Below are 57,671 nucleotides of genomic sequence, written 5' to 3' on the forward strand. Positions count from 1 at the left end.
AAATTGAGCTGATTCAGCAATCCGCCAATCAGGCAGTGAGAGAGTTAAAAGGAGCCATTCATAGCCTGAGCTCGAAAAAGAGCGGGGGCCCGACTTGGTTAGGAACAGTGAAAAGCCATCTGCATACGCTGTCCAAGCTGAATCATGTACAGATTGACTTTGATATTCATGGGGATCATTTTTCACTGCCGTACTTGTATCAAAAGGCTTTGTTTCGTATCATATCCGAAGCCGCAGGTAACGCAATCCGGCATGGGCTGGCGAAGCGGATTGATGTGAAGTTAAAATTGACGCCCCAAGTGATTAGACTGTCTATTCATGATGACGGAGTAGGGTTCGAGACGGCGAGAATGGTTGCAGGAGGTGAGGCAGTCAGTGCAGGCAGTGGCCTGGGCATGATGAATATGGAATATTTAGCTCATTCGATGGGAGGTGAATTTGATATTTCAAGTCGAATCGGAGAGGGCACACAGATCCGATTGTCCATTCCAGTAAATGCTTATGAATAAGAGTATTTTGCATAAATCCCAGGAGCGATTTCAAATCAGCAATACATAGATCGAAACGGTTTAGTTCGTCTATATATTGCACTTTCGAGCGTTGAGAATGGAATTATGCAAAATGCTGATAAAGATGTGTGAACATCCTGCAATACAAAATCTGCGGTAACAATCGGATACATAGGGATTATGCAAATCCTGAACTGTAGACAGGAGGCCGAATCATGAAAATTGTCATTGTCGATGATCATCCTTTAGTACGGAAAGGACTCGCTGCCGTTATATCCATGCAGCCCAATGTTCAGTTTGCGGGAGAGGCCCAGAATCAACAGGAAGCACTTGTGGTTATCGAGGAAACTGACCCGGATCTGGTGCTGCTGGACTTGAAGCTTGCCGATGAATCAGGTCTGGATATTATCAAAATAGCACGCGGACGCGGGTTCAGAAGCAAATTTATTTTGCTGACATCCTCGTCCACACGAGAAGACTTCCTGAAAGCGGAGGAAGCTTCTGTGGACGGTTACGTACTCAAGGAGGCTTTGCCTGAGGAACTAATTTACGCGATTCATCTTGTCAACAAAGGACGCAAATATTATGATCCTGCTATTCTGGAGAACAAGCTGCGGGAGGATGCGGGCAATCTGACAGACGACCTGACACCGAAGGAAAAGGAAGTATTGGTCGAGCTGGGCCAGGGAGCCTGCAACCGCGAAATTGCATCCCGATTATTCATCAGCGAATTTACCGTCAAAAAGCATGTCAGTCAGATTTTGGCCAAGCTGCGGCTGGCGGATCGGACTCAGGCAGCGTTGTATGCCAATGCGATTGGTCTGGCGAAGTACGAGCCAACGAACATCTAGCGTGTGATACGCTGAAGGCGGTGGCGATGGAAAGCCTGTCCGACTGGGCAGTGCGCCCATGTAGCTTTCCAGTTCAGTTTATATAGCGAGTAACAGAAGAAGCCTCAAAATCACCAGCTTCGGTGGTTTTGGGGCTTTTTTCAATTTATTTTTCCATAATCAACAAAGACTGGTACAAAAGTATACCATGCTGTAGCTAAAAGTATACAATCTCATCCCCCTGTAGTGATGGAGAAAGTGCCGTCAGGTTCCATGTCGTACCCACAGCAGCTTGTTACAATTAGATCATACTTAAAATAAGAAGAAAAATGGTATGGGAGGGAGGATTTTTGTGGAGAAAACCATTTTGGATTATCTGGTCCTAATCAAAAAAAGATTGTGGCTGATTTCGATTTTTGTCATTCTCTCATGCGTGACGACTTACTTTGTGAGCGACAAGGTCGTGAAGCCGGTCTATTCCGCCTCAAGTCAGCTACTGGTTAACCATATTTCCGGTAAGCAGGGAAGCAACAATCTGAACGATGTCAACACAAGTCTTAATTTGGTGGAAAGCTACAAGCAAATTCTCACTTCACCTAAAATTATGGAGGCTGTCGTAACGACTCATCCCGAATTCGGCTTGACGCAGCAAAAGCTGGCAGAAAAGCTGCAGGTCAAAACCTCGGATAAAAGTCAGGTCATCGGCTTGACGTTTGAGGCAGGGAGTTATCCACAGGCTGCCGCTGTTGTGAACGCGGTAACCCAGAAATTCGTGCAGACGGTTCCGGGGCTGATGGAATTGAATAATGTGAAAATCTTGAATGAGGCGGACCCGCGGGCCAATCCTGACCCGACCAATGGAAATCCGCTCATGAATATTGCGATTAGCTTTCTCGTATCGCTGATGATTGCACTGGGCACGATTGTGTTTCTGGAAAGCATCAACGGTACGCTGCGCACGGAAAAAGAGGCAGATGCGGACATCGGTATTCCAGTGATTGCATCCATCCCGGTCATTCGCAAGAAGGACATCGACGGCGCAGCCGGAAATTCCAAAGAACGGGTAGGGGAGCGTAAATATGCTGCGATTGAATGACATGTTGATTACAGAAAGCAATCCTTCATCGTATGTCTCGGAATCCTTCCGTTCCCTCCGTACATACATTCGGCAGCAGGTCATCGGGCAGACGGACCGCGGGACGGTTCTGCTGCTGACCTCGCCAGAGAGCGGAGCGGGCAAAACAACGCTGATCGCCAACATCGGCGTTTCCTTTGCACAAGAAGGCAGGAAGGTGGCTCTGGTGGATTGCAATCTCCATACGCCAGCGTTGCACGAGATATTCGGATTGGAGAATACCGGAGGTTTATCGGCTTATTTGCGCGGTGGAGCTGCTTCCAAGTCCATCGTCAGATATGGCGTGCCGGAGTTGTCTGTTATTCCAGGCGGAGACACCTTGCACAACGCGGCTGATTTGCTCGGCAGTGAACGCATGGTGGAGCTGCTGGAAGAGCTAAAACGCGAATATGACATCATACTGCTCGACTCGGCTCCAGCGCTGAACTATACGGATGCTCGCCTGGTCGCAAGCTTGACGGATGGTGTGATTCTCGTCGCCAGACACGCCCGGACCAAGCGGGAAGATTTGCGCAAAACAAAGCAACTCATGGATCAGGCCGGTGCGACACTGGTTGGAATTGTGATGAATCAGGTGAAGTAAGCAACACCAAAATTCGATGATGCAAGGAGAATGAGTGCGATGACGAAAAGAGTGAAAAAGGCCATTATTCCAGCAGCAGGTTTGGGTACGCGCTTCCTTCCTGCAACCAAGGCAATGCCTAAGGAAATGCTTCCGATTATCAATAAGCCCACAATTCAATATATCGTGGAAGAAGCGATTGCTTCTGGTATTGAGGACATTATTATCGTAACGGGCAAAGGCAAGCGTGCGATTGAGGATCACTTTGACAACGCATTTGAGCTGGAATCGAAGCTGCTGGAGGACGGCAAGCTGAAGCTTCTGGAAGAGGTTCAGCGTTCTTCGGGAGTAGAAATTCACTACATTCGCCAGAAAGAACCCAAAGGTCTGGGACATGCGGTATGGTGCGCAAGACGCTTTATCGGGGACGAGCCGTTCGGTGTACTGCTGGGCGATGATATCGTAACAGGTCAGAAGCCTTGCCTGCGTCAGTTGATGGATCAATATGAGGAAACTCAAAATTCCGTCATCGGTGTACAGCGGGTACCGCAGGAATTCACGAATCGCTATGGCATCATTGAACCGGATCAACAGGACGGACGTCTGTACCGGGTAAACAATTTTATAGAAAAACCGGCTCCGGGCACAGCGCCTTCCGATCTGGCTATTATGGGTCGTTATGTATTCTCACCAAAAATTTTCAAATATCTCGATCTTCAGGAAAAAGGGGCAGGCGGCGAAATTCAGTTGACCGATGCGATCCAAAAGCTGAATCAAAGCGAGCGCGTATACGCCTACGACTTTGAAGGAACACGCTACGACGTGGGTGAGCGTCTTGGTTATATTTTGACCACACTTGAATTTGCACTCGCTAGTGATGATTTGAAGTATCCGGTTATAGAAGCCATGCACGAGTGGCTGAAAAAGACCGAGAAAGCAACCACGGCAGGTTGAGAGGGGGTACGTCAGCATGAGCATGGAAAATTTACCGGAGGACGGCGAGGCTGTCATGTCAGGTAAAGCGTTTTACATGCCATACGGAAATACACAAATTCAGGATAAAACGTCTTACCTGGTAACCAAGCGATTGCTCGACATGTTGCTGTCTTTCGTGGGTTTGATCGTATTACTGCCGCTTTTTATCGTGGTGGGTGTTTTGATCAAGCTCGAAGATCCGAAGGGAAGCGTTTTTTTTAAGCAAATTCGGGTGGGCAAGAACGAGAAGCTATTCAACATGTATAAATTCCGCTCCATGGTGTCCAACGCCGAGGAGCTGAAAAAGGACTTAATGGAGCTGAATGAAGTGAGCGGCGCCATGTTCAAAATTAAAAACGACCCGCGAATTACGAAGATCGGCAGTTTTTTGCGCAAGACGAGTATTGATGAGATTCCACAGCTGTGGAATGTGTTGGTCGGGGACATGACGTTAGTAGGTCCACGTCCGCCATTGCCGAGCGAGGTTGAGCAATACTCTGATTATGACAAGCAGCGCCTGATTGTCACACCAGGATGTACCGGCTACTGGCAGGTGAGTGCACGTAACAGTGTAGGCTTCGAAGAAATGGTGCAAATGGATTTGAAGTATATTCATGTTCGCAATACGTGGCTCGATCTGAAAATCATCATGAAAACAGGCATTAAAATGCTGTTCTCCAAGGATGCTTACTGATGGATGCATTCAAGCGGTGTCCCGCAGTGTCCGTCGTTATTTGCACCTATAACCGGGCTGATCTGCTGGAAAAAACGCTAATGTCGCTGCTGGAGCTGAACGACCTTGCGCTGGCTGAGATCATTGTGGTCGATAATCGCTCCACCGACCATACGGCGGCAACGATCAAAAGATTTAATGCCGAGCACGGTCATGATATTCATCTTCGGTATCATTATGAGCGCGAGCAAGGATTATCAGCCGCTCGTAATGCGGGTATTACGTTATCGAGGGCAGAAGTCATTGCTTTTCTGGATGATGATGCGATCCCGTGTGCTACATGGCTGCAAACGATTATGTCGACCTTCGGAAATAATTCCGAACTGACGGCCATGGGCGGGAAGATAGATCCTTTGTTTGAAACGGAACGACCGGGCTGGCTGACCGGGCCGCTTGAGTTGCCTTACACGATTATTGACTTGGGAAAAGCCATCCGTGAATATCCGGCGGGACTGAATCCGTTCGGAGCGAATATGGCCATGCGCAAAACAGCTTTTGCTGCCGTAATGTTCCCACTTCATTTGGGAAGAAAGGGAGATATTCTCTTATCTGGTGAAGAATCGTGGGTATTTGAGCAGATTCGTAAAAATGGTGGAACGATCATGTATCATCCTCACATGGCAGTGAAGCATTTTGTTCCGGCTGCACGCTTAACAAAGGAATGGATCATGAACCGTTACTACTGTCAGGGTATGTCTTATGCTGTTCAGGCCGCAGGCCTGCGCGGCAACGTGATGCTGATGGCGAAGACGGCAGCCAAATGGCTATACAACACGGTGGACTCCCTGCTGGCACGTACTGAGGGCAGAAAGCTGTTGAACCGGTGCAGATTTGAAAGTATACGGGGAACCCTGGATACGCTGCGCAACCGGAAAAGCGAGTCAGCTGCGGGGTGAAAGATTGATCATGAGCAACTATCCTTGGACTTCAAGAATAAACACAATACAGCATGTTTTCATTTTTCTTCTAGGCGCTCTTGCTGTAGGAATTGCGGCTACTTATCAGCCGGTGGCCAGCATTGCGGCGGTATGCTTACTGCTTCTGCTGGCCGTTTCTATCCATCATCCAGAGCGCATCAGCTATGCAGTTCTGCTGAGTACGGCGGTATCGGTGGATTCCTTGTATCAGGGTGGCGTATTCGGGATCGAGATTTTGTCATTATACAAATTGGGCATTTTGGCCTTGCTGGTACCGTGCATGCTCGTTTACGGCATACGTCTTAAATTTAGCTATCCGATCTGGGCATTGGTGATCATGCTGGGGATTACATTTGGATTTTCAGCATGGCTGCCTACGCTGACGACCTCGATTGCAGTGAAGGCGTTCGTCGGACTATCATTGCCCTTCTTTTTTTTACTGATCCAGTGGAAGAAGGAGGTGGCCGAAAAGCATATCCGGTTGGTCAGCCTGCTGCCGATCATTAGTGTGGTCGTTGGACTCGTTTTACAGATCGTAGGTATGCATTCGTTTACCGATGTGGAATTTACGGGAGCGGTGAGAGTACAGGGGGCGAATATTCCGCCGCATCTGGCGATGCTTTCCTTCCTCGGGATTGCCGTCTCGTTGATTGAGGTCAAACGCAAGCCGCAGCAAGCTGCCTTTTATTATACGGTGCTGGCGCTGAACTTTTTGATTCTGATTGCTACCGGCACACGCGGGCCGATTCTGGCACTGTTGCTCATGTTTGCTGTGTATCTGTTCGATATCGCCAGGCAGTATCTCAAGGGGAAAATCAATTATTTGCTACCGCTGGCCGGATCGTTTTTGATTGCTCTGGGGGCGGTGGCCCTGCAATGGAACAATTTAAAAAAACGCTCCTTCGAGCGGGAGACCGATACGGGAATTGATCTGTCGGGACGCTCGGAGGCATGGGAATATTTCTTGAACAGAGTACAGGATTATCCGTGGTCAGGCAGGGGTCTTGGCGCGGTGACGGTTGCGAACGACGGGACGTTATTCAAAGGCTTTGTCGTGCCGCATAACGAGTATATACGCTTTTATTTTGACACGGGATATATTGGCTGCGGGTTATTGATGCTTTCATTGCTGGTCGTGTTCGTTCTCATTTACCGGTCGCTTGCCAAGTCGATCAAACCTTATTTTGCAAGCTTGATTGCGGGCTTTCTGATTTATTCATTTTCAGATAACACGTTGTCGACGGTTCAGATGATTATTCCATTTTGCTGGTATTTGAACGTTTTATACCAGACATCTACTCAAACCGATTTTCGCAAAGAGAAGTGATACGATGAGCAGAGTGAACATGTTCGATGTCAACTTTGATAATTATGATTTTAACGATCTACTCGAATTTATAGATACTTCTATTGAGCATCAGCGTCATTCCTACATTTTGACCTGTAATGTCGATCATGTGATCAAACTTCGCAAGGATGATGAATTCCGCAAGGTATACTCCGATGCAGGAGCTGTGGTGGCTGATGGAATGCCAATTATATGGGCGTCCAGGTTGCTGAAAAAACCCCTCAAGCAAAAGGTATCAGGCTCCGATCTGTTCACCCGGCTGGGGGAGGCTTTTGAGGATCGAGGCTATCGCTTGTTTTTTCTGGGGGCGGCGGATGGTATTCCCGAGAAGGCGATGCTCAATCTTCAGGAGTCGTACCCGAACATGAATGTAGTGGGCTGTTACTCTCCTTCCTATGGCTTTGAGAAAAATGAGGAAGAGAACAGACACATTGTCCAATTGCTGCAAGAGACCCGCCCGGACATCGTTTTTGTCGGCGTAGGCGCACCTAAACAGGAAAAATGGATTTACAGATATTACGAGACATATCGCGCTCCGATTTCGATAGGGGTGGGAGCTACGTTTGATTTTCTGTCGGGAAATGTGAAGCGTGCACCGGAGCTGATGCAGAGGACGGGATTTGAATGGTTTTGGCGGTTGTCTCAAGAGCCTAAACGTTTGTGGAAAAGATACTTGATTGAGGATTCCCAGTTTCTCGTACTGCTGTTTAAGGAAATGTTCAAGCGGAACCGGGTGAAGGGAGGTCAGGGGTGAGAAATATGACTCGGCTGGCAGATCAGCAGGTTTCCGTTTGGTTAGGAAATCGGCGTGGAATTGGCATGATCGGCATGGGAGTGCTGGCTTGTATGCTGCCACTCGCCATCGGATTTGTCAGCGCCAAGATGAATCCCACCATGAGCCAGCAGGGAGCCATATTGCTGGCACTCGTTTTTCCGGCCTTTTTGCTGGCGATTATCCAGTCGCGGATGCTGATTCCGTACACACTGACGGTGTGGGCAGTAGGTCCGGAAATCCGGCGCATTGCAGACTGGTTGGAGGGAACGTATCACTCGGTGTCCTTGTTGAGCTTGGCACCGTTGCTGGTCAGCAGCATGTTGGTTATTCCTGTGCTGCGTGGCATTCATCAGGCGGAAAAGCCATTGACCCGAATTGCTGTGTTTTTTGGGATTGAACTAGCCTACGGAAGTATGGTCGGGTTGTTCAAAAATGGAATCGTTTTTGCCTATGATTTAGCCAACTATGTGATTCCTTTGCTACTGCTGCCTTATCTTGCGATTAAGCCCATGAAAGCTAAGGAGCTGGACCGTCTGCTGTATTCCTATGCTAATATTGCCGTTCTCGTGGCGATTTACGGCATTATTCAGTATTTGACGGTGCCACCTTGGGATGCGTTTTGGATGAATAACGTAGAGATGAATTCCATTGGTATACCAGAGCCACTCCAAATCAGAGTTTTCTCTTCGATGAACTCGCCTGGTCCCTGCGCTATTTTCCTGGCAATGGCGCTTGTACCCATGCTGATGGAAAAACGGTGGCGCGGCACCTTGGGATGGATCGGAGTCCTGCTGACGGTCGTTTGTCTTTTGATCACGCTGGTACGTTCAGCCTGGCTGATTGCATTCGTTATGCTGCTGGCGTATATCCTCACTTCATCCTCCAAGGGAAAGTGGAAAACCTTGTTTCAACTTGCTGTTGTTGGCCTCCTTCTCTACATCATTGTTCCGAAGCTGCCGGGAGCAGAAGGTCTTGTGGCACGCATGCAAACGTTGACGGATATTCAACAGGATCATTCGTACAATGAACGCTTGGATCTGTTGCATACGATGCTTCCGGCCATTGTCGGTAATCCGGTAGGGCAGGGGATCGGGAGTGTCGGAATTGGGACCAAGCTAGATAACGGCGGCGATCTCGGTGAACTTGGGATTATGGATAATGGCTATATTGCCATTTTTCTCACCTTCGGTATTTTCGGAGCATTCTTTTTCTTCGGTGGTCTGTTCGTTATCGTCAAGCGCCTCCTTGTCCGCATTGCCGAGCGAGATTCCAGCCAGCCTTATATCAGACTGGCGTTGGCTACGTGGGCCGGAGCTGTAGCCAGTCTCATATCGGATAACGGTTTTCCCGGTATGCGCGGCTATCTGATCTGGATGATGATCGGAATAGGACTGTGGGCGAAAGATGTTATCGCGGAAAGAAGGTAGAGGCTGTGCAAAACTTACAAACAATATCCGCACCTGTCCGAACACTATGGTCCACGGTCGTTCGCTTTGCCAAAAGCAAGGATAGCAGCTCGGCAGCAGTTAAAACGATGATATTCAGCATGCTGATTCTCGTCGTAAACATGCTGACTGGCGTGCTGACGGCCCGATTCCTGGGTCCTACCGGACGCGGGGAACAGACCGCGATGGTGAACTGGTCCCAATTTCTCGCCTTCTGCATGAGCTTCGGTGTCCCGTCCGCGTTGATTTACAATGCGAAAAGGAACCCGGAGGAAACAGGCAAGCTGTACGGCCTCGCCTTGCTACTGGCGACGATGTTCGGGGGCTTGGCGACACTTATCGGCGTGTTCCTGATTCCTTATTGGCTGCGCTCCTTTTCTTCATCGGTCATCCTGTTCGCTCAATGCTCCATGATGATGTGTCCGCTTATTGCGATCTCACAGATCAATAATGCATTGCTTCAGGTCCGGTCGGAATACAAGCAGTACAATTTGTTTCGGTATCTGGTGCCGCTGAGTACGCTGCTGGGTCTGGCGGTCCTGATCCTGACGGGTCAAATGAATCCGTACACCTCAGCCCTGGCCTATTTGCTGCCAGGTTTGCCGATTTATATCGGTGTCACGATTCGAATGGTTCGGCTGTACAAACCGAAGGTGAAGAACAGCTGGACGCAATTCAAAAATCTCTTCACCTACGGTATGGGCTCATACGGCAACGATCTCATGGGGCAGGTTTCTACTTACATTGATCAGATCCTAATTGCGGGTCTGCTCAGACCGGCCGATCTCGGCTTATATGCGGTAGCGGTCAGCCTGGCCCGGATGGTGAATGTATTTTCAACCTCGATTATCGTCGTGCTCTTTCCCAAAGCCTCCGGGTTAAACAAGGAGGATGCGGTTGCAATAACATTCCGGGCATTTCGGGTGACTTCAACAGCAACGATTCTGGCTGCCATGATGCTGATGCTGATTGCTCCGTTCGTATTTACATTGCTATATGGTCAGGAGTTTAAACAAGCGCTTACGGTATTCCGGTTACTGGTGCTTGAGGTTGCTATCAGCGGAGGAACCATGGTGCTGGCACAGCAATTCATGGCGCTGGGTAAGCCCAAGCTGGTTACCATCCTACAGGGTGTCGGATTGGCGCTCGTCATACCATTGCTGTCTATACTCGTTCCGAGATACGGCTTGACGGGTGCAGGGATAGCAATGCTGTCTTCGGGGATTCTACGGTTCGGTTTCATTTTATGTAATGTTAAATTCGTTCTGAAAATGACAATTCCGAGACTGCTTATTTCCAAACAAGATATTCAATGGCTCCGATCAACGATGTCACACTACATCCGGAAAAAGCCAGTTAACGGTTAGATAAAGAAGGAGGCACCCCCTAATGAACCACATGTCTAGCGTTCCCGCGGACAACCGGATATCCGTAGTTATTATCGCTCAGGATGATGGTACTCGAATCACAGCCGCCATTAAATCCTGCCAGCCCTTTGCGGACGATATCGTCGTCATTGACGGAGGGAGCAAGGACAATACGATTCAGGTAGCTGAATCATTGGGCTGTCGGGTGTTTTCCAACCCATGGCCCGGTTATGCGAAGCAGCGCATGTTTGGTGTTGAAAAAGCCGAGTTTGATTGGATTTTCCTGATTGATACAGACGAGGTGGTAGATGCGGAGCTTCTTGGAAATTTGTTGAAGGTCAAGGAAACGCTCCATGATCCTGCCAAAGCATACTCTGTGTTTCGAATTGGTGATTTTTTGGGCAAATGGATGAACAAAGGCGAGCATTTGGTTCGTCTGTACAATCGGCGTATTTACGGCATTACGAATAGTCTTGTTCATGAAATGCCGGATGTAGCCTCTTCCCAGATCATTAAACTGGAGGGTGTGTTATGGCACTACGGCTTCCGCAGTATCAGTGATCATATGACCCGTTTTAACAAGTATACGGACCTCGAAGCAGAGACGGCCTTTAACAAAGGCAGATCCTTTCGGATTTCCAGGCTGTTGTTGCGACCTCCAGCCCGCTTTGTGCAGAAGTATTTTGTCCAAGGCTTATACCGCAAGGGATTGGCAGGTTTTGCTGTAGCGGTCTTTTGGGTGATGTACGAGTTTCTGGTCTGCTTCAAGCATTATGAGCTGACGAAGCGGCGGAAAAAAATAGAGATTGTGGAAGACGGACAGACCGAGCAGAAAGGAGAAACCAGCTATGTCGTACAATAACGGTTTTCGCATTGCAGCAACAGGGCTTAGCTGGCCGTCCCTGCAGCCCGGCGGATTAAACACGTACTTCAAATCCATCTGTGAGCAACTGGCAGAGCAAAATACGCTGGATGCTTTAATCTGTAGCGATGAGAAGCCGCAAGTACCTGAAAATATCCGAATTCATTCGATTGGCAGCAAGCAGCAATCCATCTGGAAGCGTCGAGAGCTGATGCAAAAATATGCAGCAACGCTGTTCGACAAGCAGCCGATAGATGTGCTGTACTCCCATTTTGCCCCCTATGGTGTCGGACCGGCGCTGGAGGCGAAAAAACGGGGAATTCCGGTAGTCACCACCTTCCACGGCCCATGGACGGAGGAAATGAAAATTGAAGGGCAAGGCCTCAAGCATCTGCTGAAAACAACGTTGGCCAAATCCATTGAAATGAAGGCATATGGCCTGGCGGACAAATTTGTAGTGCTGAGTGAAACCTTTCGGGATATTCTGCATGAGCATTATAAGGTTCCACTCAGCAAAATCCATATCATTCCCGGTGCAGCCAATATAGAGAGGTTCCATCCGGCAGAGGATCGGGGGACGGTGCGGGAACGGCTGAATTTGCCACAGAATGCGACGATTGTGCTGACCGTCCGTCGTCTTGTTAACCGAATGGGACTGTTGCAACTGCTGGAAGCATGGCGGCGGGTAATTGAGCGTCATCCTGATCATCTACTGCTGATTGGAGGGAAGGGACCTCTGATGGAGGAACTGGCTTCCAAGGTGGCAGAATACAATCTTCATAATCATGTGAGATTGCTTGGATATGTATCGGATGAGGAACTTCCCCTGTATCATCAGGCATCGAATATGTTCGTTGTGCCGACACAGGCACTGGAGGGCTTCGGCCTGATTACGGTGGAAGCGATGGCCTCGGGGGTTCCGGTGATGGCGACTCCTGTAGGCGGCAACAGGGAAATTTTAAGTGGATTCCGTCCGGAGCTGTTGTTCCGGGGAACGGACAGCGAAGCCATTGCGGAAGGACTGCTGCGTGTGCTGGATAACCGCGAAGCCCTTCCCAACGCACGGGAATGCAGGGACCATGTCCTGAGCAAATATACGTGGGGACATGTGGTGGAGCAGGTGGAAGATGTGTTCCGGCAGGTCCTTGACAGAAAGGCGGCTGCAAAATGCTGAGAATAGCTTATATTGACCACACGGCAAGATGGAGCGGCGGCGAAGTCGCGTTGTATAACATACTGACGAACGTCGGGGAACATATCGATCCGCTGGTGATTTTGGCGGAGGAAGGCGATTTGGCAGATCGTCTTCGGCAGCGCAACATTGATGTACGTATCGTTCCGCTGGATGATTCCATTCGCAATCGGGGACGGAATGCCGTCAATCTGGGTGCGCCTGCGGCAGCCTACCGACTGTTGGCTTATGGGAAAAAGCTTGCGCCTTTGCTGCGCGAGGAAAAGGTCGTGTGTGTTCACACGAACTCACTCAAGTCGGCGTTCTACGGCGCGGTAGCCGCGAAGTCAGCGAAGGTGCCGTTGATCTGGCATATCCGTGACCATATCGGCCCACCGTACCTGAAGCCGATTGTGGCCAAAGGCATTCGGCTGATGTCCCGCTTTTTGCCTAACGGCGTCATTGCCAATTCCAAGTCCACGCTGAGTGCGCTGGAGCTGCCCCCGGACAAAAAGACGCTCGTCGTCTACTCGGCATTTGCCAAAGCGATTACGGCCCGTGATGCGACTGCAAATTCACGTGACGATGACTCGTTTAACGTCGTATTGGTCGGCAGACTGGCAGAGTGGAAGGGACAGCACATTTTACTGGAAGCTGCTCGCTCTTTTTTACCAGATAAGCGTGTGAAATTTTGGCTGGCTGGAGATGCGCTGTTCGGCGAAGAGGAATACAAACGCCGTCTGGAATCCACGATGCGCGAATACGGATTAGACAACGTTAACTTACTTGGACACGTCGATGACATTCAGGGCTTGATGCAGCGCTGTGATCTGCTCATTCACACCTCCATTACACCGGAGCCGTTCGGGCAGGTCATTATTGAGGGCATGGCTGCAGGTCTGCCAGTGATTGCTTCGAATGAGGGTGGACCCAAGGAAACCGTTGTACCGAACGAAACCGGGCTGCTTATTGAACCGGGTGATCCGGCCAAGCTGGAAGAAGCCATCCGCTGGATGCTGGAGCATCCGCAGGAACGTCAGCACATGGGCGATAAAGGGATGGAACGGGTCAGGAAACATTTTGTTATCGAGAACACCGTTAAGGATATAGTTCATTACTATAAGGGTTTGTTGGCAGGAGTCTGACCGACATTCGCGTTAAAGGATGATTCAGATGAAAATAGCGATAGCACACGATTACTTAATCCAAATGGGCGGAGCGGAAAGGGTGGTAGAGGTATTCCACGATATGTATCCGAAGGCTCCAATCTTCACAACGGTGTTCAGCGACGACCGCCTGTCGAACAACTTGAAGGATGCAGATATTAGAGCCACCTGGCTACAGCACATCCCGGGAGTGAAGGCCAATTTCAAAGGAGTGCTGCCGCTGTACCCCATTGCTATCCGTGATTTTGATTTTAGGGATTTCGACATTGTTTTAAGCTCCAGCAGCGCATTTATGAAAAGCATCCAGGTACCTAAGCATACGTTTCACATTTGTTATTGTCACACACCGATGCGGTTTGCCTGGGATTACGATACATATATGGCCCGGCAGTCCAAATCCAACCTGCTCAAAAGCATGCTAAAGCTGTACATGAATCGGTTGAAAACATGGGATGCCAAAACTTCTCGCAATGTAAACCAATTTGTCGCCAACTCTTCGGTCGTCCAACGGAGAATTCTGCACTATTACCAACGGGAGTCGGATGTCATTTTCCCTCCTGTTAATACATCCCGTTTCCAACGTGCTACAAGCATTGGTGACTATTACCTGATCGTATCCCGGTTAGTGTCCTACAAGCGCGTTGACCTGGCGATTGAAGCATTCAAGCGCAATGGTCTCAAGCTGCGCATTGTCGGTGAAGGACCGGATCGTAAAAGACTGGAGGGCATGGCCTCCCCGAATATTGAGTTTCTTGGCAGACTTGAAGACGAAGAGGTCAACAAGCTGATGGCAGAATGCCGGGCGCTCGTTTTTCCGGGGGAGGAGGACTTCGGTATCACGCCTCTGGAGGCGAATGCGGCTGGACGGCCTGTTATCGCTTATCAGGGCGGGGGAGCGCTGGATACCATTGTTCCTCATGTGAATGGTGTATTTTTCCGCAGACATCAGGTAAAGGATGTGCTGGAGGCGGTCGCCAAGGTCGAGCAGCATGCATGGGATGTGGACGGTATCATTAGCCATGCACGCAAATTTGATGAAGATACGTTCAAGGATCATTTCAAAAAGTATGTAGAGCAAGCCTATGTGAACTTTCTAAAAGGAGGATGAACGGAATGAAGCTGGCTGTAATCGGTACTGGATACGTTGGGCTCGTCTCGGGCGTGTGTTTTGCACATAAAGGTAATGAGGTGATTTGTGTCGATCTGGAGCAGCACAAAATTGATATGCTGAACCGGGCTGAATCTCCTATTTATGAACCTGGCATAGAGGAATTGATCGCGTTAAATATGGAAGCGGGTCGTTTGGAGTTTACTTCGGATTTGGCCGACGCGGTTCGCCGCTCGGATATCGTTATTTTGGCGGTGGGTACGCCGTCTCTAGCTAACGGTGAAGCGAATTTGTCCTACATTGAGCAGGCGGCTGCTGATGTCGGGAAGGCCATGAACGGGTATAAAATTATTATGACCAAGAGCACGGTGCCTGTCGGAACGAACGAAAAGATCAAGGACGTGCTGGCTCATCATACGAGTTTGTCCTTCGATATTGTATCCGCTCCGGAATTTTTGAGAGAAGGCTCTGCTATCAATGATACACTCCTTCCAGACCGAATCATTATCGGCTTGGACAACACGGGGCTGCGTGAAACGATGGTTACGCTGCACCAGGTGTTCACGGATAAAATTTATGTGACGGATATCCGCAGTGCCGAGATGATCAAATACGCGTCCAACGCATTTCTGGCGACCAAAATTTCGTTTATCAACGAAATCGCCAATATTTGCGAAAAGGTAGGCGCGGATGTTACCTGTGTGGCTGACGGCATGGGGATGGACAAACGAATCGGGTCCTCTTTCCTGCAAGCAGGGATTGGGTACGGTGGCTCTTGCTTCCCGAAAGACACGAATGCGCTCATCCAAATTGCGGGTAATGTGGATTATGAATTTAAGCTGTTAAAATCGGTGGTCGAGGTGAACACGGACCAGCGTTTCATGATCGTATCCAAGCTGCGCGAATCGCTGGGTCAGCTACGCGGCGTGCCGATTGGCATTTGGGGCTTGGCCTTCAAGCCGAATACAGACGATATCCGCGAGGCTCCGGCACTGGAAATCGTAGAAACGCTGATTCAGGCAGGTGCTATTGTGAAGCTGTATGATCCGATTGCAATGGAAAAATTCAAGGAGCGCGTGAATCATCCGAATATTGTATGGTGCGCATCCCCGCAGCAAGCTGCCGAAGGAAGCGACGCGGTCTGCCTGCTGACCGATTGGGAAGAGTTCAAAAATGTAAATCTCGTACAATTGTCTTCCATTCTGCACAAGCCAGTCCTGATTGACGGTCGTAACGTATTTACGGAGGAGCAGATTCAAGGCTCCGGGCTGGAATACTATTCCGTGGGTCGTCCGCGGATGAGTGGGTGGAATCGGGATAAGGTGGAAGCTTAAAAAGTGGAACATTAAAAAGTGACTGTGGTGGTGTTGGAGGCGCTACGCGTGCAGATTGTTCTTCCGATTGCTGTTACCCCCGGATTTTCTTGATTGTATAAAACATTCAAAGGTTAAAATCCGGGGATAAAGGCAAACGCTGACGCTTCTTCAGAACAATTCTGCCCGCTCCGCTGCTTTTACCGCATGGAGTCACGATTTTTAACCTCCCACCTTATGGGGGGAGGTAGGAAGAGCAGATCCGAAGGAGCGGCTCAGTGAAGCCGCTCCTTCGGATCAAAGCGCCATGCGCCGGGCGCGCGAGCGTCTTTACAGGCTGACCGGACATGAATCGTCCGGTCGTGCCTTTTGCAATAAACGGTATGATCGGCATGATGCATTTTTGAGTAGCGCAGGGATGGATTTGAAGCTGGAGTAGCAACAGCGATCGTAAGATCAAATCCATACCGTAGCGGGCTCGGGCTACTCAACTTTGCCCCATCCGATCACCCATACATTTAGAGAGGAAGTGGAGAGTTATGAAGCTCGTACTTTTGTCTGGTGGTTCCGGTAAGAGATTATGGCCTTTGTCCAACGATTCCCGTTCCAAACAATTTTTGAAGGTGCTGGAGAGTCCAGAGGGTAATTCGGAATCTATGGTGCAGCGGGTGTGGAGACAACTGGGGGATAACGGCTTGTCCGAATCCTCGTTTATTGCAACAGGGAGAGCGCAGGTTGAAATGATTCAGAGTCAGGCTGGGCAGGATACGCGCATCATTGTTGAGCCGGAGCGAAGAGATACCTTTCCTGCCATTGCGCTGACAGCGACTTATCTATATTCCATCGTTGGAGTTTCGCCCGATGAAATCGTTGCTATATTGCCGGTAGATCCCTATGTAGAGGATGCTTTCTTTGCTACAGTCGCCCAGTTGGAACATACTCTTCAGGAGAGTGAAGGCAAGCTTGCACTAATCGGGGTTGTCCCATCCTATCCTTCTGAGAAATATGGTTACATTATACCGAAAAATGATGCCACACAAGGTAGCACAGGCTACCGCGAAGTGAGCCATTTTCAAGAGAAACCCGACCGGGAGCAGGCGGAGCGTCTGATGGAACGCAATGCTCTATGGAACTGCGGGGTTTTTGCATTCAAATTGGGTTACTTGCTCGATATCTTGGCATCCAAAGGTTTGCCGCTGAACTATGAAGAAATGCAAAAGCAATATTCTTCTCTGGAAAAAATCAGCTTTGACTATGAGGTAGTCGAGAAGGAGCAGGACATCGTTGTTCTTCCGTATGATGGATTCTGGAAGGATTTAGGTACTTGGAACACCTTAACGGAAGAAATGTCACATCAGCAAGTGGGCAGAGGCGTAGTCACGGAGGATTGCGTCAATACGAGCCTTATCAACGAACTGGATATCCCCGTGGCAATCATTGGAACGAATGATCTGATCGTAGCTGCCAGCCCGGATGGCATCCTTGTGACCAATAAGGCGGAAAGTCCGCGCATCAAGGAAGTGCTCAAGGCTCATAATCAGCGTCCAATGTACGAAGAGCGCCGTTGGGGGCATTATCGAGTAGTGGATTATGTGAAGTATGACGAGGGCAACGAGGTATTGACCAAGCGAATCCGTGTGCTGCAAGGCAAAAATATCAGCTACCAGCTTCATTTCAAACGGAGTGAAATTTGGACCATTATTAGCGGTGAAGCGGAAATTATTTTGAATGAAAAGCTGCATAAGGTGAAGGCTGGTGATGTGGTTCGCATTCCAGAAGGGACGAAGCATAGTATTTTAGCCGTGACTGATGTGGAATTGATCGAGGTACAGACAGGTTCTGAGTTGATCGAAGAGGATATTGTCCGTTTTTGCATGGATTGGGATGAAATTTCCCGTCACAAGTTTATTTCATAAATATTTTGCAAAATCCTGAAAGATGAAAAAAAGACTCATTTATGAAGTTATTTAGCTCAAACTGTCGAAAATACACGAAAATCTGTAAATTCATAAACATGACCTATTAAATTTTGGTAAAAAAAAGTCGATACTTAGGGTAAGAAGGAATCCAAACTCCTTCCACGATAAACGCAGCCCTGTTGAAAGGCAGGTACGCAAAGCTAAAGGGCCTTCCGTGAGGATGGCAGCCTGGCTACCGAAAGGAAGAGCGAGAGTGAGCCCCTATTTTACCCCTGTGTATCGATGGATACGCAGTGTACTCCCCGTTGTTATGCTTTTTTCTTTGTTGCCTGTCGGTTTCGGTGAATCTCTGTCCGTGGCGAATGCTGCCACATTACAGCCTGTTAATTCGGACGCTTCTGCTGAGGCCCGTGAACTATACAGCTATTTGATCAGCATCTCCGGGAAAAAAATGGTCACAGGTCAACATGACTATTTGGAAAGTCCGGATGAATTAAGCAACAAGGTCCAAAAAATCAGTAAGGCGTATGTTGGTGTACATGGCTACGAGATGGGGGCCATCTCCGGTCAGTCCGCCACTACGGAGGCAGCACAACGTAAAAATGTCGTCGATAGCGCCATACGTTGGAGTAGAGCTGGCGGCATGGTTACAATGACTTATCATGAACCGCTGCCGGGTAAACCACTGACTTGGGCTAATGTGCAGGCGAAAGTAAGCCAGGCGGAGTTTAATAAATATGTGACGCCGGGTACTGCGCAGTATAATCTTCTCATTGCCGATCTGGATAAGGTCGCTATATCGTTAAAGCAGCTTCGTGATGCAGGAGTTCCAGTATTATGGAGACCTTACCACGAAATGAACGGCGACTGGTTCTGGTGGGGAAATAAAAACAATTTCAATCAGCTATGGGATATCATGTATGACCGTTTTGCAAACACGCATCAACTGAACAATCTGCTGTGGGTATGGAGTCCGAATGCGCCTAATTCGTACACTGTCCCATATACCCCGAAATATCCGGGGGATGACAAAGTGGATATTTTGGCTGTAGACATTTACAACCATGATTTTAAGCAAAGCCATTACGAAGGACTGCTCGGACTGGCACGGAATAAGCCGATTGCCATTGGGGAACACGGTGAGGTACCCAGTCCCGAGGTGATGCAGGCTCAGCCAAAATGGGTGTATTCCATGACCTGGGGCAAGATGCTGACCGAAAATAACACGACGGATCAGATTCAGGATTATATGAATGATTCGACAAGCTTGACGCGGGATGATGTGAAAAAAGGATTAGCTGCGATGAAAGAACCTGACACGGAGCTACCGACCGTACCGGACACGGGGTCAAACGATCCAACTCCGGCTCCGCCAGTGGTAAGTAAACCAACCCCGCCTTCCGTTCCGGATATGGTTTATGCGAACGGGCTGCGGGGTGAATATTTTAACAGTATGGATCTGGACGGCACCACTGTTTTGGTTCGTACAGACAGTATGCTGGATTATAACTGGCGTGCGGCCTCGCCTGATCCCAAGGTGAAGGCTGATCAGTTCTCGGTCCGCTGGACGGGCAAAATCAAGCCGCAATATAGTGAGACCTATACGTTTACCACGATTTCTGATGATGGTATTCGTGTATGGGTAGACGGCAAGCTGGTTATTGATAGCTGGTTCAAACAAAGCTGGACGGAACGCAAGGGCAGCATTACCTTGCAAGCAGGCAAAATGGCAGATTTGAAAGTTGAATATTATGATGAAAAAGGCGACGCAATGGCACGTCTGATGTGGGAAAGTCAGCATGAAGCGAAAGCGGTAATTCCCGGCAACGCTTTGTTTCTTCCTTGATATATACTCTTTCCCCGCCAAAAATTTTGAGGAGAGAGGGTGGAGCACAATGATGAAAAATTGGTTGACCCAAAGGTATATAGTAGTATTGGCCGGGCTGCTAGGGGTCGCAGCTATAGCGCTGATTGCCTGGTTTATTCATACGCCTCCCAAGAGTGAAGAACTTCAGACGATTAAAGTAGCGGCGGCCAGTCCGGTATGGAAGATTGGTCAGCGGGATGACTCTTCAGCAGAATTTAAAGGTATGGTTGGTAAGGACAATGTCAATATTTCGGCGGCCTCCACCGAGTCGTCTACTAAAGGAGCATCGTCAGCGATGTCCATAGCAGAAAGTACAACGGCTCCGGTATTGCTCAGCAGTGGAGATATTCCTCCCGGTTTAAATGCGTCCATGAATCCTGAACTATCACTCCAGTACAAGCTGGATCAGGTTCCTCCCAACGGGATGATATTTCGTGTACGGATTTTGGATGCGGGTAAAGCCGTTCCCCAAATGGCTGTATTTTCAAATCATCAGTTGTCCGGTATCATTCAGATTGCCGGGGTTTCCGGCACAGGCAGTGCATATAATTTCAAAAACAACTACGAGCTGTATATCCCCAAAGAGCAATTGCAAAGCGGTGTTAACGTACTCAAGCTAAAGACAGCGCGCTGCCTATACTGCTCCTCTGCTGAAGATAAAAATGTGTGGTGGACTTGGGATGACTTGAGCTTGGAGACGTTAGCTTCCCCTGCGACCGAGCCGATACACGGTAAATATATACTGACCGGAACGAATGTGAACAATAAAGAATTTTATTATGATCAGGGTGCGGTAAAACATTTACCATACGTTCTCAAATGGCTGGGAATTGCATATAGCGGCAATGTCATGAGAGTCACATGCGCCAGTAATGTAAACAAGGCATGCACAGACATGGGAGAGTACTACCAAACGTTGAAGCAGTATAATATGCAATCGTCGGCCTTGTATTTATATACGGGCGATATCAAGCTGCAAAAAGACGGTTCCCTGCCGGAGACAGCCAAGCAGAAGTTGCGCGATTATGTAAAAAAATATGGTTCATACCTGCAATATTATGAAGTGGATAATGAACCGGGATTGTTTAACCGCTCGAAAGCGGTCAATCTGGCCGTTGCCAAGTGGCTGAATACGGAAGGTAAGCAATTGGCGCCGCATCTCAAAACGGTAGCGCCGGGCTGGGCCTACTGGCCGACGTATTCGACCAAGGCTTGTAAAAACCAAACCGGAGGTACGCCGAAATGCGGCGATCCGGATGGATGGGAGCGGGACCCGGCACAGCGTAAACAACTGGAGGATGTCACCGACCTGACTAACGGGCACGCCTATGGCGAATCGTATAATGAAGAGGGCGGGGGCAGCTTCGTCCAAAATTTGAAAACCTTCGGCGGTTCGAGCAATGGGCTGGAGAAGAAGATGCTGAATACGGAGTTTGGTACGAACGATACGCATCGGGACAACCCTGATTACGGGGCCAGTCAGCCACAAGCAGCAGCATTCGACCGGATTATGCGTTCGCAGATTGGTTTTGCCGATATGTTTATCCAGCATGCTGCTTTTTATAAGGACTACACGTTGTTTAAAACCGGCTTTGACTTGCAAAATCACAATCCGGCGAATACGGAAATTTATCCGTTCGGACAAGGGCAGGACAGCCGTGTAAACATCATGAGACGCTTGAGTCTGGCTTATGCCACACACGGAAAACCATTGACTTATACGGTCCTGAATCCAGAGGAAACGAAGGATAAGATGGTCTATGTCCGTGCAGTGGATACGTCTAAACTGAAACCGCTGGCTGGCAGTGGGGCCACCTCGGACAAATTGCTGGTGAATCTGGTGAATTTTGAATCCACAGCACAGACGATCCGTGTACGGGTGACGTTGCCGAAAGTCGGTTTGTACACGGGTGAACGCTTCGGAGCTGGCTCTACGTACAGCCAGGCACAGCGTTCCATATCGGGACTCAAGGCTTCGCCTGCCCTTGATTTTGAAGAAAAGCTGGGGCCCGGCGAGTCGGTCCAATACATTCTGGAATTGAAAAGTGCAGATCAGGCCGCAGCTTCGGCCCCTACAGAGGTGAAGGCCGCCTCTGTTCAGGAAGGCGCGGTAAAGATTGATTGGCTTCAGGCAGAAGGCGTATCCGCCTATGATGTGCTGCGTGCGGACGGGACAGACGGGGCGTATCAGGTGATTGCCTCGGAAGTAGCGGGAAGCACGTATACGGACCACACGGTGAAAGCCGGAAGTCACTACGCCTACAAAGTCCGAGCGACCGGGGGCACTCAGGTGTCTCCCGCGGCCGAGGTCGCTTAATCAGGACAGATACAGAGTAGGACCAGAGTCGAAGAATACCTTACATGCAACCGAAAATAGAATGCCTAAGAACCTATCGGGAGAAAGTAGGACCTGACAGGTTCTTTTTTATCTGTAAATGGTTCTGATTTGGCAGTTCATTGCGTATATTTTAGAAAAAAACACGAAAATCCTTTAATTTTCTCGCCATAAGACGACAACATTGCAGGTATGTATTCATATATAATAGTTTTGCTCATAACTATACATACATGGTTTGTGGGGATTCTCTTTCCGGTGACCAAGAATGATAAAGTGAGGTTAGTGCCGAATGAACAAGGAGACAGAATCAGGGATGGACAACCCTCTTGTACGTAACAATGTACGGAAAGCAGACAAACCTGTCGTCCACTTGGACATCCGGGATATTTTGCTTCAATGCGGCATCACGATGCCGCATTGTCTACAGAGCGAAGCTGACGGAACCAAGGGCCGAAAGGATAAGAGCTTGTAAAATATCGGTTGCCGGTACTGCTTAAAAATAGGAGTGAACCGGCTCCCATCCTTCTTTATTTCATCATTCGTTCCATGCGGACAAACGCGATAAAACGCTTGGCTTCTTCCTCAGACAAAGTTCGTCCATCAATGGTTAAATTAAAACGTTGCAGGATATCTTCATCGGACAGCTCCAACTGGTCCACAAATTCCCTCACATCTGAATCCAAAATTGCTGCCGGATGGCTAGTGCGTCCTACCAAATAATCAATGGATACCCCGAAAATGTCTGCAAGCTTGGTCAGTATCTCAAAATCTGGCTTGCGCCGGTTTTTTTCATAGTGAGAAAGAGCCGCCCGCGTAATTCCGAGAGATTGCGCTAGTTCCTCTTGTTTTAATCCCTTATATTCCCGTAATTCAGCGATGCGGGTGCCATAATTCATCTGATATTCCTCCTGAATGCAAGGTTGAGAAAGAAAAAAAGCGATTTTACACTTGACAAGATACGATTCGTATCATAAATTAGTTATGTAAGATACATAACGTATCGATGTTTTGTAGTTTTAACCATATGTTATCGTTTATATACCTTGGGAGGCCACCGATGGTTTGCACTTGTGCTTATTCGCTGGCTAGACCTTCTATGCGCTATTATACAACATTTTACTATAGATTATATGGTCATGCTATGCAGAGGATCAGTACAAGCGTCATTGCATCGAAAACAAGTCAATCAGAGAGGACTGGTCTTGTGCAGTTGAAAGAGTACATCCGTATGATCCGAAAAAGAATATGGTTGATTGGCGGTATCGTATTGTTGGTATGTGCTGTGGTGGGCGTGAAAAATGTATATTTTACCCCTCAGATTTATGAAGCGACAGCGAAGCTTATTATCAACCAGACACCAAGGCCGGATCGAGCGGGTGTCGTCGATTACAGTGTCGTTCAAACGAATATAGCCTTAACGAACTCCTATAAGCAAATTATGATGTCCTCGGCAATTATGGATCAGGTGGTCGCCAGCTTCCCCGATCTCAAGGTCACTCCTTCAGCTCTGACGCAAAAACTAAGAGTAAACACCGCAGGTGATTCACAGGTCATGGATTTAACAATCCGTGATTTATCGTATACGAAGGCTGTCAAAACCGTAAATGCGGTAGCCAAAGTATTCAAACGACAAATTCCCTCTATCATGAAAATGGACAACGTCACGATTCTAAGCGAAGCCAGTCTGACTGAACCGGCTGTTCCCGTGAATAGCAATCCCGCTATACAGATGTTCATTGCTTTTTCCGTCTCCTTGTTGCTGGGTATAGGCTTGTCGTTTTTGCTGGAAGTGCTGGACGATACCTTTAAAAATGAAGAGGATGTTGAGAAAGAACTCGGCCTGCCTACCCTATCCCTGATTACGAAAATGAAAAAAGAAGACAGACGCTCCGACGGTTCAGCTACAACTCCCAAACAGGTAGGTGAAGGACAATATGCCGCGATTAATCAATAACCAGCTTGTCACATCCCTACATGCCCAATCTCCTGTTTCGGAGGAGTACCGTATGCTTCGCACGAACATTCAGTTTTCTTCTATAGATGAGCCGATTGAGGTTATGATGGTCGCATCAGCTCAGGCGGGTGAAGGCAGGACGGTTACGATCAGCAATTTGGCTGTAACGTACGCGCAAGAGGGGAAGAAGGTGCTGGTCATGGACATGGATTTGCGCCGCTCTTCCTTGCACCACATGTTCGGCTTGCGTAATCATACTGGACTGACGCGGGTCCTTGCCAACCAGCAGCCGTGGCAGGAAGTAGTTCAGGAAACCGGGATTGATCATCTGTATGCCATTACAGCTGGACCGACTCCGCCGAATCCGTCCGAAATGCTCAGCTCCCGCAGAATGAAAGCTCTTCTGGCTGAGCTGAAGGAGCATTATGATGTGATTTTAATGGATACGCCGCCGTTGCTGTCCTTTCCGGATGGCTTCATTATAAGCGCCATGTGTGACGGAGTGATTTTGGTGGTCCAGGCAGGGAAGGTCAAAAAGGATATCGTCAAGAAAGCGAAAGCCAATTTGGAAAGAGTAAAGGCACGTATTTTGGGCGTGGTGCTCAACAACGTGAAACGGTCGAATACTCGTGCGGAGCGCGGCATGGAGGAACGTAACCTGACATGAATAGAAAAAAGGGAAATGAGAGTCAATTAAATTCTTGTAACAATGAATAAATGATACTTATTAATCTGAAGCCAAATCAATTGGAAACTGAGGTGATGAGCTGTGTCTTCCCACTCGAACGAGGCCGAAGCTTTGAGTACATCAGTGGAAGTGTATGCGGCCGCTCATGGGGTTGAACGCCAGCAAGGTTTGAGCGTATATCCGTTCGTGAAGCGAAGTATGGACATCGTGCTGTCATTCATTGGATTAATCGTGCTATGTCCGGTATTTCTGCTCGTGATTTTGCTGATTAAGCTGGAGGACCCGAGAGGAAGCGCTTTATTTTATCAAGTTCGTATTGGTAAAAATGAGCGGCCGTTTCGCATGATCAAATTTCGTTCCATGGTGTCCGATGCTGAGGATAAATTGTCTACGTTGCTGCTGGAAAATGAAATCGAAGGTGCAATGTTCAAAATGCGGGATGATCCACGCATCACCCGTATTGGGCGCTTCCTGCGCAGAACGAGCATTGATGAGCTGCCGCAACTGTTGAATGTATTACGTGGGCAGATGAGTCTGGTAGGACCCAGACCTCCGCTGCCGAGAGAAGTTGATGATTATACGGTTAGGGATAAGCTGCGTCTGACGGTTACGCCAGGCTGTACCGGCCTATGGCAGATCAGCGGTCGTAATCATCTGAGCTTTAACCAGATGGTAGAGCTGGATCTGGAATACATATCCAGACGTAGTTTACGCACGGATATTATCATCATGCTGAAAACGTTCCGGGTGCTATTGGGCTCCAACGATGCATATTAAATTCACTCCAACAGGAAGGGCAGGGGAAAGCATGGATCTTCATTCCAACATATATGTAGCAGGGCATAACGGACTGGTGGGCTCCGCCATTGTTCGGGCGTTGAGCAAGGCAGGCTACCGTAACCTGATCACCCGCACAAGCAGCGAGCTGGATCTGCGCAACAAGGAGGCTGTAGACCGCTTTTTTGAAACTGAGTCGGTGGACTATGTATTTTTGGCAGCAGCCAAGGTAGGCGGGATTCTGGCGAACAACGATTACCCGGCCGATTTTATCCGTGACAACCTGCTCATACAGACGAATGTGATAGACGCGTCATACCGGGCGAATGTAAGCAAGCTGCTATTCCTTGGGTCTACCTGTATTTATCCCAAATTTGCCCCGCAGCCATTGCGGGAGGAATATCTGCTCACAGGTGAACTGGAGTCTACGAATGAAGCCTACGCTATCGCTAAAATCGCCGGGATTAAAATGTGCCAGTCCTACAACCGCCAATATGGAACCCGTTTTATTTCGGTGATGCCTACGAATTTGTACGGTCCAGGCGACAATTTTGATCTCCAGACCTCTCATGTGCTGCCTGCGCTCATCCGCAAGTTTCACGAAGCCAAGCTGAATCAGTCCCCAACGGTAGAAGTATGGGGCTCCGGCACACCGCGCCGTGAATTTCTTCATTCGGATGATTTGGCGGAAGCCTGTCTGTTCCTGATGAATAGCTATGAGGGAAATGAGATTGTGAACATCGGCGTTGGGGAGGATATTTCTATCCGGGAGCTGGCTGAAAGGGTGAAGGAAGTCGTCGGTTATGAGGGGGAAATTACCTTTAACACGTCCGCTCCCGATGGCACACCGCGCAAGCTGGTAGATGTGACCCGAATTTCCGGACTGGGCTGGTCGGCGCGTATTCCATTGGAAGAGGGATTAACGTCTGTCTATCAGGCATTTCAAGGTCTGGATCTGGTTGAACAATAAAAAAACGGTGTGGGGGAATAGGAATGAAAAAAGCGCTGATCACAGGGATTACCGGACAGGACGGATCTTATCTGGCTGAGCTGCTGCTGTCCAAAGATTATGAGGTGTACGGGGTACGCAGACGCACCAGTACACCGAACTTTGAAAATGTGGCACATATCCAGAATGACATTCATTGGCTTTCCGGCGATATGACCGATCTGGCCTCGCTCATCGAAGCCGTGCGTCAGTCTGAGCCGGATGAGGTCTATAACCTGGCTGCCCAATCCTTCGTTGCGGCCTCATGGCCGCAGCCCTTGGCTACCGGGCAGATTACAGCGCTATCCGTCACCAATATGCTGGAGGCGGTACGGATTGCCAAGCCGGACACGCGCTTTTATCAGGCGTCGAGCAGTGAGATGTTCGGCAAGGTACTGGAGACGCCGCAGACAGAAATGACCCCATTTTACCCGCGCAGCCCTTACGGTGTTGCCAAAGTGTACGGTCATTGGATCACCGTGAACTACCGCGAAAGCTTTGATATGTTTGCATGCTCGGGCATTTTGTTCAATCATGAATCGCCCCGCCGTGGGCTGGAGTTTGTAACACGCAAAGTGACGGACGCTGTAGCCCGTATCAAGCTGGGTTTGCAGCAGGAGCTGCGCATGGGGAATCTGGATTCGCTGCGGGACTGGGGGTTTGCGGGGGATTACGTTAAGGCAATGTGGATGATGCTCCAGCAGGATCAACCGGATGATTACGTCATTTCCACGGGAGAAATGCATTCCGTCCGCGAACTGCTGCAAATTGCCTTTTCCCATGTAGGTCTGAACTATGAGGATTATGTCGTCATTGATCCTCAGTTCGTCCGTCCGGCAGAGGTGGATCTACTGCTCGGCGATTGCGCCAAGGCGAAGGAAAAGCTGGGCTGGCGAGTGGAAGTAGGCTTCGAGCAGCTCATTCATATGATGGTGGATACAGACTTGGAGCGGGTAAAAAGGCAGGCTGCGGTCGAAGCTTCCGTCGTCGTGTAAGACATGGAGGGACCGCCCGCTGGCCGGGAGGTCTCTTCGCTGTACTTATTGTAGTCGCGTCGGCAGAACAGTATGGTATGGAGCCGTGCGAAAGGTCATTTTTCAAGATGGAGTAGAGCTTATGACATTAGTCAAAAATCGCGCCAAGCCACGCAGAAGTCTGCTGGTGAATACGTCCTGGCTGTTCGGTGACAAGATGATCCGCATGGTGTTTGGCCTGGCGGTCAGCATTATCATGGCAAGAGTGCTCGGACCGGAGCAGCTGGGGAAGTGGAATTATGCGGAATCTTTTTTCGGGATGTTCCTGATTTTCACGACGCTTGGCTTTGATTCCATATTGGTGCGTGATCTCGTCAAGGACCCCAAGGATGAGCATGAGTTACTGGGTACGACGATTCTGCTGAAGCTGGCGGGTACTGTGGTAGCCATTGTCTTGTCATGCTCCTTCATTTCGCTGCTCAGACCGGAGAATAGTTCCGTACGGTTGATCAATCTGATCCTGGCAACGGCCTCGGTGTTTCAGTTGTTTGATATCATCGACTACTGGTTCCGGGCGCAGATGTTGTCCAAATACACCGTCATTGCCAAGAACACAGCCTTTGTCCTCAGCTCCACCGTTAAAATCATTTTATTGCTGTCCGGTGTCCCCATCTGGGTGGTGGCGCTGTGCGCTCACGGCGAGTTTCTGCTGGGAAGTCTGATTCTGCTGTATTTCTTCCGTAAGGAAGGACGGCGTATGCACAAGTGGACGTTCAGCTTAACCACAGCACGACGGATTATGAATCACAGTTGGCCACTTATTTTGTCATCCTCCGCTGTATATGTACAGGCACGGATCGATCAGGTCATTATCGGCGAGATGCTGGGAGATGCGGCGGTGGGGCAATATTCTGTTGCACTCCGACTCATTGAAGTGCTGGGCTTTATTCCAGTCGTCCTTACCACAGCATATGCCCCGGTGGTGACCCGTTCCAAGATGAAAGGGAGCGACGAATACAGACAGACGTTGTCCAACGTGTATCGGTTGATGTTTATCTGTTTTCTTGTGACCTCGATACCGTTGTTTTTTCTGTCCCAGTGGGTGGTGGTCGTGCTGTATGGGCGGGAATTTACCGAGGCAGGCTCTTTGCTGTCGCTGTTTGCGATTCGTCTGTTTTTCACCAATTTCAGTGTTGCCAAAAGCTTGTTTATCACGAATGAAAATTTGTTCAAATATACGCTGCTGACCTCGATCGTGGGTGCGGTCACAAATGTGGCTTTAAATTATGCGCTTATCCCGTTGCTTGGTGTTCGAGGCTCGCTGGTGGCGACCATCTTGTCTTTTACGATATCTGTATTTTTATTGGATTTGCTGTTCAAGGAAGTCAAAGCCAATTTGAGCTGGATGATCCAGTCGATCCTGAGCTTCTGGCGTGTTCATATTACAGTACCGAAAGTTGGAGAGAACAATCATGATACCCATTAAACCGTTTGTTCAGCATGAGGGACAATGTCCGCATTGTGGAGATAAGGTACGGGGCGGAGAGGTGCTGTGGCAGGGAATTCATGTATGTGTCAGCACTTGGTGTGAGGGCTGTGGACGTGAATATATCGAGGATATGCCGGTCGGTCATGCCACGTATTCACCCTATCGGGTAGAAGTGCCCAACTATACATTGACGGGAGATGCGAAGTCGAGAAAATGGCTCGGAGAGCCCTTGCGGCAAGCGTTGCTAAGTCCTTCCTATGATTTGGCGGTTGGTATGACTGTGCATAAAATGAAACCCTTTAAGCGCATCATCATCGTCAATACGATTGATTATTTGTATGGTCACGCTTTGCTCAAGCTGCTGAATGTGCAGCGGGAATACGAACAATCGCCGGAGCTGGGCATCGTCGTTATTGTGCAAAAATCGTTGGAGTGGATGGTTCCCGCATGTGTGGCTGAAATCTGGACAGTCGATGTGCCGTTCAGCAAGGCCCGCAACTTTTATCCGGTGCTGCATCATCGGATGATAGAGGAACTGGTACGTTTTGATGAGGTCCATGTCAGTCCGGCGTATTCACACCCTAGTCAGTTCGATATTGAGCAGTTTACGGGTATCCCGCGTTATGAGGATGGTCGTGAGTCGGAGCCGCGAATTACCTTCGTATGGAGGGAAGACCGCTTGTGGAGCGGCAGCCATCATATCGCACGGGCAGTGCAGAAATTTCCGCAGCTCAAACGTTGGCTTAAACCGCTGATTTATCATCAGCGCCGCAAAATCATTCGGTTGTTCCGCAGGTTGCGGGAATCCTTTCCAGATTACCGTTTTACGGTTGCCGGATTGGGTCGCACCGGGAGCTTCCCAGCATGGATTACGGACGAACGTGTCGCACGCTTCGACCGGGAAAGTGAACTGCGAGTATGCGAGGTGTATGCTGCCAGCCGATTAGTGATCGGCATTCACGGCTCCAATATGCTGCTGCCCTCCGCCCATGCCGGCATGACGATTGACTTGATGCCCAAGGATCGTTGGGGCAACTACGCGCAGGATATTTTATTTCACGAAAAGGACCATCGGCTTACGGCCTACAAATACCGCTTTGTCCCGATGGAGTCGAGCGTGACCTTGGTGGCAGATATGGCGGCTGCCCAGCTTAAAGGAGCAGATCATTTTAATATGCAGATGATGGAAGAAAAACAGAGGCAGGGGGAAAGCTCGGTTTGGAGGGGGGAGGCCGCTTCGGGACGGATTTGATCTCCTAGCTACGACTGTCGGTGTAAGGCGCTTCGAGTAGCATTTGATCTTCCGAACGCTGTTGCTGTGGGATTCCTTGGATTAAATAAGCCCCATAGGGGCGGAATCCCACAAGGGTATGCTTCCGAAGCGAGCTTTCCGTAGGAAAGCTTTGAGGCGAATGCTGACGCTTCTCCAGATTCAAATCCTACCCTCCGCTACTTCCCGCCGCCGCCAAAAAGAATTCCCCCTGCCCATAGGGTGGGTGGGGAGGTAAGAGCCGCCCGGCGATAGCTTCGCCCTATCGCCGCGAAATTCTCGCCAGGCATGAGCCCGGCGCAGTACACACTCAGTACAGTTCTCTGTCAAGGTGACAGCGTTCTGTGGATAACAATCTTTTGGCAGTCAACGCCTGCGTGCATCCGCCCGCGTAACCCGCGCAGCGGGGGCACTTCATGCCCTAAGTTCCCTTTTTTTAAATTAGGGTGACTTTATGGACACGGCGGTCAGCAGCGAAGCGGTCCATTTGAATCTGAAGAAGCGCTAGCGTTCGCCTTTGCAGTGGGATTCTTACCTTGGAATGTTTTATATCATCCAAGAATCCCACTGCAACAGCGATCGGAAGATCAAATGGAGTGCGCAGCGGTCTCTAAACCCTCGCACCCCATAACTCACCCAATATGAAATGGCAGGAGCCTAATGATGATTCAAAAAATATTGTATCTTCGCAATTTTGCCAGCAAGGTGAACGGGGACTCATACAATTTGCAGGAAGTCGGCTTGGGCAAGGCACTCGTTCGGAAAGGCTTCGATTGCGACATTGTCTACTACAACGACCACAAGGAAACTCATCTGGAGCAGATATACCGTCACGAAGGCTGCACATTGCGCATCATCTGGCTCCACGGATTGAAGTTCCTGAACAACAGCATCTACAGGGATGTCCTCAAGGATTCGTTTTTGGCTGCTTATGATTGGGTCATCTCCACAGAATACAACCAGATCATGACTTATCTGCTTTCCCGCAAATGTCCGGAAAAGCTGGTGCTGTATCACGGCCCGTACCGCGATAATACACATGCGCTGATCCGAAGATTGTACGATACCCTGCTACTGCCGAAGGTGGCAAAGTCTCTACGCGGTACCTTTGTCAAATCCGAACTGGCCAAGCGCTATCTGGAGGATAAAGGCTTTCACAACGTCGTCACCCTTGGAGTCGGACTGGACCGCAGCAAAGTCGAGGGAACGTTCAACAATGACAACAGCGGCAATGACACAAGCGAAGGTCGTGAGAAAAACCGCGAGGTTGCGGATGAGCTGAGACGGCTCGGGGATCGTCCGGTGCTACTGTATGTCGGCGTGCTGGAGGAGCGTAGAAATATACGTTTTATGCTGGGCGTGTTCAAAAAGGTACTTCAAAAGCACCCCTGTTGCCTTTTGATCATCGTAGGGGATGGACGTAAGGCGGATACGGATCGCTATTGGGCCTATGCCCATGAGCTTGGGCTGACGGACAGTATTTTGCATTTTACAAGAGTGGAGCAGCGGCATCTGTGGCAGGTTTACGGAGCAGCGGATGCGATGCTGTTTCCGACTCATTACGATATTTTCGGTATGGTGCTGCTGGAAAGTATGCTGTTTCGCGTCCCGATTATCTCTTCGGTAAATGGCGGCTCGGTTACCTTGATCGAGGACGGGGTGAGCGGAGTGATCCTGAGCAGCTTTTCGGAGGAGGAGTGGGTGAGCCGAGTCTCTGAATTGTTGGACAATGCTGAGCTGAGACAAAGGATGGCGGAGCAGGCGTTTCTTACAGTCGAGCGTATGTCGTGGGATCGGATTGCGGAAGAAATGCTAAGCCACTCACGGATACAACCGATGCAGCTCACGCACCATCCCATGCAATCTACGCAGGAACGAGGGACGGCCACGTGAGCAAACAGATCAACATACAGACAGGGCCTCCAGTACATCTACAGGTTTCAAATCCAGACCATCATCATGTTCAGGGGGAGGTCCCTCAGTCCGACATATCATCACCAGCATCTGATACAGCAAACCATGTCCATCGACGTGAATATAACCAAAACACAGTGGGTAAGGTGCTGATCATCCACAACTTTTATCAGCAAAGCGGTGGAGAAGACAAGGTTGTCGAGCAGGAATTGGTTTTGCTGCGCTCCAGAGGGATAGAGACGGAGCATTATTATGTTCATAACGACAGCATCCAAAGCAAAGGGCTGGCTAACATGGCAAAGCTGGCGGTGGAGGCGACTTGGTCCCTGCCCGAGTTCAAAAGAATCAAAAAGCTGCTTTTGCGGGTGAAACCGGATGTGGTGCATGTGCATAACTTTTTTCCGGTTATTTCTCCTTCCGTCTATCATGCCTGTGAACGGCTGGGAATTCCGGTCGTCCAGACGCTGCATAATTACAGGCTGATTTGTCCGGCGGCGACTTTTATGCGGGGGAATGAGGTTTGTGAAAAATGCCTGCACGGCACTTTGCTGCATTCCATCCGCCACGGGTGCTACCGGGGCTCACAGCTACAGACGATTCCGGTGGCGGCGATGATCAAGTTCAACAATCTGATCGGTACATGGCAACACAAAGTAAGTCGATATATTGCGCTAACCGAGTTTGCGCGGGAGAAATTTGCTGAAAGTGGCATTCCACCGGATCGTATCGTGGTGAAGCCAAATTTCATCCAACGTAAAGAGGTGGAAGCCGTGTATGACCCGGCTGATCGTTACTTGTTGTTTGTGGGGCGAATCTCGGCTGAAAAAGGAGTGCGTAATCTGCTGCAAGCCTGGACACAGGTGGAGGATCGGGGCGGCTTGAGACTGGTCATCATCGGGGATGGCCCGGAAAAGGCTGAATTGGCTGCCGCGTATCCGCAGGAGGACATCCGTTTTCTGGGCAAGCAGGATGGAGACACGGTGCTGGATTGCATGAGCCGAGCCATGTATGTCATGGTCCCTTCCATTTGGTATGAAGGCTTTCCCATGACCATCGTAGAGTCCTATTCCGTGGGAACCCCGGTGTTGTGCAGCCGAATCGGGGCGCTGGAGGAAGTGGTGGAGGATGGAGTGACCGGGTTTCATTTTCAACATGATGATATGGAACATATCAGTGCCGTAATCTGTCGTGCGACAGCCTATGAAAACTATTCAGCCATGAGAGAGAAGGTATCGGAAATATATGCTGCTCGGTACACGGAAGAAGTGAATTACAAGCAACTGATGGACATATACAACGAGGCGATAGAGGAGCGTGCTTATGAAGCAACTGCCCCAGTATAGAGTCGGAAGGATTGCGGACGCAGATATTGCGGCGCTTACGTTTCAGGAAACCGTACACACGGTGGAGCAATGGGCGGGCGGACGCAAGGACAGCTATGTATGTATCTGTAACACGCATTCTATTGTTACAGCCGGAAATCAATCCGAGTTCCATGATGCACTTGCGTGTGCAGATTTGTGTACCCCGGATGGTATGCCGCTGGTATGGGCGCTCAAGCTGTACGGATTTGAGCGTCAGGACCGGGTGGACGGACCCAGTCTGATGCTCAAGCTGTGCGAACGCGCGCCGCAGACCGGGTTAAGTATCTATTTTTACGGCAGCACGCCGGATGCGATGGACAGCCTGAAGGAAAGAATGGAGCAGGACTACCCAGGTATCCGAATTGCGGGTGGCTTTTCACCGCCATTTCGGGAGCTTCGACCCGATGAGGAGGAGCAGATTGTTCATGACATCAATGCGTCAGGCGCGCATATCATCTTCGTCAGCTTGGGCTGTCCAAAGCAGGAAATATGGATGTATCGTAACAAAGACCGCATCCGTGGCGTGATGATTGGTGTAGGAGCGGCTTTTGACTATATCACCGGAAAGGTTCGCAGACCGCCGCTAATGATACAAAGGCTGGGGCTGGAGTGGCTGTACCGCCTGATCAGCGAACCGAAACGGTTATGGAAGAGATACGCCTATAACAATCCGGTGTATGTATACCGATTTTTCAAATCCTATCGGCGGAACAAACGGCTTACGCTCCATCATAATCGGCATGCAGGGAGAGGCATAGAGAAGTGAAGCTGGTAAAAGCGTAATTCAGCGAGACAGTATGTAAAAGGGGGAGCCGTTTTGAAGCTATGTGTAATTGGTGCGGGGTATGTGGGACTGGTATCGGGAGTCTGTTTTGCTGCGCTCGGGAATACGGTCGTCTGTGTCGACCAGAATGAGGACAAAATTAGCCAGCTTCATGAAGGAAAAGTACCGATTTATGAGCCGGGCTTAAAAGGCTTGATCCAGGATAATGTCGAGCAGGGCCGACTGACCTTTACAACAGATACTGCATCTGCGGTAGAGGGAGCGGAGATTGTTATTTTGGCGGTCGGAACGCCTTCGTTGCCGGGCGGGGAAGCGAACCTGTCCTATATTGAGGAAGCCGCACGCGAGGTGGCAGACGCCATGAACGGCTACAAAGTGATTATCACCAAAAGCACGGTGCCTGTCGGAACCAATGATCGTATTCACAGCCTGATCGCGAGCCGCACGAACTACTCTTTTGGCGTGGCTTCGGTTCCTGAATTTTTACGCGAAGGCTCGGCGGTAGCAGATACGCTCCAGCCGGACCGGATCGTGATCGGGGCATCCGACCCTCATGTCGCCGCTGTGCTGTGTACGCTGCATGAGCCGCTGACGACAAATATTTTGACCACAGATATCCGTTCGGCGGAGATGATCAAGTACGCGTCGAACGCTTTTTTGGCGACTAAAATTTCGTTTATTAATGAGATTGCGAATATCTGTGAAAAAGTGGGTGCAGACGTTACGCGTGTGGCACACGGCATGGGGCTGGATCAGCGGATCGGTTCCTCTTTTCTGTCCGCAGGCATCGGCTATGGCGGCTCTTGTTTTCCCAAGGATACACAGGCGCTGATCCAGATTGCGGGCAATGTGGACTATGAATTCAAGCTGCTGAAATCCGTGGTGGAAGTGAATCAGGGGCAGCGCTTTAATGTGATTCGCAAGCTGGAAGAAGCCTTAGGTGATCTGGAAGGAGCTACTATTGGCATATGGGGGCTGGCATTCAAGCCGAATACAGATGATGTAAGAGATGCTCCAGCGCTGGATATTATGCAGTCGCTTCTGGAAGCGGGTGCGCAAATACGTGCATATGACCCGGTCGCCACCGCCAACTTCCGCAGATTGCTGGACAGCTCGGAAGTGACATGGGCCGATAGCGCACGAGAAGCGGCGGAAGGATGCGACGCGCTGTGTCTGCTGACGGAGTGGGAGGAATTTGGTGAGGTGGGGCTGGGTGAGCTGAACGAGCTTATGAAGCATCCCATTATGATCGACGGACGCAATGTGTACCGTGAGGAGCAAATCAGACAGTCCGCCTTTGCATACTATTCTGTCGGCAGGCCGCAGATGAACAATATGGATATGGATCGTCATCGGTCTGTAATGAACCCGTAAAGGGGGAGGCTCTGTATGAAGCGATGGCTGAAAATAACATTAGGGGCCGCTGCATTATTGATGGTAGGTGCTGGTGCTTACACCGCTTATGTATATCATTCCGTTCAAACGGCGGCAAATGCTATGTATCATCCACGCAGTATCGTGCGGCCCGCCGCGATTTCTACCCTTGCAACAGGCGGAGCAGGACGCCCGGCAGTAACAAGCGCCGGATCGGGAACACCCAATCCGGCGGCCATATCCCAATTCAAGCCGTTCACCGTGCTTGTGTTGGGGGTGGACCAGCGTCCCCATGATCGGGGGCGTTCGGATACAATGATGGTCCTGTCCGTTAATCCCGCCGAAGGCTCTGTATTGATGTTCAACATCCCGCGCGATACGCGAACGGAGCTGATCGGCAGGGGACGTGAGGACAAAATCAATCATGCCTTTGCCTTTGGCGGCGTGGACATGTCGATCCGTACGGTAGAGCATTTCTTGAATCATCCGATGGATTACTATGTGCAGATGAACATGGAAGGGTTTGCGAAAATGGTTGATCTTTTGGGGGGAGTCACGGTTAACAATCCGCTCGATTTTCAATATGAGGGCCATCACTTTGCACAGGGCAGCTTGAAGCTGAACGGGACTGAGGCGTTGGCTTATGCCCGGATGCGTTTTGATGATCCGCGTGGGGACCTCGGAAGAAATGCCCGCCAGCGGGAGCTGCTCAAGCAAATTCTCGCACAGGCGATCAGCAAGGAAGGGCTGTTAAAGGTAAAACCGATATTGCAGGCAGCGGGGGAGCAAATCCGTACGGATATTACCTTTGACGATATGACGACCTTTCTGACCCGGATCGGCCCATCTCTACGGCAGACGGATATGGTTGAGTTGAAGGGTCATGGAACCAAAATCAACGGAGTGTATTATTACATCGTGGATAATCAGGAACGCCAGCGTATCCGTGGACTGATGGAGCAGCATTTGCTCACCACAGCCATATCACCTTAGGTTTGCCTTATGCAATCGGGTGGCTTGTAAGGAGGTCACCCGTCATTCTCTTTCATTCTCTTCTAAACTAGGCCTGTCCCACATACATCTTAGAGTATCCAGTAGAATGTCCAACTGAGGGGAGGGGCGATTTGTGCTGTTCAGAAGAAGAGCGGCTTCCACGTTCGTCCGTAAACTGCTGTATTTTGCAATGATATGTGGGCTATTATGGCTGCTGTGGCTGGGTCTGTGCGGGGTCATGTCTACGGGGGAAGGCGATCAGGCGGTCGAAGCGCTGAATGAGTTCTATACGATGGAGCAGTCAGGTAATTTCGGAGGCTCCTGGGAGCTTTTTCATTCACAAATGAAGAAAAAATTCGAAAAATCCACGTATGTACAGCAGCGTGCGCACGTGTTCATGCAGGATATGGGGACGGATACGTTCACATTCGAGCTGGGAGAGCCGCAGGCTGAATATGATATTCGCACAGAGCAGAGTGGAGACGAGCTGGGGAAGGTTTACCGTATTACGGTTACCCAGCATTATAAGACCCGGTTTGGTCATTTTGATATCGTACAGCCTTGTTATATGACGCAGGAAGGTGAAGAGTGGCGGGTGCTTTGGATATACAAGGATAAGGAATAATAGGACGCGGTGTTTCTAACAGGTTAAATATGGTACAATACTTCCAAAACCGGAAATGAACAGCAAAATAGAATAGAGCTTCACTCCGGATGGAAGGAGTTTCATAGCATGCAGCAAGCGACAGGACAGCTTCCCGTCATACGTATGGAGGGAGTGAGTAAAATCATTTCCTCAAAAGCGATTGTGGACGATCTGACGCTGGAGGTTCCAGCGGGGCAGGTATTTGGTTTCCTCGGACCGAACGGTGCGGGAAAAACAACCACCATCCGTATGATGGTTGGCCTGATATCGATCAGCAAGGGCGATATCCATATTTGTGGAGACAGCATCAAAACCGATTTTGAAAAGGCAGTTTCCCACATCGGTGCGATTGTGGAGAACCCCGAAATGTACAAGTTTCTGACCGGCTATCAAAATTTGCAGCATTTTGCGAGAATGTCACCGGGGGTGACGAAGGAGCGCATAGATGAAGCGATCCGCCTGGTAGGACTCGGAAACCGGATTCACGATAAAGTCAAAACCTACTCGCTCGGAATGCGGCAGAGACTCGGGGTAGCACAGGCGATCTTGCATCGGCCGAAGCTGCTTGTACTGGACGAGCCGACCAACGGATTAGACCCGCAGGGTATCCGCGAATTGCGGGATTATTTGCGGCAGTTGAGCCGGAGCGAGGGAATTACAGTATTCGTATCGAGTCACTTGTTGTCCGAAATGGAGCTGATGTGCGACCGTGTCGCTATTATCCAAAACGGACGATTGATTGACATCAAGCAATTGAAGAGCACAGTTGAAGAGGCCCAGACGGCGGAAATTGCTTTTGAAGTGAACGATGCCCAGCATGCTTATGCGCTTGCCGGTGCAGGGCGCGTCGAAGGCAACCAACTGCTGCTGCATCTGGAGCGGGAGCAAATAGCAGAGATGAACAGTCTTCTGGCTGCAAATGGAGTCAAGGTATATGCGATTCGCCCGGTGGCCCGTACGCTGGAAGATCAATTTTTGGAAGTGACGGGAGGCGGGTCCATTGGCTGACTTCTTTAGGCTGGTACATAACGAAAATCTTAAAATTTACCTGCGTGTACGGACATGGATTATGCTAGGGCTGCTTGCGGTCATTACGGCTGTGATTCCGATGCTGATTGCTCTTGTTTCCGATCAGGTCAGCGTGTGGGATGGTATCGTGTTGACGGCGATGTTTACATTTTTCCTCAATACGACGTTTACGGTCATTGTAGCGGCTGATTCGGTGGCAGGTGAATTTACATGGGGAACCATCAAGCTGCTGCTTATCCGCCCTTGGACCCGTAGCAAAATTCTGTTGTCCAAATATATATCGGTCATTCTGTTCAGTCTGCTCGGAACGTTCATTTTAGTAGCGATGGTTACGCTGTCCTCCTGGTTGATGTTATCCAAAGATGCGCCAGCTGGTTCGATTCCACCGTTCAGTGATCCGATATCTTATGTAACGCTGAATTTCTTGTACAGTTATATTGCTTTATTCGTGACTATGGCCTTTGCTTTTATGCTGTCTGCAGTTTTTCGTTCCAGCGCCTTGGCGATCGGCTTATCTCTGTTCATGATGTTCACCAAAACAATCTACAATTCAATCGGTTTGTTTAGTACAGATCGTTATGAATGGACCAAATACGTCCTATTTACGCATATGGACCTGAAAAAATATCTCGATATGCCGCCGGGTACAGTAAGCTCTGGTTTGACCTTTTCGCTCACCGTGCTGGCCACCTATTATGTAGTTTTTATTGCAATTACCTGGGTGGTTTTTGTGAAAAGAGATGTTTCAACCTAAACCCGAGCATCTGATTTGATCTGATTTTTATAACATGAGGATATTACAATATACTGAAAGCAACGAAAAGGACGTGTTAAATGGCTACCCATTTGCACGTCCTTTTTGCGCTGTTTTGGAGCTGTATCATACAATTACCGCTACAGATTCTGCGTACCGGGGTATATTGCAATCTATTTTCAGCAAGAATCAATCAATAGGGACGGTTTGCGTTTAAAGAGGTAGAGAGAAACAGATCAGAAGGGGGTGCTGCATGATATGCTGCCCAATAATCGTTTTTTTCGCCTGACTACAGGTATTGTCATGCTCTTGCTCATCATTTATTTGGGCACCAAAGTAAGTTTTATATTCAGTCCCATCGTATCTCTGGTCAGCTTGCTGGTTGTACCGTTAATGCTGTCCTTTTTCTTCTACTATTTATTGAGGCCAGTGGTAGATTTGATGGAACGAAGAAAAATCAAGCGCCCCATCTCCATTTTGCTGATTTATCTGGTCATTGCCGCGCTGCTGTTTATTTTCTCATGGGGTGTATGGCCTACATTGCGTGATCAGGTAACGAATTTATTTGAAAATGCGCCGAAGCTCATTAGCAGTCTGGTTGATCAATTGAGCCAATGGCGGCATAATCAATCCTTGAGACAAGTGTTGCCTCCGGGGGAAGATCCGCTGTCACGACTGTCGGATACGTTGAATGAGGCTTTTTCAGCTCTGTCCGATTATTCGGTTAAGCTGGTATCGTTCGTATCCTACTTTTTTATCGTCTTGGCTACCTTTCCGATTTTGCTCTATTACATGCTGAAGGAGGGGCGCAAGTTTGGTCCCAAAATGCTAAACTTCTTTCCTAAAGAATATCACAAGGACGCGCTGGAGGTCATGGAGGATATCGACAGTGCGCTCAGCAGCTTTATCGTGAGTCGGGTGCTGATAAATGTCGCGCTGGGTATTATGATGTTCCTTGGCTTTCTAATTATTGGTCTGCCTTACGCCTTGCTGCTCGCGGTCATTTCGATTTTTCTTAATTTTATCCCCTACGTGGGGGCTGTGGCGGCTTCCATACCCGTCGTCATTATCGGGTTTCTTGAATCACCTTCCATGGCAATCTGGTCGCTGGTCGTCGTGATCGCTGCCCAGCAAATTCAGGACAATTGGTTGTCACCTGTTGTGTTTGGCAAACAATTGGATATTCATCCGCTGACTGTCGTCATACTGTTATTGGTCGGTGGTGACTTGCTCGGCATTTTGGGTATCGTTTTGGTTATTCCGCTGTACATGTGCGCTAAAATAGTGATACGCAAGGTGTATCATTTATTTTTGGAACACAGGGTGGAAGATATGATGGAATGAATGGAATTATCCCGTCTCTGATTGCAGGGTTGCCTGACGGTTTTCCCTGTCTTTGCGAGTACCGGATTGTGTTTCAAGATCAGAAGCGTCAGTTGAAACAGCAGAGGGTTCTGCGTCTTTCGTTCGGATCATCTGACTCGTACCGTCCAGAACGCCGCCTTCGGAGATGACCAGCGCGGCGGCGGCTACTTTGCCGTACAGTTCGCCCGTAGGCGTGATCGTCAGTCGTCCCTCTGTGGTGATGCTTCCGAATACCTTGCCGGCAAGGGTGACGTCTCGTGCGATGATATCCGAACGCACGACAGCAGATTCTCCGATCACGACGGCATGAGTGCTGCAGATATCGCCCTGAAAATGGCCATCAATTCGAATATTGGCCTCAGCCTCAATCGTACCTTCAAAGCTGGTGCCGTTAGCCAACAGCGTATCGGTCACAGGTGCGGACAGCTTTTTTTTGGAGTCCTTGAACATGTTGTTTGCCTCCATTCATTTATTGTAAGGATTTTGAAAAATATCATTGTACATACAGTAACGGATCGACAGGCTGACTATGCTTGACGATCTGAAAATGAAGATGAGGCCCCGTGCTTCTTCCCGTACTTCCCAGAAGGCCGATGGTCTGTCCTTTACGGACTCGTTCCCCCGGAGTCACCTGCATACCGCTTAGATGCATATACCAGGACTGGAATCCGTCAGGATGCTGGATGATAATGCACTTGCCCCGTGCCCCGCTGGAGGCTGCCTCAAGCACAGTGCCCGCTCCTGCCGCATAGACGGGATCACCCGTTTGTCCGGCAATATCCATGCCCGAATGGAAAGCGGATTTGCCCGTAAACGGATCGCTGCGATAGCCGAAGCTGGAGGTCATCTGGCGTGAACTGACAGGCCAGGCCGAAGGCTTACCTTGTTCGGCAAGCGCCAGTCTGCGGGTCTGGAGCAACTGTGCGGCTTGCTTCTGCTCAAGGTTCTGCTGTACGGCGTTCGCCTGCTGAATAGAGCGGGGAACCGTGCGCTCTACCGTGTCCAGCATAGATTCGATTTCCTGAAAATCATCCTTGGCTTGACGAGTAAGCATGGCTGTATTTTCATGTACTGTAATCAATTCGCCCCCGGTATAGCCGGAGGCATCCCAGGAGAGTGGAGTCACGACCGTTTTGCTGCTACTGGTGGCAGAGGATTTTCCATATTTGCGGATAAATTGCTGCATTTGCTGCTCCAGTTCTGTTACACGCTGGAGGCGTTCGCGAATACTGGTGGCCTGATTCGTCAGCTCCATCACTTCGCGGCGCAGTCGCCCGATTGCCGCATCCTTGTCCGCTACCGTAACATCCATCTGCAAGCTCTGGACGGCAAGATTCGTTTCCATTTGGGAAATGATATGGGAAGAACGGATTTGCAGCCCGATCACGAGTGTAGAGATGGACGCGATCACAAGGGTCGGGACGAGAATGACAGCGGCTGTAGAGTATTGTAGCTGCTTGGGCGGTTGCTGTGCATCACGAATGACGAGCAAGGTCATCCGGCGATTTAGGCTTCCTTTTTTCATAATCGCTCCTTTCCGGACATCGCTCCTATCCTAATAGTGCTTGGTTACTATCTATTCAGCTTAAGGGGCAAACATGTCAAAAAAATTGGAGCTTGGTATAAAACATAGATGTATAAGGAGGCTTAAACATGCTGTGGTTGCTGTTGGTTTTAATTGTTTTTATTTTTCAGACCGGGACGATCCTGCTCTTTGAATTTCGCAAGCCGTCCAAGGCGGTAGCCTGGCTATTTATTTTGTTCTGTTTCCCGCTGATCGGCTTTGTCGTGTACTACTTTGTTGCACAGGATTATAAGAAGCGCAAAATGGTGCGAAAAGGGGGATCACAGCTATTCCGTGAATTCCGCGAGCGCCTATGGTCGCAATCCAGGGTGATTGAGAATGTGGAACAAATGCATAATCCTCATTTCAAGCATCAGGAGCGTCTGTTTAACCAGCTCATCCGTATGTCGGAAAATCCGCTGACCGGCTGCAATCGCACACGTGTGCTGACGGACGGGGAAGAGACCTTCGAGGCGATGCTGACAGCGCTGGAACAGGCGCAGTCTCATATCCATGTAGAGTTTTACATATTCCGGGCGGACGACATCGGTACCCGGTTTCAGGAGGTCATGATCCGCAAGGCGCGCGAGGGTGTGAAGGTTCGATTCGTGGTGGACGGTGTGGGGAGCTACAATCTGCCCTATTCTTTTATTCATGCCTGTAATGAGGCAGGTGTAGAGTTTCATTATTTTCTGCCCCCGTTTTTCGCGACGCTGGATCGGCGGATTAACTATCGTAACCACCGTAAAATCGTAGTGGTGGACGGATTGATCGGGTTTGTTGGAGGCATAAATGTGGGCGACGATTATCTCGGCAAGTACCCCAAGGTGGGATTTTGGCGGGACACGCATTTGCAGATGGAAGGAGATAGCGTCTATTTTCTGCAAAATGCATTTCTAAGCGACTGGAAGCTGGCCTCCGGGGAACGGCTGATGGATGAGAATTTATTTCCGCCGCATACCTGTGAAGGAGAAGAGGAGGTACAGATTTTGAGCAGCGGACCCGATCAGGTATGGGATACGATTCAGGAAATGTGCTTTGGTGCGCTGGCGGTTGCCAAGAAGCGGATTTGGATTACCACCCCGTATTTTATTCCCGATCCGGGGATTTATGAGGCGCTTAAGCTGGCGGCGGTCAGCGGCGTAGATGTGCGAATTATTATTCCATACAAATCGGATTCAAAGCTGGTGCATCTGGCGTCCCTGTCCTATGTGCAGGAGCTGCTGGAGGCGGGCGTGGAGTTCTATCAATATCGTAAAGGATTTATTCACGCTAAAATCATCATTGTGGATGATTTGCTCGGCTCGGTCGGGACCGCCAATATGGACATGCGCAGCTTTTTCTATAATTTTGAGTTGACCGCTGTACTCTTTGCCCGGTCAGCGCTGGAGCATCTTTCGGCCGATTTTGAAGAGGATCTGTCCAACTCTTCGCACATCGATTTAAAGGTGTTCCGCAGACGGCCACGATTACAGAAAACAGCTGAAATTCTGGCTCGCATGCTCTCTCCGCTCCTTTAAAGGCGGTTTTCGCCGTTTTTATCAATATAATCCGGCTTTATTGAGATTTATGTGCTTTTTGCTAACTTTTTTGCGCAAAATCACAGTTTTATGGTATAGTATTCATATAACACAATCGCGGTAAAGGAGAAGGGACTGCGGATCGCAGCCCCTTTTTTGGTCCAATATACCATAATGTAACGGGGGGATTTATATATGAGTGTAGTGAGCAAGGAAGTCCAAAGTCTGTCTGAGATCACAGATGTGACCGGAGAGTTGACCAAGATCAGCAAAATTCCAGCCAATCCTAAAAATAAAGCAAAACGCCTGTTTCAGCGTGCGGCCATGATTATTTTCGGTGCCGCGCTTATGGCAGTGGGCCTCGAAATATTCTTGGTTCCTAACGGCGTTATCGACGGTGGGGTCACAGGTATTTCCATTATGGCCTCCAAGATTACTGGCTACCCGCTCGGTATTTTCCTGACCCTGTTGAACCTTCCCTTTTTGGTTATCGGCTACAAGCAAATCGGCAAAACCTTCGCTTTATCCACATTATTCGGCATTATCGTGATGTCTATCGGAACCACGTTACTACACAGTGTAAATGCGTTGACCCCTGGCGAACCGCTGCTCGGTGCTATTTTTGGCGGTGTCATTCTCGGCGTTGGGGTAGGTCTCGTCATTCGGTCTGGCGGCTCGCTGGATGGAACAGAGATCGTAGCTATTCTCGTCAGTGAAAAAACTCCTTTTTCGGTCGGTGAGATCGTACTTTTCGTGAACATCTTCATTCTGGGCAGCGCAGGCTTTGTATTTGGTTGGCCGAATGCCCTGTATTCCATGATTGCTTATTATATTGCGATGAAAATGATTGATATTACCATCGAAGGTCTGGATCAGTCCAAATCGGTCTGGATTATTAGTGAAAAATACCGCGACATCGGGGATGCCCTGACGGACCGTCTTGGACGGGGCGTAACCTATCTGGAAGGTGAGGGTGGCTTTACAGGCGAAAGCAAGAAGGTCATTTTCGTCGTCATCACCCGACTGGAGGAAGCGAAGCTGAAGAACATCGTGGAAGATTGGGACCCGCATGCCTTTGTGGCAATTGGTAACATTCACGATGTGAAGGGCGGACGCTTTAAGAAAAAAGGAATACACTAGCGCAAGGGGACAATTCCTCGGCCGATTTTACGGCTGTGGAGTTCGTCCCCTTTTTTATGTGGCGCGCATATGCTTTAGAACATCTTCGATGGGCTGTGGAGGGACCTTGGAAATCAAGTCTCCTACCTGATTTAGCCGTTCCTCAATATTCAGCAAATGATAGTCAAGCGGTGAAACGTCTTGTCGTACCTCGTCCCATGTCAGTGGGGTGGACACCGTAGCGCCAGGGCGTGCCCGCGGGGTATAGGGAGCGGCCAGGGTTTTTCCTTGATAATGCTGCAAATAATCAAAATAGATAGCGGTTCCCCGATCCTTTTTTAAACGTTCCAGCGTGAACAGGTGCGGGTGCTTTTCGGTCACAAACTGTCCCACCAGCAGACCGATGCTGCGAAGCTCGTCGAAGGTTATGCCTGTGCGGATTGGGACGATAATTTGTACACCCGTGGCCCCGGACGTTTTGGGTACGGATTCCAAACCAAGCGAAGCCAGCACTTCACCGACGATGAATGCCGCTTCCATAATGCGTGGCTCCACTTCTCTGGACGGATCAAGGTCAATCATCCATTCGCAGGGCAGCGTGCTTCCGGCTTGATGCAGCGATGGGTGAAATTCCAGCGCCGCCTGATTGCCGAGCCATAGCAGTTGCGGTAGCGTACCAAGCACCATATATTCAATGCCGTCATGCAGGAAAGTCTCGATATAGCCCGGACGAGGCTGCGGGGCATTTTTCTGGTAGAAAAAATCCCCGTGAATACCGTGCGGCCAACGGATGACGGTCAGCAAACGGTTGTGGCTATATTTGAGCAGAAAAGGAGCCAGCACTGCAAGCTTACGAAGATACAGCGCTTTGGTGATACCAGCTTCGGGCCATAGCGGTTTATCCGGGTTGGTGATAGGAATTTCCAGACCTTCGATGGTAATGATGCCTTTAACAGCTTGTCCCATACGTCTACGCTCCTTCTTTTAACCTGTTATAAGCTGAACTCGAAAAAATGTACATGGAAACGGAGTAGACGGAATGATGCACCTCTAGATGTAGTTATGGATTAACATGAGCGTCATGTACAGAAATTATCCGTCAAAGGGATTGACAAGATACAATATGTATCATAAATTTATAATAAAATACGTAGTGTATCTATTAAATGTCTTGAGCAGAGGTAGAGGAGGAGTTTCCTTGATTGATAAGCAAGGCGAGGGACTGGTTTTCCTGCTTAGTGTCCCCCGAAGTGGAAGCTCGCTAGTGACTACCATTTTGCAAAACCACTCCCGCCTGTTTGCCACGCAGGAAATGTGGTTCCTGCTCAGCCTACATGATCTTCCCCAGTCGCAAACACGTCCCTATGGGGGAACTGGAATCATCCGGCAATTTTTTAACGGTATGGTTCCTCCGCACGTATTGGAACAGGCTTCCCGATCGTATGCACTTGAGATCTATAACGGTTTGCTTGAAGGGACTAACGCAAATATGGTTATCGACAAATCCCCGCGTTACTATACGGTGCTGGAATTTATAGACCGTCTTTTCCCGGCAGCCCGCAGGGTATGGCTTATCCGTAATCCCTTATCTATTGCGGCTTCATTCAAAAAAGTTAACCAAATGCGTGGCGAACGTTTTCATCTGCTGGAGGAGCTGGAAAGCCCGCATTTTAATATGAAGATGACGGATATTACGGTCGGTTTGTTCCGTTATGCACATTATTTTGCCACACCTCATCCGCTTGCATACCCGCTTGTGTATGAACAACTTGTAGCCAATCCGGCGGTGGAGGTCGGGAGGCTGTGCGATTTTCTGGGTGTCGATTATGAACCGGGCATGGAAAAGTACGGGGATTTTGCGGATACACCTAAATCCAGTCTTTTTTACAGCATGGGAGCTGGGGATCCGTTCGTGGGGGAGCATGAACAGACGCATCAGGATTCGGTACATAGCTGGCAACATCTGTTGAACAAAAAGGAAATCGAGCTGTATTGCAGAAGCATCGGAGCTCGTATGTTTACACAACTCGGCTACGGGGAAGCACTGGAGCAGGCCGAGCATATAACCCGGGTAAGGTTTGAAGAGGAAGCCGATGTGGAGCTACTAAGTCGGCGTACGAGCCAGTTTCTCCAGCAAAGCGGCTTTGAGTGGAAGAACGCTTATCGGATGCTGGAAAAGCAGGGTGCGGATAACAGGGGGTTTATAATAAAAGCAGGACAGCATCCTGTACTTCAAGATTCTCGACAGAATGATGCTGTACAGGTTGTAAATGATAGACGGCTCCAATCGCTGGAAAACAGGCTGGCACATAGCTATGAGGAGCGGAATCGTCTGATCGCACAGCTCCAAACCTACCAACGCAGAAATCAACGGCTCCGATCTCGTATCCCCTTTGCTCGTCATTTGGGGCGCTGGGCATCTGTAGCGCTATCAGTTATGGAAAAAGAAAAAGGGGGGAAAACGTGAGTGCGATTGCAGGAATATACAGCTTCGGACATAAGCCCGTCTGCACCGAAGAAGGCGGTAAAATGATGCAAGCTCTGCGAAAATATCCCGCCGACCGCGTTTGCGCCTGGTGTGAGGGTTCTATATTCTTGGGCTGCCACGCGCAGCATGTGACACCGGAATCCATCCATGAGCGTCTCCCTTTTTATGACGAGGAACGGAATTTGGCAATTACGGCGGATGCGATTATTGACAATCGATCCGAGCTGTTTGAACGGCTGGGGGTGGGACAGGAACGGCGGCAAGACATCACGGACAGCGAGTTAATTTTGCTGGCATACGACAAATGGGCGCTCGACGCGGCCCGCTATCTGATAGGCGATTTTGCCTTTGTCATTTGGGATGCCGGGCTGCACAGGTTATATGGCGCTCGTGATATGGCAGGAAGCCGCACACTGTATACATACGAACATGACCGAGGGTTTGCATTCAGTACAGTAGTAGCCCCTCTTCTGACGTTGCCTTCCCTGCGAAAAGAATTGCATGAGCCGTGGCTGGCGGAATTTCTGTCGATCCGCGCCATGCAGGAATCCGTCGATATTGGGACAACTGGCTACAAGCATATAAACCAGCTCCCGCCCGCCCATTGGTTCACCATGGAGGAGGGAAAGTCAACCATCCATAAATATGCATCTCTGGATGATGTGGAGCCGCTGCGGCTCAAAACCGGCGGCGAGTACGTGGAGGCTTTTCGCGAGGTATTCTCACAGGCGGTGAATGCCAGATTGCGCACGCATCGTGGGGTGGGAGCGGCCTTGAGTGGCGGTCTGGATTCCGGTGCGGTTGCCAGCTTTGCCGCGCCGTCGCTGCGATTGCAGCAAAAGCCTCTTCATGCGTACAGCTATGTGCCCGTACAGGATTTTACGGATTGGACACCATCGACACTGCTGGCGAATGAACGGGCTTATATCCAATCCACGGCTCGATATGTGGGCAACATTCACGAAAATTACCTGGATTTTGAGGGGAAAAGCCCATTTTCAGAAATTGATATCTGGCTGGAATTGATGGAAGCTCCCTATAAATATTTTGAAAATTCGTTCTGGATCAGAGGCTTTTATGAAAAAGCACAGGAACAAAATGTGGGTGTGCTGTTAACCGGAGCGCGAGGTAATTTTACCATTTCGTGGGGGCCTGCGCTGGACTATTATGCCCGTCAGCTTCGTCGTTTGCACTGGCTGCAATCTTTTCAGGGATTGTGGCAGTACAGCAAGCTGACCGGAAGGCGAGTATCGCATTTATTACCCGTGATGCTGAAGAAAGCGACCTCGCTCGATTCTCGTTCCTGGTTACGCGGCGGTAATCGGAGTCCGGTTCCTTCGCTCATTCACCCGGAGTTTGCCAAGCGGATGAATGTGGAGGACATTCCGACTTTGAGTGGAACCGGGTGGATGAAGAATGCAGATCAGGCGAGAAAAGAGAAGTTCACGAATTTGGCGATTGCGAACAAAAATGGTGTGGTTGCGACCAAGCTGTCGCTGCGTTACGGACTGTGGGAACGTGATCCGACCGGAGACAGCCGGGTGATCCGCTTTTGCCTGTCGGTGCCCTTTGAGCAATACGTGCAAAACGGCCGGGATCGCGCACTTATTCGCGGAGCCATGCGGGATTATTTGCCCGATGATGTCCGGTTAAACCAGCGTGTACGCGGTGTCCAGCCTGCGGATTGGCTGCACCGTATGCTCCCCTGCTGGGAGACGTTTATGGGGGAACTTCAACTGCTGTGCCATGATTTACATGCCGCCGAATTTCTGAATATCGATGTCATTAAAACGGCTATGGCGAAGTTTCGTCAACCGCGACCAGAGCAGGCGTCCGATCCCAACCTACGATTGCTGATGCACAGTCTGATTGTGTACCGCTTTATACGCGGATTTAACTGATGCGGTCTTATCCGGTAGGACAGATACGTCGCTCGTTGGAGGGGAGGTGATGACATGAGTAAAAAAGAATGGCAAGAGCCAACCATAGAGGCGCTGGATATTAACCAGACGATGGCAGGTAAGGGCTGGAAACAGATTGACTGGGTATCTGACCATGATGCCGATCTGTATAATCCAAGCTAGAGAGTGGCAATTATTCAATACACAGCCGTCTTTATTTCTTGGGGTTTGAAGGCTTTGCTCGAAGAAATAAAGGCGGGATTTTTAAAGGGCAGAGGGAGTGAGTCCTATCGTGCATGACAGGAGTACCAATGTTAACCTGACGATGTATACAGCCTTTGGACTCAAACTTGCCAGCGAGCTGTATCTGCCTGAATTGATACCCGCAGCACCGGGAGCGGTGGAGGATGTGGTCATTCGTCAGACTGATTTGACAGCATGGAGCGATCAGTTGGAGCAGGCTAATTTTGTGATGCAGGGTGAGCGCTTTATGTTCTATATACCGGACACAGCCATTTACGCCGTCAGGAGAGGCAGGGAAATTGAAGTATGTTCTTACTCCGGTGCTGATCCGGACACGGTAAGGTTGTTTGTGCTGGGCACATGTATGGGTGTCCTTCTGATGCAGAGAGGGATAGTGCCTATTCACGGGAGTGCGGTAGTTATCCGAGGTAGGGCCTATGCTTTTGTAGGCGAATCGGGAGCAGGTAAATCGACGCTGGCTGCTGCTTTTACCCAGGCAGGGTATCGGATAGTCAGTGATGATGTTATTGCTATGCAAGCTACGGCTTCCAAAACCATAGTCTATCCGGCTTACCCACAGCAAAAGTTGGGTCTGGAAAGCTTGCTCCAACTGGAGGCTTTACAGGGTAATAGGCATGCACACAAAAGCAATCACGGGCTTGTTTTAATGGACGGCAATCCTGCGATGCTCAAATATGGACATTTGCGTAAGCTTACAGGTGAACTGAATAAATATGCCGTGCCGAGAGTGGACTACTTCTACAACAAACCGCTTCCCTTGGGAGGTGTATTCGAGCTGGTGGCAGAGTCTCCAAATCGTGAGTTCCAATGTGAAGGGAAGTTGCCGGCGGTTATGGAACAACCTTTGAACATGCTGGAGTGCTTGCATACGTTATTGCTTCATACATATCGCAGGGTGATCATTCCGCGAATGAGTCTGGGTGAATGGCATTTTGGAACGGTAGCCCAGGTGGCCCGGCAGGTGGAGGGCTGGCGACTACTGAGGGATAGCTCTGCTTTTACCGCGTCCGAGGTTGTACACCGGGTACTTGATATCATTTGTAAGGAGGAAAACAGCTGTGGCAGCTACTCATTCCATGAAGGATCATGACCGTGTCATTCACGGTGAGGAAGTCTATGTCAGTGACATGGACGGGGAAAAGGTCATGATGAGCATCAACACAGGAAAATATTATAATCTCGGCTTCACGGGAGGCCGAATCTGGGAGCTGGCGGAATCCTGCCCTTCACTGGGGGAGATCGTAGCTGCTTTGACGGATGAATATGAAGTGGACGAAGAACGGTGCAGACAGCAGGTACATACCTTTGTGGCTGAACTGGAACGGGAAGGACTGCTAAAGCTTCTGAGGGAGACGGTTTAAAATGTGGATTCAACGCCTTCGGCGTCTATCCCCGGAGATCAGGAGACTGCTGCCGGAAGCCTGGCTGCAACTCGGATGGGCGCGTCTTCACCAGCATCGTCCATTTGAAGATTATGCACGCGGTTGGGGAATACGTATGGAAGAAACCTCTTGGGAGTGTGATGCCCGGCAGAAGCAAGACGTTCGGCATATTTCACATGCGGTGGAGCTGGCAAGCCGTTATACCCCTTGGCACAGTAGCTGTCTTGTGCAGGCTGTTGCCGCAATGACGTTGCTGGGTCGCAGAAAGCTGGACTGCACGCTGTATCTTGGCACAGCCAAGAATGCTGCGGGACGTTTGGCGGCACATGCCTGGGTGCGGAGCGGACCGATTTATGTTACGGGCGAACGAGAGATGGGGGCGTTTACCGTAGTGGGTACCTTCGGCAGGCGTGCTGTGACGGACCAAAATACGAAGATTGCTGAAAGCATGTCCACCCATACAGCTCTGAAATCTGACCGCTGGAATGAGGATCAGGAATTAACGCTGCTGCTCTTTTTACTGCGAAAAGATGCCACTTCAAGGCTGGATACAATCGATGCTGGTGATCTGCATGGATTGGATTGGGCCCGCTTGCTACGGCTGGCAGAACACCATCGGGTGGTACCTGCGGTATATCTTCGGTTGAAAAGAATAAATCATCCAGCCATCCCCGCTGAAATGCTGCGCAACCTTCAGGCGCAATATCACCGGAACACCCTGCGTATGTTGCACCTGCAAGCGGAAGCCGGGCGGGTGACTGGGCTGCTCATGAATCATGGCATCCGTGTACTTATGCTCAAGGGTCCTGCCTTGGCGCAGCAATTGTACGGGGATGTTTCCCTGCGTACCTCCAAGGACGTAGACTTACTCATTGCTCCGGGCGATATGGATATGGCGGAGCAATGGATGCAGGAAGCCGGGTATGTACCCAAAAGCGGAGAAGCGCGTGTCCTGGGCAGTTGGAAATGGAAGGACCATCATGCATCCTTTCTTCATCCGCATAAGCGGGTAGAGATAGAGCTGCATTGGCGGCTCCACCCGGATGCAGGCGGAGAACCTTCTTTTGAGGACCTGTGGAAACACAGGCAAACCGATGAAGTCACAGCCACAGGAGTACCCTGTATGTACACGCTTGGCAGCGAGCACCAGTTTCTGTACCTTAGCGCACACGGGGCGCGTCACGGCTGGTTCAGGCTGCGCTGGCTGGTGGACATCGACAGGCTTGCGGTACGCGCCGTCGATTGGGAGGCGCTTCTGCCGATGATGCGCCGATATGGGGGCCTGCCTGCGGGCGGGCAGGCTTGGGCGCTCGCCGCTGCGCTGCTGGGCACCTCGATACCGGAGCCGCTGCGTCAGGTAGCGGCTACACGGCTGGCGCACAGGCTCGCGCTGAGCGCGCTGGACTTCATTCAGGCCAGCGACCCGGTAGCCGAACCAACGATCCAACAGCCAACCAGTCGATCCTATTTGCTCTCCCTAAAGGAGCCGAGCCACCGATTGCTGTACCTGATCAGCCGTTTGCTTCCTTCTACGGGCGATCCGGCCGTTTTACCGCTGCCTCGCCAGTTACATTTTCTGTACATCCCTCTACGTCCATTTCTCTGGCTAAAACGGCGATTCTCAAAGCACTGACCTGATAAGGAGCGTGCATTATGTACCACCTGCGATTATATATGACTAAGCTGTATGCCGTGAACGGCGGTGCGTTATTTCTCAATATTGGATGTATGATCATCGTCAGCTTGCTGGAGGGGTTGGGTATTTACATGCTTGTTCCCATGCTGGCGGCTATCGGCATATTTGGCGGTCATGCAGGGATGGCCATCCTGTCAGGCGGATTGGATCATTTCTTGTCAAACATCCCTAAAAGCTGGCTGTTGCCGGGAATGCTGTTGCTTTTTGCGTTGCTACTCATAGGGCAGGCTCTGCTTCAGCGTTACCAGTCCATTCTGAATTCACGGATTCAGCAACGATTCATGCGTTCCCTTCGAATAGATGTATATACCTCCTTTATGAAGGCCCAATGGACTTTTTATTTGCGTCAGCGGAAGTCTGATTTCAGCCATGTGATGACAACCGAGCTGGCGCGTGTCAGTCAGGGAACCAATTTGCTCCTTCAGCTCACCACAGCCGTTATTTTTACGCTGATCCAGATTGCGCTGGCTTTTTGGCTGTCTCCTTCTTTAACCGGACTGGTGTTTCTGTGCGGATTGGGGCTGTTTGTCGTGTTTCGCAGATCCATTCAAAACGCTAAACAACTGGGCGACCGTACCACCGAGCTGTCGCAGGTTTATTTTGCCGGAATTACCGACCATATGAACGGGATGAAGGATATTAAAAGCAATCTGCTGGAAGCCGCGAATATAGACTGGTTTCGCTCCTTGACCCAACGGATGGAGGACAATACAACCCAGTTTGTACGGCAGAACGCAACCACACAATTTTTTCATCGCACAGCCGCTGCTGTATTTGTTGCTTGCATTATGTTTGTATCACTGCAATGGCTACATGTCTCTCCTGAAAAGTTGATTGTGCTCATCCTTATATTTTCCCGCTTATGGCCAAGGTTTGCCCTTATTCAAGCGAGCCTGGAATATATCATGTCCATGCTGTCTGCCTTTGAAAGTGTGACCAAGGTACAGCAGGAATGCGAAGCTTTCTCAGATCCGTCGCTAACGGCACTTACAACCTTTGAGACTCGCGTTTCAAGCGTTCTATCGGCAACCCATCAATCTGTATTAGCATCTACAACTTCATCTGTACGCCAACCCTTGTATCTACGTACAGGCATTGAATGCAGTGGTCTGGATTATCGGTATGAGGGTACAGCAGCGCTTGCATTACACCAAATAAATCTGTTCATCCCTGCTCGGGGAATGACGGCTATTGTGGGGAAATCGGGCGCAGGCAAAAGTACAATGGTTGACGTTCTGATGGGATTTTTACGACCAACTCAGGGCCAGATTAAAATAGACGGACATATACTGGACGACGAGTTGTTGCCACAGTGGCGGCAATCGTTTGGCTATGTGTCGCAGGACCCTTTTTTATTCCATGCCACCGTCCGTGAAAATTTGAAGCTGGCGGATGCGGATGCGAGCGAGCAGCAGTTATGGGAAGCGTTACATTTTGCAGCCGCAGACGGGTTTGTTGCCAGATTGCCCGAAGGACTGGACACGGTAATCGGGGATCGCGGCATTCGTCTGTCAGGAGGGGAACGTCAGCGGCTAGTGTTGGCAAGAGCTGTCCTGCATCGTCCTCCAGTACTCATTCTGGATGAGGCGACAAGTGCGCTGGATGGAGAGCATGAAGCCGATATTCAGGCGGCGCTGGAGCGGATGAAAGGTCAAATGACGCTGATCGTCATTGCCCATCGACTGTCGACCATCCGTCATGCCGATCAGATTGTCGTTCTGGAGCAGGGAGAGATTATACAGCAGGGGAATTACCGTCAATTGGTGCAGGAGGAGCGGGGGGCGTTCAGTCAACTGCTGTCTTACCAAAGCAGTGTGTTCTCCACCCCTTAGCCTGTTCTGTTGACAATGCTTAACTCCCCACTGGATATGGAATGGGCACAGTTTCAGGTTTCCTTGTGTTTGGCTGTGCTTCTTTTCTTTTTGATCGGAGTTGGAGAAACGGCATCTCCTGCCACTGCTTGTTGTGTTGTTGTGGCTGCTGCTTTACGCGCAGGGCGTTTTTTCACGTCAGGGCCGGGATCGGTAACGACAGGCTTCACTGCCTCGATGCTGGCCTGGAGTGCAGCCATCAAGTCCACGACATTGGCCTGTGGCTGGGACGGGGCGATTCGGATCTCTTCTCCAGCCACTTTATGCTGAATGAGATCCAGCAGCCGCTCGCGGTACTGGTCCGTGTATTTTGCTGCATCAAAAGGTGTAGATAGCTGCTCAATGAGCATTTTTGCCATGGTCAGTTCCTTCTCTTTAACTTCCTCCTGCCCTGGCAGATTAGGAACCTGGGACACTGGGCGAATTTCATCCGGGTAAAACATCGTCTCCACCGCCAAGCATTCATCCAGTACACGAATAGCCGCCAGACTGCTTTTGGATCGTATCGAGATTTGAGCAATGCCAATTTTTCCGGTATCCTTCATCGCATTCATAAGAAGCTTGTAAGCATTGGAGCCTGCCTGATCCGGGGACAAATAATACGTTTTTTGAAAATAAATCGGATCAATCTCCTGCAAGTCCACAAAATCCAAAATAACGATATTTTTATCCGCTTGTCCGCTGATTTGCTCCAGTTCCTCCTTATCGAACATGACAAACTTCCCTTTTTCGTATTCATAGCCTTTTCCAATTTCCTCCCATTCGACCTCCTTGTCACAAACGGGACACTTTCGTACATAACTGAGCGGACTTCCGCATTCCTTGTGAATATAACGCATGGAAATATCCTTATCCTCTGTCGCCGAAAACATCTTAACAGGCACATGAACCAGCCCAAAGCTGATCGCGCCTTTCCAGACCGTATGCATACCGCCAGTCCTCCTTTTCTTTAATCCGCATGTTGTATCCTTCGATTCCAACGCTTGGCTGTGAGCATATCCACTTTTCACTTAGATTTTTCACTTAGTATGCTTCGGAGGGCTACATCGCATAACACAATGATTTGAGGTTGTTAAGTTACATGGGTTATATTAAGATAAGGAATAATAAATAATCTTGCCATTTTATAAGGAAGGAGTGTTCATGTCATGAAGAAAAGATCATTAAACTTTATATCTTTTGGATATGGATACTCTACTGCTGTTTTTTTCTAAAATCATTTTTATGGGTGGAGTCTGCCTAAAAATGGTAGGAGAAACGGTAGAAAAATTTTAAAATGACGAGGTCGATAAAATGAAAAATGAAAAAATAACTAGAAAAAACCCGGCAGGTATGCCGAAACCAGTAGGGAATTACACACATATAACTAAAATTCCCAGAAATTCAGAGCTATTCGTGACTTCAGGTCAAATCGGAGTAGATCAAAATGGCCAATTCCCAGAAAGCTTTAACCTACAAATCAGCAATACTTTTAATAACATTAAATCAGTTTTGGACGCCGAACAATTAACCGCTGACAATATTATTAAAGTAAATGTTTGGGCAACTGAGCAGATAGATTGGGATTACATGTATTCCCAATGGGAAAAGTTATTCGGGAATGATTATCCTGCAATGACGATCGGCTACCTTACTGCTCTAGGATTGCCTGAAATAAAAATTGAAATTGAAATTTGGGCAGCTAAAGCATAAAAATAATAACTCATTTATAGGATGGAATCATAGATAGCCCCGGTCTTCGTGAGAAGCTGGGGCTGTTTTATGTTTAAGCTCATGAAAAATCCGCTTGCGCATGGTTACAGCTTTTTTGGTGCATAGTAAGGTATATCCGATTCAAAAGGAGGTACAATTTATGCCCGGAAAATCCTATCCTCGGCAAATCAGACATCGTGTGGGTCAAAGCCATATCGCCTTTCGGGGACCCGCCGGAGGCGAACAGGATGCATTGCCACCCGAGTTTGCCCTTTCTCATGGAATCCAGCCGCCTTTTCCTGTAGCTGTGGGTCATGTGGATTTGGAGGCCGTGGTTTCAACCTCGCCTTCTCATAGCATCCCTTCATTGGACGTTGAACGGATTATAGATGAGGACTAGGTGAACCTGTATTTCTGAATACATGGATACAAAACAAATCATCAGGAGGAGATCAGCATGAACGTGGAACGAGCAAAAGCGATTTACAATTCATCCGAAAACATTGCCGTGCAATTAGAGGGTAAACCGATCTGGATCGAGCATGTAGATGAAGCAAACGGTATGGCTACCGTACAGGTGGGAAGCAACCCCGGTAATACTCAAACCGTTCGGGTGGATCGTCTGGAAGAGCGATAGGAGATGGGCACAAGGTTAATGATTGGCTGACACTGGGTATCTGTTGGACGAGCCAGCTCCGGGCTTTCACCGCAGAATGCTGCTTGAATGGTCCACTCCAACAAAAAAAGGCTCGCAATTGCTCAATGAGCAATTAGCGAACCCTACTTGTAAAAATGTTTACACTGCAATAGCCTTCAAATGTGGTGAAACCATCAGTTTAGCCTCTGTTGCCATTTGAACGTCTTCTACCGACAAACCCGGAGCAATTTCCTTCAGCATCAGCCCTTTACCCGGAATAACATCGATGACAGCCTTTTCGGTTACTATGGTCTTTACAACATTTACAGCGGTCAGGGGCAGCTTGCATTGTTTCAGTATTTTCGGCGCCCCATTTTTGTTTACATGCTCCATGGCTATAATCACTCTCTTGGCTCCGACCACCAAATCCATGGCTCCCCCCATACCGGGTACCTTTTTCCCAGGGATCATCCAGCTTGCAAGGTTGCCTTTCTCATCGACCTCCAAGGCGCCCAAAACGGTGATATCCACATGTCCTCCGCGGATGATAGAAAATGAAAGCGCACTGTCAAAAAAGGAAGCTCCTTTTACAGATGTAACGTAGTTTCCGCCTGAATCGATACAATCGAGTCTTTCTTTTCCCTGAGCCGCTTTGGGACCTACACCGAGGATTCCGTTCTCTGCCTGTAGCATAATATGGATGTTTTCGGGGATATAGTCCACCACCATTGTAGGCATTCCAACACCAAGGTTGACAACTTCGCCATCTTTGAATTCCTGGGCTATTCTTCGAACAATCAATTCTCTGTTATTCATGCGTGTCCACCCACCTTT

57 protein-coding genes, 1 pseudogene and 1 riboswitch (1 of these 59 only partly in view) are annotated in these 57,671 nt (G+C 49.6%); of the genes and pseudogenes, 50 read left to right on the top strand and 8 right to left on the bottom strand.

Annotation, left to right across the window (positions count from 1 at the left end; genetic code table 11):
- The 21 genes from C1I60_RS25590 to C1I60_RS12050 all read left to right on the top strand — a co-directional run.
- Positions 1–509, top strand: a 509-nt coding sequence (locus tag C1I60_RS25590) for a sensor histidine kinase (RefSeq protein ID WP_252361684.1), incomplete at its 5' end; no start/stop codon positions are given.
- A 215-nt stretch (positions 510–724) separates the two neighbouring features.
- A complete protein-coding gene (locus C1I60_RS11960; RefSeq protein WP_137061908.1) occupies positions 725–1,360 on the top strand; it encodes a response regulator in 636 nt (211 codons plus the stop codon).
- A 331-nt stretch (positions 1,361–1,691) separates the two neighbouring features.
- The gene (locus C1I60_RS11965) at positions 1,692–2,435 is read left to right on the top strand and encodes a YveK family protein (RefSeq protein ID WP_170970785.1); all 744 of its coding nucleotides are present in this window, start codon (positions 1,692–1,694) and stop codon (positions 2,433–2,435) included.
- Positions 2,419–3,057, top strand: a complete 639-nt coding sequence (locus C1I60_RS11970) for a CpsD/CapB family tyrosine-protein kinase (RefSeq protein WP_137061910.1) — start codon at positions 2,419–2,421, stop codon at positions 3,055–3,057. The genes C1I60_RS11965 and C1I60_RS11970 overlap by 17 nt, the downstream gene beginning before the upstream one ends.
- Before the next feature lie 39 nt (positions 3,058–3,096).
- Complete coding sequence (galU, locus tag C1I60_RS11975) at positions 3,097–3,990, top strand: UTP--glucose-1-phosphate uridylyltransferase GalU (RefSeq protein WP_014280252.1); 894 nt, start codon at positions 3,097–3,099, stop codon at positions 3,988–3,990.
- A 16-nt stretch (positions 3,991–4,006) separates the two neighbouring features.
- Complete coding sequence (locus tag C1I60_RS11980) at positions 4,007–4,705, top strand: sugar transferase (RefSeq protein ID WP_025685121.1); 699 nt, start codon at positions 4,007–4,009, stop codon at positions 4,703–4,705.
- A complete protein-coding gene (locus C1I60_RS11985) occupies positions 4,705–5,640 on the top strand; it encodes a glycosyltransferase (RefSeq protein ID WP_137061911.1) in 936 nt (311 codons plus the stop codon). Before C1I60_RS11980 ends, C1I60_RS11985 begins: the two co-directional genes overlap by 1 nt.
- A 10-nt stretch (positions 5,641–5,650) precedes the next feature.
- Complete coding sequence (locus C1I60_RS11990; protein WP_137061912.1) at positions 5,651–6,988, top strand: O-antigen ligase family protein; 1,338 nt, start codon at positions 5,651–5,653, stop codon at positions 6,986–6,988.
- Between the two features lie 4 nt (positions 6,989–6,992).
- Entirely contained in the window at positions 6,993–7,763 is a 771-nt protein-coding gene (locus C1I60_RS11995) for a WecB/TagA/CpsF family glycosyltransferase (protein WP_137061913.1), read from the top strand.
- A gap of 5 nt (positions 7,764–7,768) precedes the next feature.
- Entirely contained in the window at positions 7,769–9,211 is a 1,443-nt protein-coding gene (locus C1I60_RS12000) for an O-antigen ligase family protein (RefSeq protein WP_137062257.1), read from the top strand.
- Positions 9,212–9,216: 5 nt separating this feature from the next.
- Complete coding sequence (locus tag C1I60_RS12005; RefSeq protein WP_137061914.1) at positions 9,217–10,596, top strand: lipopolysaccharide biosynthesis protein; 1,380 nt, start codon at positions 9,217–9,219, stop codon at positions 10,594–10,596.
- A gap of 22 nt (positions 10,597–10,618) precedes the next feature.
- Entirely contained in the window at positions 10,619–11,458 is an 840-nt protein-coding gene (locus C1I60_RS12010; RefSeq protein ID WP_137061915.1) for a glycosyltransferase family 2 protein, read from the top strand.
- The gene (locus tag C1I60_RS12015) at positions 11,445–12,632 is read left to right on the top strand and encodes a glycosyltransferase family 4 protein (protein WP_137061916.1); all 1,188 of its coding nucleotides are present in this window, start codon (positions 11,445–11,447) and stop codon (positions 12,630–12,632) included. The genes C1I60_RS12010 and C1I60_RS12015 overlap by 14 nt, the downstream gene beginning before the upstream one ends.
- Entirely contained in the window at positions 12,626–13,774 is a 1,149-nt protein-coding gene (locus C1I60_RS12020) for a glycosyltransferase family 4 protein (protein WP_137061917.1), read from the top strand. The genes C1I60_RS12015 and C1I60_RS12020 overlap by 7 nt, the downstream gene beginning before the upstream one ends.
- Before the next feature lie 28 nt (positions 13,775–13,802).
- The gene (locus tag C1I60_RS12025) at positions 13,803–14,903 is read left to right on the top strand and encodes a glycosyltransferase (RefSeq protein ID WP_137061918.1); all 1,101 of its coding nucleotides are present in this window, start codon (positions 13,803–13,805) and stop codon (positions 14,901–14,903) included.
- A gap of 5 nt (positions 14,904–14,908) precedes the next feature.
- Positions 14,909–16,237: a UDP-glucose dehydrogenase family protein gene (locus tag C1I60_RS12030; protein WP_137061919.1), complete on the top strand. Its 1,329-nt coding sequence runs from the start codon at positions 14,909–14,911 to the stop codon at positions 16,235–16,237.
- A gap of 286 nt (positions 16,238–16,523) precedes the next feature.
- Complete coding sequence (locus tag C1I60_RS26165; protein ID WP_289306517.1) at positions 16,524–16,655, top strand: hypothetical protein; 132 nt, start codon at positions 16,524–16,526, stop codon at positions 16,653–16,655.
- Positions 16,656–16,755: 100 nt separating this feature from the next.
- Complete coding sequence (locus C1I60_RS12035; protein ID WP_137061920.1) at positions 16,756–18,132, top strand: sugar phosphate nucleotidyltransferase; 1,377 nt, start codon at positions 16,756–16,758, stop codon at positions 18,130–18,132.
- A gap of 162 nt (positions 18,133–18,294) precedes the next feature.
- Positions 18,295–18,375: riboswitch (cyclic di-GMP riboswitch) on the top strand.
- The gene (locus C1I60_RS12040; protein ID WP_170970786.1) at positions 18,356–19,981 is read left to right on the top strand and encodes a glycosyl hydrolase; all 1,626 of its coding nucleotides are present in this window, start codon (positions 18,356–18,358) and stop codon (positions 19,979–19,981) included. It overlaps the preceding riboswitch by 20 nt.
- 49 nt (positions 19,982–20,030) lie before the next feature.
- Entirely contained in the window at positions 20,031–22,319 is a 2,289-nt protein-coding gene (locus tag C1I60_RS12045; protein ID WP_137061921.1) for a PD-(D/E)XK nuclease family protein, read from the top strand.
- A gap of 310 nt (positions 22,320–22,629) precedes the next feature.
- On the top strand, positions 22,630–22,812 hold the full coding sequence (locus tag C1I60_RS12050; RefSeq protein WP_137061922.1) for a hypothetical protein: 183 nt from the start codon (positions 22,630–22,632) through the stop codon (positions 22,810–22,812).
- 55 nt (positions 22,813–22,867) lie between these two features.
- Here C1I60_RS12050 and C1I60_RS12055 read toward each other — a convergent pair whose 3' ends face one another.
- Complete coding sequence (locus C1I60_RS12055) at positions 22,868–23,236, bottom strand: helix-turn-helix domain-containing protein (protein WP_137061923.1); 369 nt, start codon at positions 23,234–23,236, stop codon at positions 22,868–22,870.
- Positions 23,237–23,544: 308 nt separating this feature from the next.
- Here C1I60_RS12055 and C1I60_RS12060 point away from each other — a divergent pair, with 308 nt between their 5' ends.
- From C1I60_RS12060 to C1I60_RS12090, 7 genes are all read left to right on the top strand, one after another.
- Positions 23,545–24,294, top strand: coding sequence for a YveK family protein (locus C1I60_RS12060; protein WP_137061924.1), 750 nt, complete (start codon positions 23,545–23,547; stop codon positions 24,292–24,294).
- Positions 24,275–24,961: a CpsD/CapB family tyrosine-protein kinase gene (locus C1I60_RS12065; RefSeq protein WP_137061925.1), complete on the top strand. Its 687-nt coding sequence runs from the start codon at positions 24,275–24,277 to the stop codon at positions 24,959–24,961. Before C1I60_RS12060 ends, C1I60_RS12065 begins: the two co-directional genes overlap by 20 nt.
- Before the next feature lie 132 nt (positions 24,962–25,093).
- A complete protein-coding gene (locus C1I60_RS12070; RefSeq protein WP_289306518.1) occupies positions 25,094–25,759 on the top strand; it encodes a sugar transferase in 666 nt (221 codons plus the stop codon).
- A 31-nt stretch (positions 25,760–25,790) separates the two neighbouring features.
- Entirely contained in the window at positions 25,791–26,729 is a 939-nt protein-coding gene (locus C1I60_RS12075; protein WP_137061927.1) for a GDP-L-fucose synthase family protein, read from the top strand.
- Between the two features lie 23 nt (positions 26,730–26,752).
- Positions 26,753–27,742, top strand: a complete 990-nt coding sequence (gene gmd, locus C1I60_RS12080; RefSeq protein WP_137061928.1) for a GDP-mannose 4,6-dehydratase — start codon at positions 26,753–26,755, stop codon at positions 27,740–27,742.
- 121 nt (positions 27,743–27,863) lie between these two features.
- On the top strand, positions 27,864–29,207 hold the full coding sequence (locus C1I60_RS12085) for a flippase (protein WP_137061929.1): 1,344 nt from the start codon (positions 27,864–27,866) through the stop codon (positions 29,205–29,207).
- Complete coding sequence (locus tag C1I60_RS12090; protein WP_137061930.1) at positions 29,194–30,462, top strand: hypothetical protein; 1,269 nt, start codon at positions 29,194–29,196, stop codon at positions 30,460–30,462. Before C1I60_RS12085 ends, C1I60_RS12090 begins: the two co-directional genes overlap by 14 nt.
- Positions 30,463–30,466: 4 nt before the next feature.
- On the opposite strand, the gene C1I60_RS12095 is transcribed toward C1I60_RS12090, so the two are convergent.
- Positions 30,467–30,646, bottom strand: a complete 180-nt coding sequence (locus C1I60_RS12095; protein WP_137061931.1) for a hypothetical protein — start codon at positions 30,644–30,646, stop codon at positions 30,467–30,469.
- A gap of 497 nt (positions 30,647–31,143) precedes the next feature.
- Here C1I60_RS12095 and C1I60_RS12100 point away from each other — a divergent pair, with 497 nt between their 5' ends.
- The 9 genes from C1I60_RS12100 (at position 31,144) to C1I60_RS12140 (ending at position 40,682) form a co-directional block, all read left to right on the top strand.
- Positions 31,144–32,373: a glycosyltransferase family 4 protein gene (locus tag C1I60_RS12100; RefSeq protein WP_137061932.1), complete on the top strand. Its 1,230-nt coding sequence runs from the start codon at positions 31,144–31,146 to the stop codon at positions 32,371–32,373.
- 158 nt (positions 32,374–32,531) lie between these two features.
- On the top strand, positions 32,532–33,737 hold the full coding sequence (locus C1I60_RS12105; protein ID WP_137062259.1) for a glycosyltransferase family 4 protein: 1,206 nt from the start codon (positions 32,532–32,534) through the stop codon (positions 33,735–33,737).
- On the top strand, positions 33,715–34,524 hold the full coding sequence (locus C1I60_RS12110) for a WecB/TagA/CpsF family glycosyltransferase (RefSeq protein ID WP_137061933.1): 810 nt from the start codon (positions 33,715–33,717) through the stop codon (positions 34,522–34,524). The genes C1I60_RS12105 and C1I60_RS12110 overlap by 23 nt, the downstream gene beginning before the upstream one ends.
- 51 nt (positions 34,525–34,575) lie before the next feature.
- Positions 34,576–35,916 (top strand): UDP-glucose dehydrogenase family protein, encoded by a 1,341-nt coding sequence (locus C1I60_RS12115; RefSeq protein ID WP_137061934.1) that lies wholly within the window; start codon positions 34,576–34,578, stop codon positions 35,914–35,916.
- A 15-nt stretch (positions 35,917–35,931) separates the two neighbouring features.
- Positions 35,932–36,909 carry an LCP family glycopolymer transferase gene (locus C1I60_RS12120; protein ID WP_137061935.1) on the top strand — a complete coding sequence of 326 codons (978 nt, stop codon included), beginning with the start codon at positions 35,932–35,934 and terminating at the stop codon, positions 36,907–36,909.
- A 133-nt stretch (positions 36,910–37,042) separates the two neighbouring features.
- Positions 37,043–37,534, top strand: a complete 492-nt coding sequence (locus C1I60_RS12125; RefSeq protein ID WP_137061936.1) for a hypothetical protein — start codon at positions 37,043–37,045, stop codon at positions 37,532–37,534.
- A 108-nt stretch (positions 37,535–37,642) separates the two neighbouring features.
- The gene (locus C1I60_RS12130) at positions 37,643–38,563 is read left to right on the top strand and encodes an ABC transporter ATP-binding protein (RefSeq protein WP_137061937.1); all 921 of its coding nucleotides are present in this window, start codon (positions 37,643–37,645) and stop codon (positions 38,561–38,563) included.
- On the top strand, positions 38,556–39,338 hold the full coding sequence (locus C1I60_RS12135; RefSeq protein WP_137061938.1) for an ABC transporter permease: 783 nt from the start codon (positions 38,556–38,558) through the stop codon (positions 39,336–39,338). The genes C1I60_RS12130 and C1I60_RS12135 overlap by 8 nt, the downstream gene beginning before the upstream one ends.
- Before the next feature lie 258 nt (positions 39,339–39,596).
- Positions 39,597–40,682 carry an AI-2E family transporter gene (locus C1I60_RS12140; protein ID WP_137061939.1) on the top strand — a complete coding sequence of 362 codons (1,086 nt, stop codon included), beginning with the start codon at positions 39,597–39,599 and terminating at the stop codon, positions 40,680–40,682.
- A 6-nt stretch (positions 40,683–40,688) separates the two neighbouring features.
- Here C1I60_RS12140 and C1I60_RS12145 read toward each other — a convergent pair whose 3' ends face one another.
- Both C1I60_RS12145 and C1I60_RS12150 read right to left on the bottom strand, forming a co-directional pair.
- On the bottom strand, positions 40,689–41,153 hold the full coding sequence (locus C1I60_RS12145) for a bactofilin family protein (protein ID WP_137061940.1): 465 nt from the start codon (positions 41,151–41,153) through the stop codon (positions 40,689–40,691).
- A 43-nt stretch (positions 41,154–41,196) separates the two neighbouring features.
- The gene (locus tag C1I60_RS12150) at positions 41,197–42,228 is read right to left on the bottom strand and encodes a M23 family metallopeptidase (protein ID WP_170970787.1); all 1,032 of its coding nucleotides are present in this window, start codon (positions 42,226–42,228) and stop codon (positions 41,197–41,199) included.
- Between the two features lie 128 nt (positions 42,229–42,356).
- Here C1I60_RS12150 and cls point away from each other — a divergent pair, with 128 nt between their 5' ends.
- Positions 42,357–43,787 carry a cardiolipin synthase gene (gene cls / locus C1I60_RS12155; protein WP_137061941.1) on the top strand — a complete coding sequence of 477 codons (1,431 nt, stop codon included), beginning with the start codon at positions 42,357–42,359 and terminating at the stop codon, positions 43,785–43,787.
- Positions 43,788–43,982: 195 nt separating this feature from the next.
- The gene (locus C1I60_RS12160; RefSeq protein WP_137061942.1) at positions 43,983–44,927 is read left to right on the top strand and encodes a YitT family protein; all 945 of its coding nucleotides are present in this window, start codon (positions 43,983–43,985) and stop codon (positions 44,925–44,927) included.
- 54 nt (positions 44,928–44,981) lie between these two features.
- On the opposite strand, the gene ligD is transcribed toward C1I60_RS12160, so the two are convergent.
- Complete coding sequence (gene ligD, locus C1I60_RS12165; protein WP_137061943.1) at positions 44,982–45,872, bottom strand: non-homologous end-joining DNA ligase; 891 nt, start codon at positions 45,870–45,872, stop codon at positions 44,982–44,984.
- Positions 45,873–46,104: 232 nt separating this feature from the next.
- Between ligD and C1I60_RS12170 the strand changes: the two genes are divergently transcribed.
- The 8 genes and pseudogenes from C1I60_RS12170 (at position 46,105) to C1I60_RS12205 (ending at position 54,469) form a co-directional block, all read left to right on the top strand.
- Complete coding sequence (locus C1I60_RS12170) at positions 46,105–47,373, top strand: sulfotransferase family protein (RefSeq protein ID WP_137061944.1); 1,269 nt, start codon at positions 46,105–46,107, stop codon at positions 47,371–47,373.
- Positions 47,370–49,295: an asparagine synthase-related protein gene (locus tag C1I60_RS12175; RefSeq protein ID WP_137061945.1), complete on the top strand. Its 1,926-nt coding sequence runs from the start codon at positions 47,370–47,372 to the stop codon at positions 49,293–49,295. Before C1I60_RS12170 ends, C1I60_RS12175 begins: the two co-directional genes overlap by 4 nt.
- A 54-nt stretch (positions 49,296–49,349) precedes the next feature.
- On the top strand, positions 49,350–49,478 hold the full coding sequence (locus C1I60_RS12180; RefSeq protein WP_137061946.1) for a paeninodin family lasso peptide: 129 nt from the start codon (positions 49,350–49,352) through the stop codon (positions 49,476–49,478).
- Between the two features lie 109 nt (positions 49,479–49,587).
- Positions 49,588–50,649, top strand: a complete 1,062-nt coding sequence (locus C1I60_RS12185; protein WP_137061947.1) for a dephospho-CoA kinase — start codon at positions 49,588–49,590, stop codon at positions 50,647–50,649.
- Positions 50,618–50,920 (top strand): lasso peptide biosynthesis PqqD family chaperone, encoded by a 303-nt coding sequence (locus C1I60_RS12190; RefSeq protein ID WP_014280292.1) that lies wholly within the window; start codon positions 50,618–50,620, stop codon positions 50,918–50,920. Before C1I60_RS12185 ends, C1I60_RS12190 begins: the two co-directional genes overlap by 32 nt.
- Before the next feature lies 1 nt (position 50,921).
- A pseudogene (locus tag C1I60_RS26310) lies at positions 50,922–51,383 on the top strand (lasso peptide biosynthesis B2 protein); the annotation flags it as partial.
- A gap of 6 nt (positions 51,384–51,389) precedes the next feature.
- A complete protein-coding gene (locus C1I60_RS12200) occupies positions 51,390–52,574 on the top strand; it encodes a nucleotidyltransferase domain-containing protein (RefSeq protein WP_137062261.1) in 1,185 nt (394 codons plus the stop codon).
- A gap of 20 nt (positions 52,575–52,594) precedes the next feature.
- The gene (locus C1I60_RS12205) at positions 52,595–54,469 is read left to right on the top strand and encodes an ABC transporter ATP-binding protein (RefSeq protein WP_137061948.1); all 1,875 of its coding nucleotides are present in this window, start codon (positions 52,595–52,597) and stop codon (positions 54,467–54,469) included.
- A gap of 53 nt (positions 54,470–54,522) precedes the next feature.
- On the opposite strand, the gene ku is transcribed toward C1I60_RS12205, so the two are convergent.
- Positions 54,523–55,437 (bottom strand): non-homologous end joining protein Ku, encoded by a 915-nt coding sequence (ku, locus tag C1I60_RS12210; RefSeq protein ID WP_137061949.1) that lies wholly within the window; start codon positions 55,435–55,437, stop codon positions 54,523–54,525.
- Positions 55,438–55,801: 364 nt separating this feature from the next.
- Here ku and C1I60_RS12215 point away from each other — a divergent pair, with 364 nt between their 5' ends.
- From C1I60_RS12215 to C1I60_RS12225, 3 genes are all read left to right on the top strand, one after another.
- Positions 55,802–56,200 carry a RidA family protein gene (locus C1I60_RS12215; protein ID WP_137061950.1) on the top strand — a complete coding sequence of 133 codons (399 nt, stop codon included), beginning with the start codon at positions 55,802–55,804 and terminating at the stop codon, positions 56,198–56,200.
- A 160-nt stretch (positions 56,201–56,360) separates the two neighbouring features.
- Positions 56,361–56,600 (top strand): hypothetical protein, encoded by a 240-nt coding sequence (locus tag C1I60_RS12220; RefSeq protein WP_014280296.1) that lies wholly within the window; start codon positions 56,361–56,363, stop codon positions 56,598–56,600.
- Positions 56,601–56,657: 57 nt separating this feature from the next.
- On the top strand, positions 56,658–56,837 hold the full coding sequence (locus C1I60_RS12225; protein WP_044645186.1) for an H-type small acid-soluble spore protein: 180 nt from the start codon (positions 56,658–56,660) through the stop codon (positions 56,835–56,837).
- A 159-nt stretch (positions 56,838–56,996) separates the two neighbouring features.
- On the opposite strand, the gene C1I60_RS12230 is transcribed toward C1I60_RS12225, so the two are convergent.
- Together C1I60_RS12230 and C1I60_RS12235 are read right to left on the bottom strand one after the other, a co-directional pair.
- Positions 56,997–57,653, bottom strand: coding sequence for a 3-oxoacid CoA-transferase subunit B (locus tag C1I60_RS12230; protein ID WP_137061951.1), 657 nt, complete (start codon positions 57,651–57,653; stop codon positions 56,997–56,999).
- On the bottom strand, positions 57,650–57,671 hold the 3' end of the coding sequence (locus C1I60_RS12235) for a CoA transferase subunit A (RefSeq protein ID WP_137061952.1). The gene runs 644 nt beyond the window's last position; the window shows 22 of its 666 coding nt (coding positions 645–666); its start codon lies off the right edge, out of view — the gene reads right to left on this strand; it ends in the stop codon at positions 57,650–57,652. The genes C1I60_RS12230 and C1I60_RS12235 overlap by 4 nt, the downstream gene beginning before the upstream one ends.

The sequence above is a fragment of the Paenibacillus terrae genome (assembly GCF_005217525.1).
In the GTDB taxonomy this organism is placed as follows: domain Bacteria; phylum Bacillota; class Bacilli; order Paenibacillales; family Paenibacillaceae; genus Paenibacillus; species Paenibacillus terrae_C.

Coding starts and splice junctions, on each gene's coding strand:
- gmd (WP_137061928.1), top strand. CDS start 26,753: ATGAAAAAAGCGCTGATCACAGGGATTACCGGACAGGACGGATCTTAT.
- C1I60_RS12220 (WP_014280296.1), top strand. CDS start 56,361: ATGCCCGGAAAATCCTATCCTCGGCAAATCAGACATCGTGTGGGTCAA.
- C1I60_RS11990 (WP_137061912.1), top strand. CDS start 5,651: ATGAGCAACTATCCTTGGACTTCAAGAATAAACACAATACAGCATGTT.
- C1I60_RS12010 (WP_137061915.1), top strand. CDS start 10,619: ATGAACCACATGTCTAGCGTTCCCGCGGACAACCGGATATCCGTAGTT.
- C1I60_RS12130 (WP_137061937.1), top strand. CDS start 37,643: ATGCAGCAAGCGACAGGACAGCTTCCCGTCATACGTATGGAGGGAGTG.
- C1I60_RS12050 (WP_137061922.1), top strand. CDS start 22,630: ATGAACAAGGAGACAGAATCAGGGATGGACAACCCTCTTGTACGTAAC.
- C1I60_RS12035 (WP_137061920.1), top strand. CDS start 16,756: ATGAAGCTCGTACTTTTGTCTGGTGGTTCCGGTAAGAGATTATGGCCT.
- C1I60_RS12120 (WP_137061935.1), top strand. CDS start 35,932: ATGAAGCGATGGCTGAAAATAACATTAGGGGCCGCTGCATTATTGATG.
- C1I60_RS12040 (WP_170970786.1), top strand. CDS start 18,356: ATGGCAGCCTGGCTACCGAAAGGAAGAGCGAGAGTGAGCCCCTATTTT.
- C1I60_RS11985 (WP_137061911.1), top strand. CDS start 4,705: ATGGATGCATTCAAGCGGTGTCCCGCAGTGTCCGTCGTTATTTGCACC.
- ligD (WP_137061943.1), bottom strand. CDS start 45,872: ATGGGACAAGCTGTTAAAGGCATCATTACCATCGAAGGTCTGGAAATT.
- ku (WP_137061949.1), bottom strand. CDS start 55,437: ATGCATACGGTCTGGAAAGGCGCGATCAGCTTTGGGCTGGTTCATGTG.
- C1I60_RS12015 (WP_137061916.1), top strand. CDS start 11,445: ATGTCGTACAATAACGGTTTTCGCATTGCAGCAACAGGGCTTAGCTGG.
- galU (WP_014280252.1), top strand. CDS start 3,097: ATGACGAAAAGAGTGAAAAAGGCCATTATTCCAGCAGCAGGTTTGGGT.
- C1I60_RS12075 (WP_137061927.1), top strand. CDS start 25,791: ATGGATCTTCATTCCAACATATATGTAGCAGGGCATAACGGACTGGTG.
- C1I60_RS12025 (WP_137061918.1), top strand. CDS start 13,803: ATGAAAATAGCGATAGCACACGATTACTTAATCCAAATGGGCGGAGCG.
- C1I60_RS12020 (WP_137061917.1), top strand. CDS start 12,626: ATGCTGAGAATAGCTTATATTGACCACACGGCAAGATGGAGCGGCGGC.
- C1I60_RS12110 (WP_137061933.1), top strand. CDS start 33,715: ATGAAGCAACTGCCCCAGTATAGAGTCGGAAGGATTGCGGACGCAGAT.
- C1I60_RS26165 (WP_289306517.1), top strand. CDS start 16,524: ATGCGCCGGGCGCGCGAGCGTCTTTACAGGCTGACCGGACATGAATCG.
- C1I60_RS11970 (WP_137061910.1), top strand. CDS start 2,419: ATGCTGCGATTGAATGACATGTTGATTACAGAAAGCAATCCTTCATCG.
- C1I60_RS12065 (WP_137061925.1), top strand. CDS start 24,275: ATGCCGCGATTAATCAATAACCAGCTTGTCACATCCCTACATGCCCAA.
- C1I60_RS12160 (WP_137061942.1), top strand. CDS start 43,983: ATGAGTGTAGTGAGCAAGGAAGTCCAAAGTCTGTCTGAGATCACAGAT.
- C1I60_RS12180 (WP_137061946.1), top strand. CDS start 49,350: ATGAGTAAAAAAGAATGGCAAGAGCCAACCATAGAGGCGCTGGATATT.
- C1I60_RS12225 (WP_044645186.1), top strand. CDS start 56,658: ATGAACGTGGAACGAGCAAAAGCGATTTACAATTCATCCGAAAACATT.
- C1I60_RS12000 (WP_137062257.1), top strand. CDS start 7,769: ATGACTCGGCTGGCAGATCAGCAGGTTTCCGTTTGGTTAGGAAATCGG.
- C1I60_RS11960 (WP_137061908.1), top strand. CDS start 725: ATGAAAATTGTCATTGTCGATGATCATCCTTTAGTACGGAAAGGACTC.
- C1I60_RS12215 (WP_137061950.1), top strand. CDS start 55,802: ATGAAAAATGAAAAAATAACTAGAAAAAACCCGGCAGGTATGCCGAAA.
- C1I60_RS12200 (WP_137062261.1), top strand. CDS start 51,390: ATGTCCACCCATACAGCTCTGAAATCTGACCGCTGGAATGAGGATCAG.
- C1I60_RS11980 (WP_025685121.1), top strand. CDS start 4,007: ATGAGCATGGAAAATTTACCGGAGGACGGCGAGGCTGTCATGTCAGGT.
- C1I60_RS12030 (WP_137061919.1), top strand. CDS start 14,909: ATGAAGCTGGCTGTAATCGGTACTGGATACGTTGGGCTCGTCTCGGGC.
- C1I60_RS12140 (WP_137061939.1), top strand. CDS start 39,597: ATGCTGCCCAATAATCGTTTTTTTCGCCTGACTACAGGTATTGTCATG.
- C1I60_RS12090 (WP_137061930.1), top strand. CDS start 29,194: ATGATACCCATTAAACCGTTTGTTCAGCATGAGGGACAATGTCCGCAT.
- C1I60_RS12085 (WP_137061929.1), top strand. CDS start 27,864: ATGACATTAGTCAAAAATCGCGCCAAGCCACGCAGAAGTCTGCTGGTG.
- C1I60_RS12045 (WP_137061921.1), top strand. CDS start 20,031: ATGATGAAAAATTGGTTGACCCAAAGGTATATAGTAGTATTGGCCGGG.
- C1I60_RS12055 (WP_137061923.1), bottom strand. CDS start 23,236: ATGAATTATGGCACCCGCATCGCTGAATTACGGGAATATAAGGGATTA.
- C1I60_RS12100 (WP_137061932.1), top strand. CDS start 31,144: ATGATTCAAAAAATATTGTATCTTCGCAATTTTGCCAGCAAGGTGAAC.
- cls (WP_137061941.1), top strand. CDS start 42,357: ATGCTGTGGTTGCTGTTGGTTTTAATTGTTTTTATTTTTCAGACCGGG.
- C1I60_RS11995 (WP_137061913.1), top strand. CDS start 6,993: ATGAGCAGAGTGAACATGTTCGATGTCAACTTTGATAATTATGATTTT.
- C1I60_RS12150 (WP_170970787.1), bottom strand. CDS start 42,228: ATGAAAAAAGGAAGCCTAAATCGCCGGATGACCTTGCTCGTCATTCGT.
- C1I60_RS12145 (WP_137061940.1), bottom strand. CDS start 41,153: ATGTTCAAGGACTCCAAAAAAAAGCTGTCCGCACCTGTGACCGATACG.
- C1I60_RS12230 (WP_137061951.1), bottom strand. CDS start 57,653: ATGAATAACAGAGAATTGATTGTTCGAAGAATAGCCCAGGAATTCAAA.
- C1I60_RS12205 (WP_137061948.1), top strand. CDS start 52,595: ATGTACCACCTGCGATTATATATGACTAAGCTGTATGCCGTGAACGGC.